Annotated in this window: 53 protein-coding genes, 1 tRNA gene and 1 pseudogene (1 of these 55 only partly in view); 26 read left to right on the forward strand and 29 right to left on the reverse strand. The window is 67.9% G+C overall.

Annotated elements, in window-relative coordinates:
* Positions 1–148 (forward strand): annotated as a pseudogene (locus tag U5771_RS26460) (phosphate ABC transporter substrate-binding protein PstS); the annotation flags it as partial.
* Positions 149–634: 486 nt separating this feature from the next.
* On the opposite strand, the gene U5771_RS26465 reads toward U5771_RS26460, so the two are convergent.
* Positions 635–1,234, reverse strand: a complete 600-nt coding sequence (locus U5771_RS26465; protein WP_322026701.1) for a DJ-1/PfpI family protein — start codon at positions 1,232–1,234, stop codon at positions 635–637.
* A gap of 79 nt (positions 1,235–1,313) precedes the next feature.
* Entirely contained in the window at positions 1,314–2,165 is an 852-nt protein-coding gene (locus U5771_RS26470; RefSeq protein ID WP_322026702.1) for a hypothetical protein, read from the reverse strand.
* A 1,226-nt stretch (positions 2,166–3,391) separates the two neighbouring features.
* On the opposite strand from U5771_RS26470, the gene U5771_RS26475 reads away from it, so the two are divergent.
* Positions 3,392–4,711, forward strand: a complete 1,320-nt coding sequence (locus U5771_RS26475; RefSeq protein WP_322026703.1) for a right-handed parallel beta-helix repeat-containing protein — start codon at positions 3,392–3,394, stop codon at positions 4,709–4,711.
* Between the two features lie 160 nt (positions 4,712–4,871).
* On the opposite strand, the gene U5771_RS26480 is transcribed toward U5771_RS26475, so the two are convergent.
* Positions 4,872–5,504 carry a response regulator transcription factor gene (locus U5771_RS26480; RefSeq protein WP_322026761.1) on the reverse strand — a complete coding sequence of 211 codons (633 nt, stop codon included), beginning with the start codon at positions 5,502–5,504 and terminating at the stop codon, positions 4,872–4,874.
* Positions 5,505–5,876: 372 nt separating this feature from the next.
* On the opposite strand from U5771_RS26480, the gene U5771_RS26485 reads away from it, so the two are divergent.
* Together U5771_RS26485 and flhC are read left to right on the forward strand one after the other, a co-directional pair.
* Positions 5,877–6,278: a flagellar transcriptional regulator FlhD gene (locus tag U5771_RS26485; protein WP_322026704.1), complete on the forward strand. Its 402-nt coding sequence runs from the start codon at positions 5,877–5,879 to the stop codon at positions 6,276–6,278.
* Positions 6,275–6,907: a flagellar transcriptional regulator FlhC gene (gene flhC / locus U5771_RS26490; protein ID WP_322026705.1), complete on the forward strand. Its 633-nt coding sequence runs from the start codon at positions 6,275–6,277 to the stop codon at positions 6,905–6,907. The genes U5771_RS26485 and flhC overlap by 4 nt, the downstream gene beginning before the upstream one ends.
* Here the strand turns inward: flhC and U5771_RS26495 are convergent.
* Positions 6,904–8,730, reverse strand: coding sequence for a hybrid sensor histidine kinase/response regulator (locus U5771_RS26495; RefSeq protein ID WP_322026706.1), 1,827 nt, complete (start codon positions 8,728–8,730; stop codon positions 6,904–6,906). The two genes, flhC and U5771_RS26495, sit on opposite strands and share 4 nt — an antisense overlap.
* 574 nt (positions 8,731–9,304) lie before the next feature.
* Between U5771_RS26495 and U5771_RS26500 the strand changes: the two genes are divergently transcribed.
* Genes U5771_RS26500 through U5771_RS26510 form a run of 3 tightly spaced genes read left to right on the forward strand, consistent with a single transcriptional unit; the run spans position 9,305 to position 11,970 of the window.
* Positions 9,305–9,748 carry a nuclear transport factor 2 family protein gene (locus tag U5771_RS26500; RefSeq protein WP_322026707.1) on the forward strand — a complete coding sequence of 148 codons (444 nt, stop codon included), beginning with the start codon at positions 9,305–9,307 and terminating at the stop codon, positions 9,746–9,748.
* An 18-nt stretch (positions 9,749–9,766) separates the two neighbouring features.
* Positions 9,767–11,272: an FAD/NAD(P)-binding protein gene (locus U5771_RS26505; RefSeq protein WP_322026708.1), complete on the forward strand. Its 1,506-nt coding sequence runs from the start codon at positions 9,767–9,769 to the stop codon at positions 11,270–11,272.
* Positions 11,269–11,970 carry a glutathione S-transferase family protein gene (locus tag U5771_RS26510; protein WP_322026709.1) on the forward strand — a complete coding sequence of 234 codons (702 nt, stop codon included), beginning with the start codon at positions 11,269–11,271 and terminating at the stop codon, positions 11,968–11,970. Before U5771_RS26505 ends, U5771_RS26510 begins: the two co-directional genes overlap by 4 nt.
* A 22-nt stretch (positions 11,971–11,992) precedes the next feature.
* Here the strand turns inward: U5771_RS26510 and U5771_RS26515 are convergent, their stop codons facing one another.
* Positions 11,993–12,721 carry a winged helix-turn-helix domain-containing protein gene (locus U5771_RS26515; protein ID WP_322026710.1) on the reverse strand — a complete coding sequence of 243 codons (729 nt, stop codon included), beginning with the start codon at positions 12,719–12,721 and terminating at the stop codon, positions 11,993–11,995.
* A 164-nt stretch (positions 12,722–12,885) separates the two neighbouring features.
* On the opposite strand from U5771_RS26515, the gene U5771_RS26520 reads away from it, so the two are divergent.
* The 6 genes from U5771_RS26520 (at position 12,886) to U5771_RS26545 (ending at position 19,959) form a co-directional block, all read left to right on the forward strand.
* A complete protein-coding gene (locus U5771_RS26520) occupies positions 12,886–14,262 on the forward strand; it encodes an MFS transporter (RefSeq protein ID WP_322026711.1) in 1,377 nt (458 codons plus the stop codon).
* Between the two features lie 123 nt (positions 14,263–14,385).
* Positions 14,386–15,714 (forward strand): lysine N(6)-hydroxylase/L-ornithine N(5)-oxygenase family protein, encoded by a 1,329-nt coding sequence (locus tag U5771_RS26525; RefSeq protein ID WP_322026712.1) that lies wholly within the window; start codon positions 14,386–14,388, stop codon positions 15,712–15,714.
* Entirely contained in the window at positions 15,711–16,091 is a 381-nt protein-coding gene (locus U5771_RS26530; RefSeq protein ID WP_322026713.1) for a cupin domain-containing protein, read from the forward strand. The genes U5771_RS26525 and U5771_RS26530 overlap by 4 nt, the downstream gene beginning before the upstream one ends.
* A 2-nt stretch (positions 16,092–16,093) precedes the next feature.
* Positions 16,094–17,155 carry an FAD-binding oxidoreductase gene (locus U5771_RS26535; protein WP_322026714.1) on the forward strand — a complete coding sequence of 354 codons (1,062 nt, stop codon included), beginning with the start codon at positions 16,094–16,096 and terminating at the stop codon, positions 17,153–17,155.
* A 49-nt stretch (positions 17,156–17,204) separates the two neighbouring features.
* Positions 17,205–18,827: a methionine--tRNA ligase gene (locus tag U5771_RS26540; protein ID WP_322026715.1), complete on the forward strand. Its 1,623-nt coding sequence runs from the start codon at positions 17,205–17,207 to the stop codon at positions 18,825–18,827.
* Positions 18,820–19,959 carry an FAD-binding oxidoreductase gene (locus U5771_RS26545; protein ID WP_322026716.1) on the forward strand — a complete coding sequence of 380 codons (1,140 nt, stop codon included), beginning with the start codon at positions 18,820–18,822 and terminating at the stop codon, positions 19,957–19,959. Before U5771_RS26540 ends, U5771_RS26545 begins: the two co-directional genes overlap by 8 nt.
* Before the next feature lie 328 nt (positions 19,960–20,287).
* Here U5771_RS26545 and U5771_RS26550 read toward each other — a convergent pair.
* Positions 20,288–20,372: transfer RNA gene (locus U5771_RS26550), tRNA-Leu, on the reverse strand.
* Positions 20,373–20,521: 149 nt separating this feature from the next.
* On the opposite strand from U5771_RS26550, the gene U5771_RS26555 reads away from it, so the two are divergent.
* The gene (locus U5771_RS26555; RefSeq protein WP_322026717.1) at positions 20,522–21,847 is read left to right on the forward strand and encodes a leucine-rich repeat-containing protein kinase family protein; all 1,326 of its coding nucleotides are present in this window, start codon (positions 20,522–20,524) and stop codon (positions 21,845–21,847) included.
* A 43-nt stretch (positions 21,848–21,890) separates the two neighbouring features.
* On the opposite strand, the gene U5771_RS26560 is transcribed toward U5771_RS26555, so the two are convergent.
* The 8 genes from U5771_RS26560 to U5771_RS26595 form a co-directional block, all read right to left on the reverse strand.
* Positions 21,891–22,520 carry a LysE family translocator gene (locus U5771_RS26560; RefSeq protein WP_322026718.1) on the reverse strand — a complete coding sequence of 210 codons (630 nt, stop codon included), beginning with the start codon at positions 22,518–22,520 and terminating at the stop codon, positions 21,891–21,893.
* A gap of 84 nt (positions 22,521–22,604) precedes the next feature.
* Positions 22,605–22,781 carry a hypothetical protein gene (locus U5771_RS26565; RefSeq protein WP_322026719.1) on the reverse strand — a complete coding sequence of 59 codons (177 nt, stop codon included), beginning with the start codon at positions 22,779–22,781 and terminating at the stop codon, positions 22,605–22,607.
* A 32-nt stretch (positions 22,782–22,813) separates the two neighbouring features.
* Entirely contained in the window at positions 22,814–23,260 is a 447-nt protein-coding gene (locus U5771_RS26570) for a copper chaperone PCu(A)C (protein WP_322026720.1), read from the reverse strand.
* A 52-nt stretch (positions 23,261–23,312) separates the two neighbouring features.
* Positions 23,313–23,678, reverse strand: coding sequence for a copper homeostasis periplasmic binding protein CopC (gene copC, locus U5771_RS26575; RefSeq protein WP_322026721.1), 366 nt, complete (start codon positions 23,676–23,678; stop codon positions 23,313–23,315).
* A 223-nt stretch (positions 23,679–23,901) separates the two neighbouring features.
* Positions 23,902–24,279 carry a DUF2946 domain-containing protein gene (locus U5771_RS26580; protein ID WP_322026722.1) on the reverse strand — a complete coding sequence of 126 codons (378 nt, stop codon included), beginning with the start codon at positions 24,277–24,279 and terminating at the stop codon, positions 23,902–23,904.
* A 118-nt stretch (positions 24,280–24,397) separates the two neighbouring features.
* Positions 24,398–24,892, reverse strand: a complete 495-nt coding sequence (locus U5771_RS26585; protein WP_322026723.1) for an SRPBCC family protein — start codon at positions 24,890–24,892, stop codon at positions 24,398–24,400.
* Between the two features lie 56 nt (positions 24,893–24,948).
* A complete protein-coding gene (locus U5771_RS26590) occupies positions 24,949–25,251 on the reverse strand; it encodes a 2Fe-2S iron-sulfur cluster-binding protein (RefSeq protein ID WP_011659384.1) in 303 nt (100 codons plus the stop codon).
* Between the two features lie 99 nt (positions 25,252–25,350).
* Positions 25,351–27,240 (reverse strand): sigma-54-dependent Fis family transcriptional regulator, encoded by a 1,890-nt coding sequence (locus tag U5771_RS26595; RefSeq protein WP_322026724.1) that lies wholly within the window; start codon positions 27,238–27,240, stop codon positions 25,351–25,353.
* A gap of 428 nt (positions 27,241–27,668) precedes the next feature.
* Here U5771_RS26595 and U5771_RS26600 point away from each other — a divergent pair, with 428 nt between their 5' ends.
* Together U5771_RS26600 and U5771_RS26605 are read left to right on the forward strand one after the other, a co-directional pair.
* Entirely contained in the window at positions 27,669–27,860 is a 192-nt protein-coding gene (locus U5771_RS26600) for a DUF2964 family protein (RefSeq protein WP_322026725.1), read from the forward strand.
* Between the two features lie 245 nt (positions 27,861–28,105).
* Entirely contained in the window at positions 28,106–28,393 is a 288-nt protein-coding gene (locus U5771_RS26605; RefSeq protein ID WP_014898618.1) for a DUF1488 domain-containing protein, read from the forward strand.
* A gap of 151 nt (positions 28,394–28,544) precedes the next feature.
* On the opposite strand, the gene U5771_RS26610 is transcribed toward U5771_RS26605, so the two are convergent.
* From U5771_RS26610 to U5771_RS26620, 3 genes are read right to left on the reverse strand one after another with little or no spacing between them, the layout of a single operon-like run.
* Entirely contained in the window at positions 28,545–29,408 is an 864-nt protein-coding gene (locus U5771_RS26610) for an MBL fold metallo-hydrolase (protein ID WP_322026726.1), read from the reverse strand.
* Positions 29,409–29,411: 3 nt separating this feature from the next.
* Positions 29,412–29,738, reverse strand: coding sequence for a hypothetical protein (locus tag U5771_RS26615; RefSeq protein ID WP_322026727.1), 327 nt, complete (start codon positions 29,736–29,738; stop codon positions 29,412–29,414).
* A gap of 13 nt (positions 29,739–29,751) precedes the next feature.
* Positions 29,752–30,318 carry a sugar ABC transporter gene (locus tag U5771_RS26620; RefSeq protein WP_322026728.1) on the reverse strand — a complete coding sequence of 189 codons (567 nt, stop codon included), beginning with the start codon at positions 30,316–30,318 and terminating at the stop codon, positions 29,752–29,754.
* A gap of 203 nt (positions 30,319–30,521) precedes the next feature.
* Here U5771_RS26620 and U5771_RS26625 point away from each other — a divergent pair, with 203 nt between their 5' ends.
* Positions 30,522–31,373, forward strand: a complete 852-nt coding sequence (locus U5771_RS26625; RefSeq protein WP_322026762.1) for a LysR substrate-binding domain-containing protein — start codon at positions 30,522–30,524, stop codon at positions 31,371–31,373.
* A 476-nt stretch (positions 31,374–31,849) separates the two neighbouring features.
* Here U5771_RS26625 and U5771_RS26630 read toward each other — a convergent pair whose 3' ends face one another.
* Positions 31,850–33,151, reverse strand: a complete 1,302-nt coding sequence (locus U5771_RS26630) for an NCS2 family permease (protein WP_322026729.1) — start codon at positions 33,149–33,151, stop codon at positions 31,850–31,852.
* A gap of 765 nt (positions 33,152–33,916) precedes the next feature.
* Here U5771_RS26630 and U5771_RS26635 point away from each other — a divergent pair.
* Positions 33,917–34,195 (forward strand): hypothetical protein, encoded by a 279-nt coding sequence (locus U5771_RS26635; RefSeq protein ID WP_006480752.1) that lies wholly within the window; start codon positions 33,917–33,919, stop codon positions 34,193–34,195.
* A gap of 179 nt (positions 34,196–34,374) precedes the next feature.
* Here U5771_RS26635 and U5771_RS26640 read toward each other — a convergent pair whose 3' ends face one another.
* The 5 genes from U5771_RS26640 to U5771_RS26660 form a co-directional block, all read right to left on the reverse strand.
* Positions 34,375–34,749, reverse strand: coding sequence for a DUF2917 domain-containing protein (locus tag U5771_RS26640; protein WP_322026730.1), 375 nt, complete (start codon positions 34,747–34,749; stop codon positions 34,375–34,377).
* Between the two features lie 252 nt (positions 34,750–35,001).
* Positions 35,002–35,289, reverse strand: coding sequence for a hypothetical protein (locus tag U5771_RS26645; protein WP_322026731.1), 288 nt, complete (start codon positions 35,287–35,289; stop codon positions 35,002–35,004).
* 114 nt (positions 35,290–35,403) lie between these two features.
* Positions 35,404–36,309 (reverse strand): metal-dependent hydrolase, encoded by a 906-nt coding sequence (locus tag U5771_RS26650; protein ID WP_322026732.1) that lies wholly within the window; start codon positions 36,307–36,309, stop codon positions 35,404–35,406.
* Positions 36,310–36,343: 34 nt separating this feature from the next.
* On the reverse strand, positions 36,344–38,131 hold the full coding sequence (locus U5771_RS26655; RefSeq protein WP_322026733.1) for an SDR family oxidoreductase: 1,788 nt from the start codon (positions 38,129–38,131) through the stop codon (positions 36,344–36,346).
* Between the two features lie 49 nt (positions 38,132–38,180).
* The gene (locus tag U5771_RS26660; protein ID WP_322026734.1) at positions 38,181–39,080 is read right to left on the reverse strand and encodes a M24 family metallopeptidase; all 900 of its coding nucleotides are present in this window, start codon (positions 39,078–39,080) and stop codon (positions 38,181–38,183) included.
* Between the two features lie 500 nt (positions 39,081–39,580).
* Here U5771_RS26660 and U5771_RS26665 point away from each other — a divergent pair, with 500 nt between their 5' ends.
* Positions 39,581–40,858: a haloacid dehalogenase-like hydrolase gene (locus U5771_RS26665; RefSeq protein ID WP_322026735.1), complete on the forward strand. Its 1,278-nt coding sequence runs from the start codon at positions 39,581–39,583 to the stop codon at positions 40,856–40,858.
* An 83-nt stretch (positions 40,859–40,941) separates the two neighbouring features.
* Here U5771_RS26665 and U5771_RS26670 read toward each other — a convergent pair whose 3' ends face one another.
* From U5771_RS26670 to U5771_RS26680, 3 genes are all read right to left on the reverse strand, one after another.
* Positions 40,942–41,715: a slipin family protein gene (locus tag U5771_RS26670; protein ID WP_322026736.1), complete on the reverse strand. Its 774-nt coding sequence runs from the start codon at positions 41,713–41,715 to the stop codon at positions 40,942–40,944.
* Positions 41,712–43,304, reverse strand: coding sequence for a nodulation protein NfeD (locus U5771_RS26675; RefSeq protein WP_322026737.1), 1,593 nt, complete (start codon positions 43,302–43,304; stop codon positions 41,712–41,714). The genes U5771_RS26670 and U5771_RS26675 overlap by 4 nt, the downstream gene beginning before the upstream one ends.
* A 121-nt stretch (positions 43,305–43,425) precedes the next feature.
* On the reverse strand, positions 43,426–44,460 hold the full coding sequence (locus U5771_RS26680; RefSeq protein WP_322026738.1) for an AraC family transcriptional regulator: 1,035 nt from the start codon (positions 44,458–44,460) through the stop codon (positions 43,426–43,428).
* A 137-nt stretch (positions 44,461–44,597) separates the two neighbouring features.
* Here U5771_RS26680 and U5771_RS26685 point away from each other — a divergent pair, with 137 nt between their 5' ends.
* From U5771_RS26685 to U5771_RS26710, 6 genes are all read left to right on the forward strand, one after another.
* Entirely contained in the window at positions 44,598–45,731 is a 1,134-nt protein-coding gene (locus tag U5771_RS26685; protein ID WP_322026739.1) for an acyl-CoA dehydrogenase family protein, read from the forward strand.
* Between the two features lie 321 nt (positions 45,732–46,052).
* Entirely contained in the window at positions 46,053–47,759 is a 1,707-nt protein-coding gene (locus tag U5771_RS26690; protein ID WP_322026740.1) for an AMP-binding protein, read from the forward strand.
* A 114-nt stretch (positions 47,760–47,873) separates the two neighbouring features.
* On the forward strand, positions 47,874–49,403 hold the full coding sequence (locus U5771_RS26695) for a CoA-acylating methylmalonate-semialdehyde dehydrogenase (protein WP_322026741.1): 1,530 nt from the start codon (positions 47,874–47,876) through the stop codon (positions 49,401–49,403).
* Positions 49,404–49,421: 18 nt separating this feature from the next.
* The gene (gene mmsB, locus U5771_RS26700) at positions 49,422–50,324 is read left to right on the forward strand and encodes a 3-hydroxyisobutyrate dehydrogenase (RefSeq protein ID WP_322026742.1); all 903 of its coding nucleotides are present in this window, start codon (positions 49,422–49,424) and stop codon (positions 50,322–50,324) included.
* Entirely contained in the window at positions 50,321–51,112 is a 792-nt protein-coding gene (locus U5771_RS26705; protein WP_322026743.1) for an enoyl-CoA hydratase, read from the forward strand. The genes mmsB and U5771_RS26705 overlap by 4 nt, the downstream gene beginning before the upstream one ends.
* Complete coding sequence (locus U5771_RS26710; RefSeq protein WP_322026744.1) at positions 51,109–52,248, forward strand: enoyl-CoA hydratase/isomerase family protein; 1,140 nt, start codon at positions 51,109–51,111, stop codon at positions 52,246–52,248. The genes U5771_RS26705 and U5771_RS26710 overlap by 4 nt, the downstream gene beginning before the upstream one ends.
* 67 nt (positions 52,249–52,315) lie before the next feature.
* Here U5771_RS26710 and U5771_RS26715 read toward each other — a convergent pair whose 3' ends face one another.
* The gene (locus tag U5771_RS26715) at positions 52,316–53,221 is read right to left on the reverse strand and encodes a LysR family transcriptional regulator (protein ID WP_322026745.1); all 906 of its coding nucleotides are present in this window, start codon (positions 53,219–53,221) and stop codon (positions 52,316–52,318) included.
* A gap of 181 nt (positions 53,222–53,402) precedes the next feature.
* Here U5771_RS26715 and U5771_RS26720 point away from each other — a divergent pair, with 181 nt between their 5' ends.
* Entirely contained in the window at positions 53,403–54,941 is a 1,539-nt protein-coding gene (locus tag U5771_RS26720; RefSeq protein WP_322026746.1) for an MFS transporter, read from the forward strand.
* A gap of 210 nt (positions 54,942–55,151) precedes the next feature.
* On the opposite strand, the gene U5771_RS26725 is transcribed toward U5771_RS26720, so the two are convergent.
* Together U5771_RS26725 and U5771_RS26730 are read right to left on the reverse strand one after the other, a co-directional pair.
* Entirely contained in the window at positions 55,152–55,733 is a 582-nt protein-coding gene (locus U5771_RS26725; RefSeq protein ID WP_322026747.1) for an HD domain-containing protein, read from the reverse strand.
* A 108-nt stretch (positions 55,734–55,841) separates the two neighbouring features.
* Positions 55,842–56,013 carry the 3' end of a helix-turn-helix transcriptional regulator gene (locus U5771_RS26730; RefSeq protein ID WP_322026748.1) on the reverse strand. Its footprint extends 398 nt past the window's final position, so only the last 172 of its 570 coding nucleotides appear in the window; the start codon falls outside the window, past its right edge — the gene reads right to left on this strand; the stop codon is at positions 55,842–55,844.

The following is a 56,013-nucleotide window of genomic DNA, read 5'->3' on the forward strand; positions in this document are numbered from 1 at the left end:
CAAGTTCTTCGACTGGGCATTCCACAACGGCAACCAGGCCGCCACGGAGCTGGACTACATCTCGCTTCCGGATTCAGTGGTGTCGGAAATCCAGAAGCAATGGAAAGCGAAAATCAAGGATGCGTCCGGTAAGGCGATTGCAAACTGAGCGCACCGGGTGAGACGTGAATCCGACCGCCTTCACCCCGTGACGAAGTAGGACGTTCCTTCGATTCGAGCCATGAGCGAAGAGGCGCTTCACCGAGCCGATGCGCTCTTGAGAGGCTAGCGCGCATGCCTTGCCAAGCTTGCACGAGCATGTGCACGATTCCGGATCAGGTCGCACACGACGAACTGGTGGAACTGCACAAGCCCAGAAAGTTGCGACCGCTAGGACGGCCACCCATCGTGGTGCGACAGTATCGCTGCCGTCGGTGCGAGACGAACTGGCTGTCGGAGTGCGATCCGCTGCGACCGGGCGCTGCCGAATGGCTCTGTCTCAACAAGGCGTCGAACATTCTCGCCCCCGCCTCGACATCGCAGCCAGGTATCGGTGCGGTTGCATCCGGGCCGTCCCGCGAAGCTGCCGTCGGGCGCACGGCGTTACTGCTGACGCCGGCTCACGGCAATGGTGGCAAGGCCATTTTCTTGCGAGCTACGGCAAGTAAGGCTTGATGTTCGCCAGCGCGCGAGAAACATACGCTTCCTTCTCCCCGACCGGCGCCACGTAGTGCAGCGCGCTCCGCGCGGCGTCCTCGCCTTCCAGGCGCGCAATTATCCATGCGGCCAGATACTGCGAAGCCAAGCAGCCGCCCGCGGTCGCGATGTTCCCTTGAGCGAAGAACGGCTGATCCACGACGTCGACGCCAGCCTCGATCACCCAGGGCTTGGTCGTGAGATCCGTGCAGGCCGGGAGGTTGCCGAGGAAACCGAGCTTCGCCAGAACCAACGTGCCCGAACATTGCGCACCGACAAGCTGCCGGGCGGGATCGAGCTTGAGCTGCGCCATCAGCGCCGCGTCGTTGACGACCTCCCGGGTTTGAATGCCGCTCCCGATGATCACGGCATCTGCCATGCAAGCGTCCGCCAACGTCGACTGCGCCTGCACGGTCACACCATTCATCGAGGTGACGGCATGCTCCGGGCATGACAGTGTGACCCGCCAGTTGGGCTTCCTGATTCGATTGAGCACGCCAAGTGCAATGAGGGAGTCGAGTTCGTTGAAGCCCTGGAAGGTCACGATCGCGATGTGCATGGGATACCCTGTTTCAGGTCGGTCGAAGCATCGTTCCCGCTCCGTGCTTGAAGGTGTCGGCGTGCGTGCGGCAACCGGATCAGAGCCGCTCGAGAAATTCGAGGAAGAGCAATACGACGATGAGGACGCCAAGCCATCTCACCGTCACATTGAGGCTGGCGAGCTTGAGGCCCAGCGAGGTCATGGAATCCGCGACGAGTTTCGTCGTACCGTCGCTGCCCTGGTTTCCGCTTGGCTCGGTGCCACGCAACGAAGTCGTCGCAAAGTCGATGCGAAGGCCGGTGACGTAGCCCGTTGCAATCGTCGGCCATTCGATCGTGTCGTCGCTGTCGTCGGGTTTGAGAAAAAGTCGAGGCTGCTGTGCGGGGTCGGCCGTCGCGGGTTCGGCCAGATACAGATGCCGCATCGTCAATCCCAACTCTACCGCGCCAAGCTGGCCATCCGCGATCGCCTTCGCAAGCACCTGCAGGCAGGCGTCGGGAATGTGGCAGGCGAGCCACCATTGATCGGGCTCGTCGACGTCGTCGTCGGCACGATTGAAGCCGAGTCGCGCACTGCCGAGCGCGACGTCGGACAACGAGGTACCCAGCTCGTCTTCCAGCGCACGCAGGCCCAGGCGGTCAGCCGTGGTGACGTCGCGCGCCTCGAAAGTCACCTGAAGCGTGCGCGTCGAACGGTGCGTGTCGCCGATGATCGACAACTCCTGCCCGTCGATACTCGCCACGCCGTGCAGCGATGTGGAAAGTGCCGGCTGCTTGCCGATGTCCGGCGGCTCGACGAGTTGTCGCACGATCTGAAGCTGTTCCAGCTTCAACCACATGGACATCGCCGCGTAGTACGTCTGTTTCTGGTTGTCGGGCCCAACGTGTTCGACAGTGCGAGCCTTCTGCCCGATGAGACTCACTGCCGCCCCTTTTTCCAGAAAAGCCATGACACGCCCTCGCTGCCGACTACTGCATCAAGCCCCTCGCCGGCGAAAAAAGACACGCGTGTCATCCGTCTGACCACGTGATTGAATCATCCGTGGTTTCATGTCGCTTCGCAGTAGGGGAATACGAGGCATTTTGCTCACGCGCCGCCTTCGCCAGCCGTGGTCTGATTTGGGGGCGGTCTCGATGGGAGACCCGTCGAACGCGCGTCGAATGTCGGGTTGATGCAGCGGTACCTGCGCCGTATCTGACAAGTCCTTCCGAGAAAACCGATGCTTGTCCTTTCGAGGATCGTCCGTTGTCGCGCCATTGCTGCCCGTCGATGCCTGCCTCTGACGACTCCTTGACAAGCTGTCGCCGACTGTCGGGATACCGGTCGTCGCGTAGCGCCTTGCGCACTCGCGTTGGATCGACTGTCCACTGGGTCCGGCAACGAGTGTCTGCCGTTCCTCCTCGGTGAAGGAGAGGGGCCTGGCCGCAAGAGATCGCCAACGCCACGCACGCCGTCGATGTCGACCCCATGGCTTGACGCGTGGCGACGTCACGGCGAACCGTGCACAGCGGCCATGAATGCGACGCATCGTGCCGGTCGGCGTTGTGTTCGACCAGAAGCGGCCGGTACATCTGATGGTGGTGTTCGCGGAGCCTGTCCGGTTCACGCCGCCGTTGTTGTGATGCAGGGCGTGAGGGCGACATGACTTCACATTTCGACATTGATCAGTAAAACTGACTATTTCGTGGACCGTGTCGCGAACGCATTCACACGTGCCGCGCGACGTCTCAAGTCGGCATGAGACGTCGTAAGCCGGTCCCTGTAGAAACTACGACTTCGGCTCGCGACCCGCTCTACGACGTCCCGGGGCTTCTGTCCGATTTACGCGCGCTGACGGCGAAATAGACTTCCAATCGAGCGAAATGATCGTACGGGTCCGGACACGAAGCCGGCCGCCCCACGTCGCTCGCGCAAGGGCTTCGGCATGTCGCTCGACGGTCGCACGCTGCCGGCACCGTCGACGTCGAGCCGCTCTCGGGGGAGCGGCCCGCCCGTATCGGCAGACGAGCGGGCACCGACCTGAAGCGAGGCGCTGCCCGACTGCTTCCGCACGAAATCGTTCTGCTTCGATGTTCGACACGTGTCGCGCCGGCTCGCCGGCCGACCGTCGACGCGTTGCGACCGGATGCCGTCGCATCGCGCTGCGTCGGGCGGATACCTATCGAGGGGGTCATCATGACCAGGTCATTTCGTATTGTCAGCGCCGGGGTGGTCGCATTCGCGTGCTGGGCTGCCAGCTTCCCGGTTCAGGTTTGCGCGGCGACGCTTACCAGCTACGCCGCGCCGTGGCGTATCGCGCATGCGCGATCGCGACCGGCAGCGACTGTCGTACCGGCGGCCGTGACGGTCAAGCCGGCCGGCGATGGCAGCGATCAGACCGATGCGTTGCAAGCCGCGCTCAACGCACTGCAGGCCGGGCAAACGCTGATACTCGCCCCGGGACGCTATACCGTGAGCCGCTCGTTGTCGGTGGCCGTGGCGGGTGTCGTGGTAACGGGCTACGGCGCGACGCTCGTCGCGACCAACCCGGCCGACCAGACGATCGTGATGAGCGGCACCGGTTCGACGCTGGTCGGCGTCACGCTGATCGGCACCGGCACGACGCGGCTCACGATACCGGCATCGACCAAGGTCGAAGTGACCGGCACCGGCGTCCAGGTGCTCGGCGTGACGATCCAGGGCGGCGCGAGTGCCGGAATCTTCGTGTTCGGCGGCAGCAACGTCGCGATCGTGGGCAACACCGTGCGGACCACGCTGGCCGACGGTATCCACACGACCTACGGATCGACCAACGTGCTCGTGCAGGGCAATACGGTGACGGGCACCGGCGACGACCTGATCGCGGTCGTCAGCTATCTCGGCGACGGCCGCCTCAGCAGCAACGTGCGGATCGACCACAACACCGTGTCGGGGAACTACTGGGGCCGCGGCATTGCCGTGGTCGGGGGCCAGGCCGTGACGATCTCGAACAACACGGTCGACGGCGTGCAGAAGGCGGCAGGCATCCTCGTCGCACAGGAAGACAGCTGGCGCACCTACGGCGTATCGAACGTCGTGATCGACAACAACGTGGTAACCAACATCCAGAATTCGAACGTGAACAACGGGCTGCAGCCGACGCAGCAGGGCGCGCTCGAGCTGGACACGTGGTCGGGCTCGGTGTCGTACGTCGCGGTCACGCGCAACCGCGTGTCGGGATCGGGCTACGCGGGGTTCCGGGCAGTCGGCAACGTGTGCGAGTTCAAGGTCGCCGACAACACGTTCGCGTCGATCGCCGGCACGCCGGTGTCGTTGCTGTCGAGCGGCTGCACGGCCAGCCGGATCGTCGTCAGCGGCAATACGATGGATGGCGTCGCGCTGGTCCGGCCGGTCGGCGCATCGTCGTCCGGAACGATCGCGGCCGCCGGCGCGGCGACGGCCGCGATGCCGCAGGTGCGAACCGGCCTGATGCAGTCGACGACCGGCGCTCCGTCGACATCCGGCGCGGCGCGATGAGATCGCGTGCACGGCGATGGCATGGCGCCGCCGGCGTGGCCGGTGCGCGCCGGGCGCGGCGCGTGAACGCCGTCCGGATCGTGTCGCCGTGCCGTCGAGCGCGCACGCGTCGCGTACGTTGCGTACGTCGCGTACGTCGGATAAGTCGCGACGAGGCAAGTCATACGAGCCCCAGGCGTTGGCCCGTCGCGGCGGCCTGGGTGCGATTGCGCACGTGCAGCGCCTTGAAGATCGCGGTGATGTGCGCCTTCACCGTTTTCTCCGACAGGCCGAGCCGGTCGGCGATGAGCTTGTTCGGCACGCCCTCGGCGATCAGGCGCAGCACGTCGAGCTGCCGCAGCGTCAGGCGCGGGCCGTCGGAGTCGAGCACGGGCGGCGGATCGCGATGCGCCGACTGCGTTTCGAGCAGCAGCGGCGGCACGTAACGCTCGCCGTTCATGACCATCTTGATGGCCGACAGCAGCGTGTGCGCGGTCGCGGATTTGGGGATGTAGCCGAGCGCGCCGTGCGTGAAGGCGGCGCGCACGTCCTGCGGATCCTCGGACGACGACAGCACGATGATCGGCAGCTCGGGCCGGACCTGCGTGATCGCCGCAATCGCGGCGAAACCGTCCATGCCGTTCATCTTCAGATCCAGCACGATGACGTCGAGGTCGGTGTGCAGTTCGAGCAGCCGCATCGCATCGTCGGCATTGCTCGCCTGAATGTCGACCATCCCGCCGTGATCCTGGCGCAACAACGTCGCCACGCCATCTCGCAGAACCGGATGATCATCGACAATGAGTATTTTCATGAAAATAAAAATAAAGTCGGAGGCGGACCTCTTCTGCTTTTGGAGAACCCGTTCTTCGAAAAGTCTTAATACTTTGGTCGTATTCGAATCTGTTTCGCCAGGGGCTAACGTCGGATTTACATCCGGAATGTCATGGTTGACACTGGATCGTCGCGGCCTTCGGTGCGGTGGGACGCACAACGAGCATAACGAAGATCGCGACAGCGGAGCCCGGACGCGTTGCGGGGGCCGGGAGTTTTCGGGGCGCGATCGAACCCGGGTGCAGACTATACGATAAAAATAACCGAACGTGCCAATACGGGGTGCGCTGTTTATTTCAATCGATTGCTTTCTGAAAATCGGCAATTGACGCTGAGGCAGATGATTCACCCCGTGAAGCAGGACATATTACTTTGCACGAATTTGCGAGACGTCTCCATCGACCTGATTCGATATCAATCAAGGTGCAATATGGGAACTATCAATGAAGAAGAGTCAATTCGCGACCTGAACCTGTCGTATCTGTGGCTGGCGCAGCGGCTGTTGCAGACGGATCGCGCGACCGGCATGTTTCGCCTCGGCGCCACGCCGGAAATGGCCGGCGCGCTGGAAAGCCTGACGATGCGATCGATGATGAGGCTGGCGTCGTCGGGACAATTGCTGTGCGTACTGCGCCTGAGCCGATACGACACGATCGCGGCACTCGCGCGGCCCGAGCCGCCGGGCGACGCCGCACGGCTTCATGCCGCGATGGCCCTGTCCAGCCTCGGCGCGTTCGACCAGGACGCGCCGTGAGCGGCGGCCCCCGGCCGGCGCATGCCGCGAGTCTTGCCGACGACGCGCAGCACGTGCTGGATGCCGTGACGCTGATTCGGCTCGGCGCGCGTCCGCAGATGCTCGAGATCGAACTGTCGCTGCCGCACGAGCGCCTGGTCCGACTATATCGCGAGGTGCGGGGCGTCGCGCCGCCGAAAGGCCTGCTGCCGTTCTCCAGCGACTGGTACATGACGTGGAAGGCCAACATCCACGCGTCGCTGTTCCATAACGTCTACCGCTTTCTGCGGATCAACGCGAAGTGTGCGCGACTCGATGCGCTCGTGAAGGCCTATGAATGGTATGCGACGCGCTGCGACGCGGCGCACTGCGCGCCGCTGCTCGACCTGACGCGTGCGTGGCTGCTGATTCGTTTCCTCGACGGCGGCGTGCTGTCGACGGCGCGCTGTGTCCGATGCGACGCAGCATTCGTCACGCATCGCCACGACCTGCGGCCCAATCGCGTCTGCGTCGCGTGCCGTCCGCCCGCACGGGCCGGCAAGCGCGCCGGCCGCACGACACCGCAGCCCCGTACCGGAAGCGCGTCCGGCGCGAACACGCGCATCGCGCTGGCGCCGACCGCGGCCTGCGGGCCCGCGCAGTGCCGCTAGAGCGCGACGTCGTGTGCGTCCGCGTTGGCCGTCGCGCGTCGCCGCGCCCCCGCGGCGACGAGATGGCCGACCGCCGCGCGCAGCTTGCCGTTCGGCAACGGCCGGTGCAGCAGAACCAGCCCGCGCGCATGCGCCGCGGCCCGTTGCTCGTCGGTCGTATCGCCGCTGATCAGCAACGCGGGAAGGGCCGGGTCGAATTCCGCACGCAGCCGCCCGATCACCGCGATGCCGTTCTCGCCGCGCGGCGGCAGGTAATCGCAGATCAGCAGGTCGGGCCGGCGTGCGGAGGCCGACAGCCGCTCGAGCGCGTCCTTGCCCGAGCGCGCCGCGATCGTCTCGTAGCCCCAGGTCGCCAGCAGTTCCGCCAGGCCGGTGCGGGTCGTGCGATTGCCGTCGATCACCACCACGAGCCCGGTCGAACCCGGCACGTCGTCGTGGCTGACGATCGGTGTGTCGAGCGGGGCGGGCATGCGTGCGGCGAGCGCCAGCGCGACTTCGAAGCACGACCCGCGCCCGGGCGCCGAGCGCACGCTCAGCCGGCAATCGAGCAACGCGGCGAGCCGGCGCACGATCGCGAGCCCGAGCCCGAAACCCTTCTCGTGGTCGCGCTCGGCGTTGCCGACCTGGTAGTACTCGTGGAACACGAGCTTTTGCAGATGATCGGGAATGCCGCAACCCGTGTCCCAGACCTGGACCGCGAGGTGCGCGCCGCGGCGCCGGCAGCCGACGACGACCTTGCCACGCTCGGTATAGCGCACCGCGTTGGACACGAGATTGCGCACGATACGCTCGACCAGCAGCGGGTCCGAGTGGACCACCGCGCGGCACGCCACGCGCGACAGCGTGATGCCCTTGGCCTGCGCATCGAGCAGGCAGTCGTTGCACACGTATTCGAGCACGGTATCGATCGCGAACGGCCGGCACCGGGCTTCGACGCTGCCGGCGTCGAGCCGGGACAGGTCGAGCAGCGCACCGAAGAGGCGGCTCAGCGCATCCGATGCGCGCTCGATACGCTCGACGAGCCGCTTTCCTTCCGGTGGCATCGGCACGCTGTGCAGCGCGCCGATCAGCAGGTTCAGCGCATGCGCGGACTGGCGCAGGTCGTGGCTGGCCGCCGCGAGGAATTGCGATTTGGCGAGATTGGCCTGGTCAGCGATCCGACGCTGGCAGCCGAGGTCGACGGCGAGTCGCTCGACGCGTTCGTTCTGCCTCTGCAGATCGCGGGCGAATTGTTCGGCCCGAAAGCGCAGCCGGATGTTTTGCGTTGCCGCACGGTTCGCGAGCAGCCCGAGATAGCCGACCACGCACGCGATCAGCAGCATCATCGGTGCGGTCGCCCGCTGGATGGCGTGCGGCGACACGATTGCCGCGCCGATATACGGGACGGTGGCCGGCAACAGAAAGGCGACGAACGCCGGGAAGTACGTGCTGAATACCGGAATCGCGCCGGCGACGATGCTGAACGTCGCGACGACCACGAGGCTCGCGATGCCGAAGTCGGCGCCGGTCGCGAGATGGATCGATGCCCATCCCCAGCCCATGCCGGCGGCCGTGCTGAAGGCCGAGAACCACAGGGCCCAGCGCCGCCAGTGGCTGACGGACGTCGGCGAGCGGTGATAAAGGCGCGCCAGCAGCACCTGACCGGTCGAACACGCTGCGATGTAGATCGCCCACGCAGGACCCGACACGGGGTCCGGCTGGCCGAGCCGGTCGATCGACAGCGTGGCGGCAAGGGCGAGCACGGTGCTGCCGACGACGTAGGGCGTGACGGCGTCGTAGACGATCCTGACCTGCTCGGAGGCTATCCGGTCGCGCGTCTGCATGTGCTTCCACGGAGATCGCCGCGCATGGCGGCGGGGAGTATCGGCACGTCCGGCACAGACGCGTATTCCCGTAACTCAAGCATAGTCGCTGTGAGCGCGACAAATGGCGTATTTCGATGTGGTCGAAAAAATGATCCGGACTGCGAATATATTGACGAATGCCGCGCTCAATTGGACGGATGCCGCGTCGTATTGTGTTCCGGCAGTGTGTAATCCGTTACAGGCGCGTGGGCGGTTGACGATGACGCGGCATCCGGCGCCGCGACCTCGAATGCGGCGGCGCCATCGCGTTCCGGATCCACGCGATGCTGTTCGGGCGATGTCGCCGATGCGTTGACGGGAAGTCGTCGCTCAGGATGACGCTACCGCCGTCGCCGATCGTCCGGCATCGACGGCGTTCGACGCGAACCCGGCGGCGGAAGCCGGCGCGCGCCACCTTGCCGATCCGCGGCATGCGGCGCGGCACGATACTTCGACACGCGTCGAAACGAGACACGGCGGGACTCCGATATAGTCGGGCACCGAACACGATGCTGGCGCGTCATGCGCAGGTCGATCCTGCCTGGAGATTCCGATGACTGATTCCGTCGATGCCGACATGAACCGTATTTTCACCGCGTGGCACGACACGGTGCGCAAGCGCGACCTTGCGGGCACGGCCGCGCTTTATGCCGAGCACGCGGTACTCGAAACGCCGCTCGCGCTGGCCGTTTATCCGGAGCGAAACAGCGGGGTGGTGGTCGGGCGCGACGCGATCCTGACGTTCTTCGAGGACAGCATCCGCAAGTTTCCGGGCGACCTCGCGCAGTGGTATCGCACGGGTGTCTATTTCGTCAACGGCAAGCAGCTCACGTGGGAATATCCGCGCGTCGCGCCGGCTGGCGATCAGGTCGACCTGATGGAGATGATGGACATCGATGACGGTCGGATCGTCAGCCACCGCGTGTACTGGGGCTGGTACGGCGTCAGATTGCTCGCCGGCGCGCTGGCCGCGGCGAACGCCGGTGGATCGCGTTAGGCGAGGCTGGCGTAACCCATGGAAAACGCACGAGTAGCGAGCGATGCGAACGGCCGGCGCCGGCTGGTCATCGTCGGAGGGGGCGCGAGCGGCGTCGCCGCGTTCGCGGCTGCGGTCCGGTCCGGCGTCGCGCAGTCGATCGACATCGTCGATCCGCTCGGCATCGGGCGGGGCGTCGCATTCTCCGCGCTCGATCCGGCGCTGCTGTGCAATACGTCGGTCGAGACGATGTCGATTCTCGACGACGATCCCGACGATTTCCGTGCCTATCTGCGATCCATCGGCGTGTCGGTGTCGCGCGACGCGTTCGTTCCGCGCCGCTACGTGTCGGGCTATCTGGTTGCGAGCCATGCGCGTTTCAGCCGGCAGGCCCGCGACGCGGGTATCGATCACCGTCTGGTGAGGGCCGGCGCGCGGCATATCGAGAGAACCGCGGCGGGCGGCTACCGTTGCTGGCTCGACGACGATACGGCGCTCGACGCGACCGACGTGCTCGTGTGTACGGGAAACGGCGAATCGGTCATCCCGGAGCCCGTGAAGGCGCACGTCGGCGCGCCGCGTATTTTCGCGCGGCTTTATCCGGAAGAGGCGGTGCTCGCGCAGCTCGCGCCGCGATCGCGCGTGCTCGTGCTGGGCAGCCGGCTGACGGCGGTCGACGCGGCGTTGCTGCTGTGCCGGGGCGGTCATTCGGCCGTCATCGCGTCGCCGTCGGGCCGGTTGCCGGCGGTGCGCACGGCGACGACGCGCGTTGCACCGGTACCGGTCGACGCCGCCGCATACGCCCGTCTCGATCTGAACTCGAGCGCGTTGTCGTGGCGTCTGATGCGCATCGTCGCGCGGTCGGCGCGCGCGGTGCGCGGGCGCGCCCTGCGCGACCAGGTGGTGCGGCAGCGCGATCCGATCGCGCGTCTGCGGCGCGAAGTGACGCTGGCACGCGACGGCGCGACGGACTGGCAGCACATTCTGGTCGCGAACATGGACGCGGCGGAAGCGCGCCTGCGCGGCGAACCGCCGGCGCGTCAGAAGCTGGCGATCGACGCGTGCGCGCGCGCGATGGGTCGATATCTGTTCGCCTGCCCGCTCGGGAATGGCGAGAAACTGCTCGGCTTTGCGGAGCAAGGGCGGCTGCACGTCAAGGCAGGCATGCCGGCGGCGCTGCACGAGGCCGGCGGGCGCTGGCGGATCGACTGGCGGGACGGTGCGTCGGAGACATACGACGCGGTGGTGTGCGCGACCGGCTTTCAGAAGGCGCCGCTGCGCGCGAGCGAACGCGCGCTGGCGCTGTCGGCCGACGCGGACGTCACGGGCGGCGTGCCGCGCGTGTCGCCGGACCTCCGGGTCTGGCTCGCGGGCGCCGCGCATCCGGAGCGAATCTGGACGCTCGGCGTCGCGTCTTATGCCGGCGCACCGCTGATCAACGCGGTTTATCAGGCTGCGCGACAGGCGGGCGAGCTGTGCCGGCGCTGGCGCGCCGACGACGAACGCCGCGATGAACGAAATACCGTTGCAACGGAGGCAGGATGAAACTGTATGGCGACCGCGGGTCGAGCAACACGCGGCGGGTATTGACCGTCGCGATGCATGAGTCGCTCGATGTCGAATTCACGCTGATCAATCTGTTCGCCGGCGAGAATCGCACGGAGGCCTATCTCGCGCTCAATCCGAACGGAACCATTCCGACCCTGACCGATGGGGATGTCGCGCTGTTCGAGGCGTCGGCGATTGCCATTTACCTGGCCGAACGGTCCGGCTCGTCATTATGGCCGGCGGGCACGGCACGCATCGACGTGCTCAAATGGATGTTCTGGGCTGCCGAGCATTTCCGGCGCGGGCCGGCGGTGCTGATCGACGAGCGCTTCATCCACCGGCTGCAGGGACGCGAGGAAGATCCGGTGCTGGTGGCCGACGCACTGCGATCGATTCGCCGGTATGCGCAGGTGCTCGACGACCATCTCCGCGATCGCACGTTCGTGGTCGGCGACGCGCCGACACTGGCCGACATCGATCTCGCCGCGCCGTTCAGCCATGTGCCGCGTACTCGCGCGCCGTTCGGCGACTACCCGCATCTGTCCGCGTGGCATGCGCGGCTGCTGGACGCGATACCCGCGTGGCGCCGGACCGGTGAGGATCTGGAGCGGCGCATCGTGGAAATCGAGGCGGCTTTCGGGTCGGGTGGTGACCGCCGCCAACCGGCGTTGCAGGCGGCCGACGCGCCTGCGTGAGGCCGCCGGCGCGGCCTGCCGGTCAGGCCGTCTCGCGATATTCGGCGAAGCGTAGCGCGCCCCGCTGCGTCTGCGCGTCCAGTTCGGCGTCGCGCTCGATGCCGAAATGTTCACGCAGCGCGTCCCAGCCGGCCGGCGTCACGGCGACGACGCGTGTCTCGTGGCCGCGGGTCATCCATCCCCACGTACAGAATGCGTTCATCAAATGGGCGCCGAGCGCGCCGGCAATATGATATTGCCGCTCGGTCCAGTCGAGGCAGCGGTGCGCGTGGCCTGCCTGATTGGCGAACGGACCGCCGACGTCGAGGCCGAGCTGTTGCAGCCACGAATGCCCGCTCGGTGTGAGTTCGTACGCGTATTCGCCGTGCTCGACGAGGTAGCCGCGCTCGAGCATGCGCTGCGTGACGGCAACGCCGATCTGCCCGGCGAGATGGTCGTAGCAGCAGCGCGCAAAGCGCAATTCCCGCACGGAACGATTCGGCGTCGTGCGCCATGCCTGCGAGACGGGGCCGACGGACGCGAGGCTCTCGAGCACGCGGGGAACGTGCGGGCCGGCCAGGCTGTAGTAGCGGTGCCGGCCCTTGCTTTCCACCTTCAGCAGGCCGCCGTCAAGCAGTTTTGCGAGGTGCGAGCTCGCCGTCTGTGCGGTGACGCCGGCGGCTTCCGCCAGCGCGCTCGCCGAGCGGGCACAACCGTCCGTCAGCGTGATCAGGATCACGGCACGCACGGGCTCCGCGATCAGATGGGCCACGGTTGAAATATTGTGCTGACTCACTGTTTCTCTCCGGTTCTATTTATTGTCTTTTTCGTGTCGCGGACCGATGTTCGATCCGGCACACTTCGATACGCCCCGAAGCATTGTCGATGGCCCCACGCTTATAGTCAACACGCTATTCCGCAGGGGGCCTCATTCACGTGAATGAAACAATCGAATACAAGAAAAGCGTGCTGCTGGCGACCAGCCTCAGCTATGTCGTCGTCATACTCGACACGTCGATCGTCAACGTTGCGCTCGCGCGGATCGCGGCAACACTCGGCTCGGATGTCTCGGGGCTGCAGTGGGTCGTCAATGCCTATACGCTGACGTTCGCGAGCCTGCTGCTGACCGGCGGCTTGCTCGGCGATCGTCTCGGCGCGAAGAACGTGTACCTGACCGGCTTGCTGGTGTTTGCCGCCGCGTCGGCATTGTGCGGCGCCGCGCCTGATCTCGCGACGCTGGTCGTTGCACGCGTGTTGCAGGGTGTCGGCGCCGCGCTGCTCGTGCCGTGTTCGCTGACGCTGATCACCTCGGCGTACCCGGATCCGCAGGAGCGGGCCGGGGCGATCAGCGTCTGGGCCGGTTGCGGCGGCATCGCGATGGCGGCCGGCCCGCTCGCGGGCGGTCTCCTGATCCACTGGTTCGGATGGCGAAGCATCTTCTTCGTGAACGTTCCGCTCGCCGTGTGCGGTGCATGGCTGACGACGCACATTCCGCGCGCATCGCAGCGCCAGGGTGGAGCGCATATGGATTTTGCCGGCCAGGTGACGGCGATCGTCGCGCTCGGGAGTTCGGTCGCGATCCTGATCGAAGGCACGAAACTGGGCTGGGGATCGATGCCGATTCTCGGCGGCATCGTGCTGGCCGTCGCGGCCTGGACCGGGTTCGTCACGATCGAGCGCCGCCGCGCGCAGCCGATGCTTCCGCCCGGCCTGTTTCGTCTCCCGGTGTTTTCCGCATCGGTATTCGTGTCACTGGTGTCGGCGTTGATTTTCTACGGATTGCTGTTCCTGCTCAGCCTGTATTTCCAGGAGAACCGCGGCTGGCCGCCGTTGCAGACCGGTCTCGCATTTCTGCCGCTCACCGTGCTGGTGACGGCCGGCAGTTTCTCGGCGGGCCGGTTGTGCCGGTCCTTCGGCGCGCGCCGTGTCGTGGTCGCGGGATTCCTGCTCTACGCGGCGGGTTTCGCGGGGTTGCTGGCGTTGGCGAGCGATGCGCCGTACTGGCGCGTGGCGTTGTGTTTTCCCGCGGTCGGATTCGGCTCGGGCGTGATCACGCCGGCCGTCACGGCCGCGATGATGGGCGCCGTCGAGAAAAGCCGTGCGGGCATCGCGGCCGGCGTGCTCAATGCGAGCAGGCAAAGCGGCTCCGCATTCGGCGTGGCGATCTTCGGTGCGCTGATGAGCGCCGCGCAGACCCCGGGGGGCGGCGTGCGCGTCGCGATCTTCGTGGCGATCGGGCTGTCGCTGGCGGCGGCTGGATGCTGGCGCGTCACGCTCGTGCGGGCAGTCCGCGAGCCGAAAGCCGCCATCTGATTCCATTCACTCGAGCATTTCAACCGGATCGCCGTCGGACGCGGTCCGCAGCGCCGTGTCGGCGCGCGTTTCGTGTCCGGGCCGTCGTTTCGCTGTCGCTTTGATTATCTAAGGACTTTAACCATGCGCTACTCGCTTACGGAAGCACCGATGGATGTCGTGGGGATCGGGATCGGGCCGGCCAATCTCAGCCTCGCCGCGCTCCTCAAGCCGCACCGGACGATTCGCAGCCGCTTTTTCGACCGGCGTGCCGAATTTCAGTGGCACGCGGGACTGATGCTGCCGAACGCCGCGCTGCAGGTCTCGTTTCTGAAGGATCTCGTCAGCCTGGTCGATCCGACCAGCACGCTGTCGTTCCTGCAGTTTCTGGCGAGCCAGAAGCGGCTGCTCTGTTTCATCAACGCGAATTTCCCGCAGGTCATGCGGCGCGAATTCAACCAGTACTATCGTTGGGCCTGCGAACAACTGCCGAATCTCGAGTTCAATCGCGAAGTCGAGGCGGTCGAGACCGACGGCGACCTGATCGTCGTGCACGGCTCGGACTGGACGCAGACGACGCGCCATCTCGTGCTCGGCACGGGGCAGCAGCCCAGCGTCCCCGACTGCGCGAAGCCGTATCTCGGCACGACGCTGCTGCATGCGTCGCAGTACCTGACCAACAACAATCCGGTGGAGGGCAAGCGCGTCGTCGTGATCGGCGGCGGGCAGACCGGGGCGGAGGTGTTCCAGCACCTGATTTCCGACGCGAGTGCGATGCCGGCGAGCGTCACGTGGGCGTCGCGGCGCTGGAATTTCGCGCCGCTCGACGAGTCGTCGTTCACGAACGAGCTCTATACGCCCGGCTATGCGGACTACTTCTACGATCTGCCGGCGACGCGTCGCGCGTCGCTGCTGGCCGAGCAGAAACTCGCGAGCGACGGCGTCTCGTCCGCGCTGCTCGAGGCGATCTACCGGCGCGTGTACGAATTGCGCCACGTGACGGGCCTGCCGTGCGATCTGCAGTTGCGCCCGGCACGCGAGCTGGTTTCGGTCGCCCGCAACGGCAGCGGCTGGTCGCTGACGCTCAGGCACGCGCAGCGCGACGTGCACGAAGCGCTCGAGGCCGACATCGTCGTGCTGTGCACGGGCTACACGTATGGCATGCCCGCCTGCCTCGACCCGATCGCCGACCGGATCGAGTGGCGCGACGACGGCTTCGTCGTCGACCACGACTATGCGATCCGCTGGAACGGCCCGTCCGGCAGCCGCATCTATGTGCAGAACGCTGCCCGGCACCAGCGCGGCATTGCCGACCCGAATCTCGGCCTGATGCCCTGGCGTTGCGCGCGCATCATCAACAGCATCGCCGGCGCGCAGTGCTACGACCTGGACGAGCGCGCGCCGTTCGTCCACTGGGAAGCGCAGGACCGCGTCATCCCGCGCGGCGTGCAGGATCTGGAGGTGATCTCGTGACCCGGATCGCAGCAGGCACGCCCGGAGACGATCAGGCGGCGTGCCTGGCGCCGGTCGCGCCTCACGTCGTCGAAGCCGAGGAGGCGGTCGATCTCGCCGGCGTGAGGCTGTTCATGCACACGTTCTGCGAGCGGATGGCGCAAGCCCCGCTGCGCAGCTCCCGATTCACGATCGAACCGGGCTGCGGCACGCAGGAGGACCGTCATGCGGTGCACGAGATCTGGTTCGTGTCGAACGGGCAGCTCGATGTCTGCTACGACGGTGCGTGGCATCGCGTCGACGCGGGACAGGCCGTGTTCTTCGAACCGTGGCGGCCCCATTTCGCGCGCAATGTCGGCGAAGTGGACGCGCAAATCTTTTCGATATGGTGGCAATGAGCATGGCGCGTGAATATGATCTCGCGATCGTCGGCGGCGGCATCGTCGGCGCGTGGACACTCCATCTTGCCCAGCAGCGCTTTCCGCAATGGCGGATCTGCCTCGTGGAGCGATTCCGCGTCGGCGACGGCGCGACCGCGCATTCCGCCGGCGTACTGCTGGCGACGGGCGGCACGCCGCGGGAGCGGGCGCTTGCGGCGCTGAGCGCCGAATGCTATCGCGACATCCGGGGCCCGCTCGGGCTGCGTACGACTGCCGCCGACGTGTTCTGGGTGACGCAAGCCGCGCGCGCGCAGGCACTGCGGCAGGTTGCGGTGGATTTCACGATCGGGGATACGCACGTGCCGCCCGACCTCCTGCGCGACAAGCTCGTCGGACCGCTCGTGCTGGACGAGACCGAGGTGGTGCTGCGCGGCGGGACGGCGGTCAGTCACGATCCTGCGCAGATCGCGCGCGGCCTGATCGCCGCGAGCATGCGGTCGTCGAACGTGAGTTGCGTGGAAGGCGTGGGCGTGCGCGAACTGAATGCGCAGGCATCGGGCGTCGCGCTCCGGCTCGACGACGGCACGACGATGCGTGCCCTGCGCGCGGTGGTGGCGGCCGGGCCGTGGCTCGCCGGGGACCCGTTCAGCGCGTTCGCCGCGGCTGCGTCGGTGCGCGTGAAGAAAGTCGTCGCGCTGCATGTGGACCGCATTCCGCCGCCGGATGCCGCCGCGGTGTTCTTTCCACACTCGGACGCCTATCTCATGCCGTTGCCGGCACGTAACCAGTGGCTGTTCAGCTTCCGTGCCGACGAGTGGGACTGCCGACCGCTCAAGCACGCACTGGAAATCTCCGCGCAGGACCGGGCGCTCGCGATGCGCGTCGTCGAGCGCTATCTGCCTGGTTCGAGCGATGCGTTCGTGGGCGGGCGCGTGTTCTGCGACGCCTATACGCCGAGCGGCGAGCCGCTCGTCGAGCGCGTGCCGGGGATGCCCGTCGTGATCGCCGGCGCGGGCAGCGGCGCCGGTTTCCGGCTGTCGCCCGGCCTCGCCGACGAGGCGTTGCGTCGTTTCGATGCGTGACGCGGTCACGCCGGTCAATGCCAGCTCATTCGAATTCGTGAAATCGACCATGAACACCGAACCCCGGAAATTCTTCCTGATGCCGATTCCGCCGACGCCGAACGGGCGTCTGCATCTCGGCCACATCGCCGGCCCGTACCTGCGCATGGACATGCTGGGCCGTCATCTTCGCAGCCACGGCCATCGCGTCGACATCGTGTCGGCGGTCGATGGCTTCGATTCCTACGTGCTGTGGAAGGCACTGCAGGAATCGCGCTCGCCGCAAGCGGTTTGCCGCGACTATCACGATCGGATCGCGCACGATCTGGCGGCGCTCGACGTCGAAGTCGACGCATTCGTCGATCTCGTGCAGGGCCCGCATGCGGATCGTCACGCGGCGAATGCGCGCCGCGCCGTCGAGCAACTGGTCGAGCGCGGCCTCACCGAGACCGTGGTCGAGAAGGTGCTGGTCAGCCGTGCGACAGGCCGTTATCTGGCGGGCGCCTGGCTCGTCGGCCGGTGTCCGCAGTGCGACGCGCCGGCCGGCGGCTACTTCTGCGAGGCATGCGGCGCGCATTTCCGCCCGGAGGCGATGCGCGATCCGGAGCCGCGTGTCGGCGATGCGGAACTCGAGTGGCGCGAGGTCGAAAGCCTGTTCCTGCGGATTCCCGACGAGGCCGCGCTCGTGCACCGTCTCGCGTCGTCGGGCGCGCCGCCGCAATTCATCGACGTGATTCGCCGGTTTCTGGCGCAGGAGCGCGGCCTCGTGCGGCTGACGGCACCCGGCGACTGGGGCGTCGCGTGGCCCGCGGATCGCCTGGGCAATCCGCGCGTGCTGTTCGAATCGGGCTGGGAGTACGCACTGACCTGCGGCGACCTGTGCACGGACGGGACGGAAGCGGCGCATCCGATGCAGCGCGACGGCGACGTGACGACGTTCGTCAGTTTCGGCATCGACAACGCGGTGCTGCTGCTCGCGGGCAGCGCGGCCGTGATGGGCGCGTTGCCGGATCGCAAACCGTTCGATCACGTGCTGACGAACTACTTCTACAACCTGCAGGGCGCGAAATTCTCGACGAGCCGTCTGCACGTCGTGTGGGCGGCCGACATCGTCGAGGCGACGCCCGCGTCGAGCGACGCGGTCCGCTACTTCCTCGCGCGCGAGAGCCCCGAAACGGGCACGGCGAACTTCGACGTCGACGCCTTCATCGGCTTCGTCAACGACGAACTCGCAACGACACTGCAGGCGCGCATGCGTATCGCCGCCGCGGCGCTGGAGACGATCGTCGGCGAGCCGGTCGACGTCGCGGCACCATTGCGCGAGCCGCTGGCCGCGTCACTGCATCTGCTCGACGCATCGTTCCGGTTCGACGCGGTGAGCGTGCGATCCGCATGCGCCGTGCTGCGATCGTGGATCTCGCTGCCGGACGTCGATCTGAACGATGCGGCGCAGGCGTATGGGTGGCTGAAGGGGCTCGCGTACGTCGCCGCGCCGGTGATGCCACGGTTGGCGAACGACCTGTGGCACGCAATCGGGCATGACGGCGCGCCGCGCCGAAGCGAATGGTCGACGGCGTCCCGGCCGCGTGGCGGAATCGCCGCGCGCGTGTGGTTCTCGCCGTTGTCGCGCGACGCGCTCGATCCGTGTCTGCCGCCCGCGCTGGTCCGCGAAAGGAGCGCCGCGCATGCGTGAAACGGCGGACGTCGTCGTGGTGGGGGGCGGCACCACCGGGTGCGGTATCGCATGGCATCTCGCGCAGGCGGGCACGAAGGTGCGGTTGCTCGAACGCGCGGACCTCGCGGCCGGCTCCTCCGGTGCGTCGCCGGGCATCGTGCGGCAGTACTACGCGGATCCGGCGCTTGTCGCGCTCGCGTCGGACGGATCGCACGCGTACCGCCACTGGCGCGAGACCGTCGGCGGCGATTGCCGGTTCAGGCGCACGGGTTTCCTGACCGCGGTGGCGCCCGAGGACTGGAACGCGACGCAAGCGTATGTCGAATCGCTGCGGTCGAAGGGTTTCGCGCTGTCGCTGCTGTCGGCGGGCGACATGCGTGGCCTGTGCGCGGATATCGATGCCGACGGCCTGGCCGGCGCCGTGTACGAAGCCGACGCGGGCTACTGCGATGCGCGCGCGACCGCGCTGGCGTTCGCGCAAGGCGCGCGCGCGCACGGTGCGCTGATCGATACGCAGTGTGCGGTGCGGGGGATCCGCGTGCGGAGCGGCCGCGTCGTGGGTGTCGATACGGACCGCGGCAGCATCGACTGCGCGGTCGTCGTCAATGCGGCGGGGCCGTGGGCGGCGCGGCTCGCGGCGAGCGGCGGCGTGGAACTGCCGATCACGGCGTCGCGCCAGTGCGTCGCGATCGTCCGGGCCGACGACGGCGAGCGGGCGCCGTTGCCGGGTTTTTCGGACCGCCGCGGCGGGTTTTACCTGCGTCCCGACTTGCCCCGGCATTACTTCATCGGATCATTGCAGGCCGGCGACAGCGGTGCGATCGATGTGGACGGGTTCGACCGGCGCATGGGCGACGCGGAACAGATGCGCTACCGGATTCGCGCGGCGCGGCGCTTCGCGCGCATCGACGGCGCGACGCCGGCCGGCAGCCGCGTATCGTTCTTCGACGACACGCCGGACGGCAACCCGCTGTTCGGCCCGGATCCCAGGCTGCCAGGGTTGTTCGTTGCAGCCGGATTGTCGGGGCATGGTTTCAAGTTCGCGCCGGTGTTCGGGCAGGCGGTTGCCGACTGGCTGAGGACCGGCCGACTCCGGCCGGAATTGCGCGCTTTCGATCTCGAGCGCTTCGAGCCGCGTGCGTTGCGATAGGGGATCGGCGTCGAATCCCGGCGTCCGTTCACGTGGACGTCGTCGAGTCGACGCGGTGGTCCGATCCGGACCGATCGGGCCTGTGCCGATGCAAGCGGCGGCCACGCCCGCGCACGGCAGCCGATTCGATCGGACGCAGGGCCGGTGAGCGAGCGCCGGTTCTCCTGTCGGAAAAGGGCAGCAGGTCGGCCGATGTCACCCGAACCGTCATCCCGTGCCCTCGGCGGTCGACGCGTTGGCCCGGATTGCCGATGCAATAAAAAAAACCGCGAAGCCTTGTGCTGTCGCGGTTTTTTTAACGTGCCCGAAACACGGAGAAACCGTGTTCTGGTGCCGACGGCGAGACTCGAACTCGCACAGCTTTCGCCACTACCCCCTCAAGATAGCGTGTCTACCAATTTCACCACGTCGGCACTTCGGTACTGCAAGGGGCGCAATTCTAGCGTCACATTGCGCGTTTGTGAAGGGGGTGTGACACGATCGCGGGGCAGGCGAAAGCGATCCCGGTAAAATTCGCCGGATCGATCCGACGCTCATCGCAACCGCAACCCGCTTTCTCTCCGTGACCACCACCCTCGAACAACTGCAGGCCGGCCAGCTGTCGGGCGCCCGGCAACTCAAGCTCGCGTGCGGGCTGACCGAATTCCCGCGCGAAATCTTCGATCTGGCGGACACGCTCGAAGTGCTCGACCTGTCCGGCAATGCGCTGTCGGTGCTGCCGGACGACCTGTCGCGGCTGCATCGCCTGCGCATCCTGTTCGCGTCCGGCAATCGCTTCACCGAATTTCCCGAAGTGCTCGGCACGTGCGCGCAGCTCGACATGATCGGCTTCAAGGCGAACCGGATCTGCACGGTGCCGCGCCGGTCCTTGCCGCGCGCGCTGCGCTGGCTGATCCTGACCGACAACGAAATCGATGAACTGCCCGCCGAGATCGGCGATTGTGCGCGCCTGCAGAAGCTGATGCTCGCGGGCAACCGGCTGCGGGCGTTGCCGGCCGAAATGGCGGCCTGCCGTGCGCTCGAACTGGTGCGGCTGTCGGCGAACCGGCTCGATGCGCTGCCGGACTGGCTGTTGCGTCTGCCGCGCCTCGCGTGGCTCGCGTCCGCGGGCAATCCGTTCGGCGCGGCGCCGGAGGCGGCCGCGTCGGCCGAGCCGGGCGTCGCGGACATCGACTGGGCATCGCTCACCTGCGAGCAGAAGCTTGGCGAAGGCGCATCGGGTGTCATTTACCGCGCGCAGTGGCGCGCGGACGGCCAGACGCCGCGAACGGTGGCGGTCAAGCTGTTCAAGGGCGCGGTGACGAGCGACGGCCTGCCCGATTGCGAAATGGCCGCCTGCCTGCACGCCGGGCGCCACCCGAACATGATTCCGGTGATCGGCAAGGTGCGCGGTCATCCGGACGGCACGCACGGCCTCGTGATGGAGCTGGTCGATCCGGCGCTGACGAACCTGGCCGGGCCGCCGAGCTTCGCGTCCTGCACGCGCGACGTGTATGCGGCCGATGCGCGATTCGCGCCGGCCGAGGCATCGCGGATCGCGCTCGGCATCGCGTCGGTTGCCGCGCATCTGCACGCGCGCGGCATCATGCACGGCGACCTGTACGCGCACAACATCCTGCATGACGGCGAGGGCGGTGCGCTGCTCGGCGATTTCGGCGCGGCGTCGGTCTACGACGCGCGCGACCGCGTGCGCGCGGCGCGGCTCGAACGGCTGGAAGTCAGGGCGTTCGGTTATCTGCTCGGCGAGTTGCTGGCGCGGTGCGAGCCGCGTGCGTGGCAAGGTTCGCACGCACTCGATGCGCTGGCAGCCGGCTGCCTGAACGAGGAGATCGACGCGCGGCCGTCGTTCGGCGAGATCGCGGCCGCGCTGGCCGCATCGAAGGACTGACGGTTCCGTCCGCGCCGCGCTCAGGACGTTGCGGTGCGGACGCCTACGCCTGCCGCGCAGTCAGCAGCTTGATCCTGAGCCCGACGAACAGCAGCCCGCTGGCGCGCTTGGCCGCGCGTACCCACGGGCTGACGCCGATGCCGCGATGGAGCCGGCGCACGCCGAACGAATAGACGCTGTGCACCACGACGACGGTGCATGCGATCGTCGCGTACATCACGATGAACTGCAGCGCGAGCGGGCGATCGTGCGTGACGAATTGCGGCATGAACGCCGACAGGAAGATCATCGTCTTCGGGTTGCTGCCCGACACGAACAGCGCTTCACGGAACAGCTTCCTGCGATCGGGCTCGACGATCGCGGTCTTGCCGTCCGGCGAACCTGCGTTGCGGTTGCCGCGCAGTTGCCGGATACCCAGAAAGATCAGATACGCGGCGCCGACCATCTTCATCGCGAGGAACAGCGGCGGCATCGCGGCCAGCACCGCGCCGACGCCGAGCGCGACGAGCATGACCACCGCGCCTTGCGCGACGAGGTTGCCCGCGATCGTCGCGGCGGTGCCGCGCGAGCCGTAGCGCACCGTGTTGCGGATGACGAGCAGCACGTTGGGGCCCGGCGACAGCGTCGTCGCGAGATAGGCTGCGGCAAACAGCATCCAGGTCTGAATGGACATGCGGCGCTCCGAAAGGCGGATTCTGCGGTCGGGGTGAATCCGTGCATGATGCCACGGCGGCGCGCTTCACCCCGACGCGCTGCGTCAACGCGTGTCGCGCACGCAGTAGGCGGCGATCGACGACGGCGAATCGATCGCGGAAGGCCGCGTCATCCACGCGATCCACCCCGCCCATAACCCGCAGGCGATCAACACGGCGACATTCAGCGGCGTCCGGTAGCGGACGATCAGCGCGGCCAGCGGCAGGCGTTCCTTGCTCATGTGCGTCTCCTTCGGTCGTTGCGCAAGCGGCGTTACTGGCCGGTGTAGGACGGCGCCTTCGCGTCGCAGGTCACGGACACCGTCGCGCCGTCGGCGAAATGCAGCCGGAACGGCACCTTCGCGCCGGGCGCGACGGGCTGGCGCGGTTCCTCCAGCATCACGTGATAGCCCTTCGGCCGGAAGGTCACCGTGCCGTGCGCGGGCACGTCGACCGCTTCGACGTGAACCATCTTCGCGGTGCTGCCGGCCGTCTGCGTCTCGTGCATCATCGCCATCCCGAACGCGGGCGTGTCGATGCCCGTGAGCGTGACGGGCTTGTCGCCGTCGTTCTTCAGCGTGAAATAGCCGGACGACGGCACCGTCGCCGGCATCGTGCGGATCCAGCATGCGTCGGCCTGCACGGACGACGCGGCGAACGTCGCGGGCGCCTGCAGCGCCAGCAGCGCAAACAGCAGACTGGTCGGAATCGAGCGTTTCATTGTGTGTGTTCCTGATCGGGTAGGGAAGCGCGCCATGCGGGCAGCGTGTGCGTTACTTGAGCGTGAACGCGTAGTGGCCCTGCGTGCGATGGCCGTCGCTCGCGACTGCGATCCACGTGACCGTGTACGTGCCGGGCACGAGGTTCGCCAGCGCGACCTTCATCCGCTTCCGGTTACCGGCGTCGACCGCGGATTTCCCGTCGGCGACCGGCTGGCCGTGGCTGTCGGTGACGGCGATCGAACTGAAGGCGGGTTCGAGCGTTTCGCTGAAGTCGATCGTGACCGCGTGCGGCGCGCTCGACAGCGTGGCGTCGGCGGCCGGTTCCAGCGTTTTCGGGTGCGCATGCGCGTGAGCGGCCTGTGCGACGACGAAGCCGAGTGCGACGAGTGCGCCGCGGAGGAAGGCAGTAGTTTTCATGACGGGGTGATCCGGTTGGAAATGATAGGGAGAACGATGCATTCGACCCGCGTTCGTGCGCTCGTGCACGCGCGACCGCCGGAAGCGGGCGCACGCACGCACGGCACGATGCCGCGAGCAATACGGTCGAGCATGATCGTCCTTCGAAACGTGACACGGCATGCACGCGCAGGCGCGTGCGGACGGCGCGATGCGCTATGGCATCACGCGCGGCGACGACGAATCAGGACGTGAACGGCGGGGCGCGCGGTTGCGCGGCCGTGAGCGGCAGCGTGCGGCGCAGGCTTGCGAAGCGGGTTGCTTCGCGATGCTGGAGCGGGTGAACGTTGGCCGCGAACGTCAGTTCGGGCGCGGGCAGGGCCGGCGTATGGGCAAGCAGGCTGCAATAGCCGCAAGCCTGCAGATGGGCCTGCAGGCTCTTCGACGACGCATCGCCGGCGTGGTCGCCGCCGGCCGGACCGGCCGTGCAGTAACCGGCAAGCAGCGCGTCGACGCGGTCTTGCGTCGTCAGCGCCTGCGAGATCGTCGGCGCGAGCGCCGTCATCAGGATGGCGAGCATCCCGATCAGACTGACGATCTTCCGGAAACGACGACTCAACATGCGATGCGCGGGGTGGCGTAGGGGCGACGATGGAGCGGATTATGCCACGCACCCGCGGCGAGGGCATGCGGGCGCGCGGATACCGGGCATGACGCGCGGCGCGGGCCGGGCGGCGCGTTCACGCGTGCTTCGCCAGATATTTCGTGATCAGCGTCACCTGCGCGGCCCAGCCCTGATCGTTCATCTCGCGCGCCTTCGCGCGGCGCGCTTCGATCAGCTGGTCGAAACCGGTTTCGGTGACCGTCAGCAGCGTGCCGCCGTTCGTTTCGGCGAGCGCGAACGTGACGAGCGTCATCGGCTCGGACGTGTAATCGAAGTTCGGATTGATCGCGAACGGGTGCCAGCGAAAGGAGAACAGTTGTTTCGGCTCGACGCGATCGACGACGATTTCGAACACAGTGCCGGCATACGGCTCCTGTGCCTTGGCGACGTCGTCGTCGACGCGGGTCGGCGTGATGCGGCCGAACAGCGGCTGGTCGGCGACGAACGGCCCGTCGAACGTCACGCCGAACCAGGTGCCGAATTCCCCGGCATTGCTGACGGCTTCCCAGACGCGCGCCAGCGGCGCGGCGAGCAAGGCTTGTTTCTCGATGCGGTCGGTTGACTGGGTCATGACGTTCTCCAGGCAGGCATCATCGTTGCGGGACGGCGCGCGGCCGCGCGCCGCGTTCAGTCGATCATCTCCGCGTCGGGCACGTCGAGCACGACATCCGAGGTCGCGACGGCCACGCACGGCAGCGTATAGCCGTCGGCCTTTTCCTCGCGGCTCAGGCCCGGCCATTCGATCGTATAGCGTACGCTGCCGCTGACGATCCTGCACAGGCAGCTTCGGCACGTGCCGTTGCGGCACGAGCGCGGCAGCCTGACGTGTGCGAACGCGGCGGCCTCGAGCAGCGTCAGCGAGTCGGGGGCGTCGAACGTCGCGCCGAGCGGCTCGATGCGCACGAGAGGCGGGTGGTCGGGATCGGTCATGAGTCGAAGCGGGCGGCGGCGCGGCGGCAAGACAAGGCAAGCGCCAAGCATACCCGAAGGCGATGCGGCCGGCGCCCGTCGGGCAGCCGGCCGGGGGTGTCAGTGCCGGCGCAGGTAGCGGTACACGGTATTGCGCGCGAGCCCGAGCTCGCGCGCGGCGGCCGAGACGTTGCCGCCGTGCCGCGCGAGTACCGCATCGATCACCGCGGCCTGGTGGCTCTGCAGCGTCGTCGCTTCGCGCGTGTCGGCCGGTGCGGCTTCCGCCGCGGGCGCATCGTCGCAGTCGAGCCAGAAATCGTCGGGCAGGTGGGCGAGCGTGATTTCGGCTTCGTCTTCGGCGAGCATGCCGGCCGTGCGCAGCACGTTGGTCATTTGCCGCAGGTTGCCGGGCCAGCGGTGCCGCATGAACGCGTCGAGCACGTCGGCCGCGAGGCGGCTCGGCATCGGTTCGCTGTGCGCCAGTCGCGCGAGGATCCGCTCGACCAGCGCGGGCAGGTCGGTGCGCGCGGCCAGCGGCGGCAGCGTGACCGCGAGCCCGTTGATCCGATAGAACAGGTCTTCGCGGAAGGTGCCTTCGGCGATCATCGCGCGCAGGTCGCGGTGGGTCGCGCAGACCACGCGCACGTCGACCGGCACCGCGCGTGCGCCGCCGAGCGGCATCACCGCGCGCTCCTGCAGCACGCGCATCAGCCTGACCTGCTGCGCGAGCGGCATGTCGCCGATTTCGTCGAGAAACAGCGTGCCGCCGTCGGCCTGCACGATCTTGCCGGGGCTGCCGCGCTTGCGCGCGCCGGTGAAGGCGCCGTCCTCATAGCCGAACAGTTCGGCCTCGATCAGCGAATCCGGCAGCGCCGCGCAGTTGACCGCGACGAACGGGCCGTCCGCGCGCGGCGATGCCTGGTGCAGCGCACGCGCGAGCCATTCCTTGCCGGTGCCGGTCTGGCCGAGGATCAGCAACGGCAGGTCGCGTCCGCGGATCTTCGCGACGCGTTCGAGCACGGCGGCCATCCGCGCATCGCCGGTGTCGAGCGTCGCGAGCGTGATCGCGTCGGGGTCCGGCGCCCGCGTGCGCACGGCCGGCGCGGGCGGCGTGACGGCGACGGTCGTCTTGTGCGCTTCCGCGAATTCGCAGCGTGCGAGCACGCGCACGCCGGTCGACAGCGTGAGGCGGAACGGCGCGCCGGGCGCGCGGGCCGCCTGCTGCGCGAGCTGGCCGAAGTGCATGCCGAACAGCGCATCGCAGCCTTGATGTTGCAATGCATCGAACGTCGCGCCGAGCTGGAATTGCGCGCTGCGGTTCGCGGCGATCAGCCCGCCGTCGGGGCCGAATGCGACGAGCCCGGCGAACAGCGAGTCGACGCAATCCTCGTGGGCGTGGAAGCGCAGCCGCAGCGCTTCCGCGCACTGGTTCGCGAACAGATGGTTCTCGATCAGTTGCGCGGACATCCGCACCAGCGCGAGCGTATGGGGGCTGAAGCCGCGCGGGTCGCCGCTCACGTCGAGCGTGCCGAGCGTGCGGCCGAACGGGTCGATGATCGGCGCGCACGAGCAGGTGAGGATATGGTTCGCGCGCAGGAAGTGTTCGGACCCATGCACGGCCACCGCCTGGCCCGAGGCGAGCGCGGTGCCGATCGCGTTGGTGCCGCGTGCGCCTTCGGCCCACGACACGCCGGTGCACAGCGCGACGCGGTTCGCTTTCTCGATGAAGTCCGCGTCGCCGATGCTGTGCAGGATCACGCCGTCGGCGTCGGTGAGCAGCACGAGGCTTTGCGTGTCGGCGATCTGCGCGTGGAGGTTCTCCATCACCGGGCGCGCGTGTGCGAACAGCGCGTGGTTCGTGTCGAGCAGTTCGCGCAGCGCGAGTCGCGACAGCGGCGAGAAATCGGGGCGCTCGTTGGCGCGCAGGCCGACCGCGGTCGAACGGGCATGCGCCTGCGCGAGCAGGTCGATGCGGCCCGCGGTGGCGGGCAGCACGAAAGGTTGAGGCATGTCTTGTCTCCTGTCGGCCCCAGTTAGCGCTTTAGCGCTTACTGGGGCCCCATGCTTCGCGGTCGGCCCCAGTTAGCGCTTTAGCGCTTGCTTGGGCCCCATGCTTCGCGGTCGGTCCAAGTCGGCGCTTCAGCGCTCGCTTGGGCCCCATGCTTCGCGGTCGCCCCAAATCGGCGCTTCAGCGCTCGCTTGAACCCCACGCTTCACAGTCGACCCACCCTGACGCTCCGCACCGCACCATCCGCCACCCGGGCCGCCGCCGTCGATATCGCCTCATCATACAAGCGCCGCGCGCGTTGTGCGACTGCGTACAAAAACCCCTTGCTTTTAAGCACCCGCCTGCAATGATGGAAGTGGAATACGCACGCGCCGTGTTCTGCATTGCAACATGCATGCGACGCGACATGCATCCGTTCGGGAGACGCATCATGGTTCGGACGGAACTAAGAGTCGTGCTGGCGGCCATCGCCACCTTCATCATGCTGGGCGGTATCGCCGTGGCGATCCATGGTCTGCTGTTCGACCTGAGCGACGCGGTGCAATACGGGGCGGCCGCGATCGCGGCGGGCGCCACGACCGCCGCGATCGCGCTGAACATCTGGCCCTCCGATCCTCACTGACGCCGTTCGGCAAGCGGTGCCGGATGTCGCGCTGGTCAGAGGAAATGCGCGTCGGAACGACGCACATCGCAAATTTTGCCTCCTGCGCGAAACCGTCTAAAGTGGAAGGCAACCGGCATGCATTGTTGTTCGCGCCATACCCCGTGGATCATGCCTCTGCCGGCGAGCCCGCGTACATTTTCGTCCGGCCGGTAGCGGACGACGGACGCGGTCATTTGCTTTCTACCGGACGATAGGCGGCTCCCATGCAGATTCATTTCACGAATGAGAAGCCCGAATATTCGGGGCGCGACCTGATGCTTGGTTTCACGGCGCTGGTCAATGGCGAGCGCGTCCAATGTCAGATCACCGCCGAGGCGCTGGAGGATCATTTCGGTGCGGCATCGCCGCGCTTCGAGGACATGGTCGGTGCGTACGATCAGCATCGCGAGCGTATCGAGGCAGCCGCACGGCGGTTGCTGTCCGAGACGCGCGCGCAATGCGTGACGCTGCGCAGCGGCTACGTGCGCTTCTACGAAGCGAACTGGCGCTGAGCCGGACGACCGGGCAGCGACGGAGCGGGCGCCGGATACCGGCGCCCGTGTCATATCGGCGCCCGCCCGCGGGTGTTCCGCTTGCGCGGGCCGATTTGCGCCACGATTCGCGCGTCGTGAGCCGCGAGGGCATCCCTGCGTTCCGTTTCGCTTAATCCGCCCCGATGAGCGCATACGCGCCGTCGGTTGCGCCGTTCGCGCGCGCGATGCGTGCGAAGCCGGTGTCGGCGAGGTGCATGCCCGCAATCGGCAGGTTGTCCGAAGCAACTTCGGCGAGCGTTGCCGCGCGCGTCGCGGATGCCTGCGACGGATCATGATCGAACGCGATCGACACGTCGGGGCGAGCGACCTGAATCGGCGCGAAATGCACGAGATCACCCCAGATCAGCAGGCGCTCACCCAGCGATTCGACGCGATAGCCGGTGTGGCCGGGCGTGTGCCCCGGCAGCGGCACCGCGACGATGCCAGGCAGCACGTCGCCTGCCTCGATGGTGCGTAGCCGAGCCTGGCAGGCGTCGAACGTGCGCCGCGCGATCCGGAAATTGACGCGTGCTCGCTCGCTTGCTCGTTGGTACGCGTCGTCGTCCAGCCAGAACGCACGTTCCCGTTCGTGAATGAGCACCTCCGCTTGCGGAAAGGCCGGCCGCCCGTCGGTGTCGAGCAGGCCGCCGATGTGGTCGGGATGCGCGTGCGTCAGCAGGACCGTGTCGATGTCGCGCGCATCGATGCCGGCTTGCCACAGCGACGGACGCAGCAGTCCGCCCCAGTTCCGGATGCCGCCGGCACCGGTGTCGACCAGTACGGTGCGGCCGTTCCCGTGTATCACGTAGCAGTTGATGTTGACGTCGGACGGTGCGTGCATGCCGGCCCGGTGCATGATGCCGGTCGCGTCGTCGACGTCGATGTTCGACAGCAGATCGAGGCCGGCCGTCAGCGTGCCGTCGCTGATCGCGGTCACCGAGAAATCGCCGACCTGACGGCGCGGGAACGAAGGGCGGGAAATGGGTGCGCTCATGGGTCAATGTCGGGCGTGAAGGTGTGGCGTGTCGTGGCCGAAGCAACGGATGCGGGCGACGAATCCGGTGTGGTGAAGAATTTCGCGATCCAGCTCGGTCATGAACCGATTCATCAATTCAGTGGTGCGAAATGATGCGATGCGAAAGCGAATCTCCGCGCTGACCGGATGCCCGCAGCCGTGCCGGACCGGAACGTACGCGACGTGGATCGTGCCGGGTGCGGCACTCAACACATCGGTGCAGAGCGTCTCGCAGGCCGATGACAGCGCGTCGAGCACCGCGTTGGACGGCATGCTCGCCTCGGGGATGAAAATCGTGACGCTGGGCATGGCCGGGCTCCCGTCAGCGTGCGGTCGCTGCCGCCGACGCAGACGCCGCCGCTTCTGCCGCCGCCGCGCTGACGAGCCGGTCGCCCATCGGCGCATAGAGCCGGATCGCGGCGCCGGACGCATCGGACGCGAGCCGCGCCTGATCGTGATCGAGGACCGCCAGCCAGCGAGCGGCCGGCTGGCGGTCCAGCGAGATCGCATGCATGGCCGTGGCGGCGATACCTGCCCGCGCGAACGGGGCGGCGTCGTCGCAAACGGCCAGCCACTGATTGCCGGAAACGGCCGGCGCGGGTGCCGCGCTGTCGTACACGTTGCGGCGCCACGCGACGATGTGCGGCTGCCAGCGCGCGAAATTGCCGCCGCCCTTGTCGCGATACTCGGCCGACGTCAGCACGTCGGGGCCGTCGATCGTATGCAGCGCGAGGTAGACGGGGCCGTTGCCGCCGCGGGCGCGAAAGCGTTGCGACGTGCGGAAGCCGGATACGGAGATCAGCGCCGGCAGTTTGACGCGGCTGTAGAAGTCGTTCCACTCGGCTTCGACGGCTGGCTCGGCGATGCTGCATTCAACGGCATAGATCATCACATCTCCACGGGTAGCGAGCGGGCCTTCGGGATCGATCGGCTGGCTCGACGGGTTGATTTTTTGTCATGATAATGAGCGAACGAATGGGCGAAAAACGATGATTCGTCACCGTTCATTGATATTTGATCAAGCTATGACCGTCGCCGGTCGGACCGGGAGAAAACGTGACGCGACGCAGGATTCCGAGCAATTCGGCACTGATGGCATTCGAGGCCGCGGCGCGGCATGGGAGCTTCGCGCGCGCCGCCGACGAGCTGGCGTTGACGGAAGGCGCGATCAGCCGGCAGATCGGCCGGCTGGAGGCGTTTCTTGGCGTGGCGCTGTTCGAGCGGGTCGGCAACCGCGTGCGGGTGGCGCCGAACGGCGTGCGCTACGCGGCGCAGGTGCGCGAAGTGCTGGACCGGCTCGAGCGCGACAGCCAGTACATGATGGGGCAGCCCGGCGACGGCGGCAGCATCGATATCGCCGTGACCCCGACGTTCGCGACGCGCTGGCTGATTCCACGGCTCAAGGGCTTCCAGACGCAGCATCCGAACATCACGGTGCATTTCGCCGATCGCGCCGAGCCGTTCGTGCTGGCCGGCAGCGGCTTCGATGCGGCGATTCACTTCGAGCATCCGGCGTGGGCCGGCATGCATGCGTACCGGTTGTGCGAGGAGGTGCTGGTGCCGGTCTGCCATCCGTCGCTGCTCGCGGGCGGGCAGCCGGATGCGTTGCTGGGCACGCTGCCGCGCCTGCACAAGCGTCAGGCGCCCGATGCGTGGTCGGCGTACGTGCAGGAGACGGGGTTGCCGGTGAACAATCCGGCCGCCGGCGCGCGCTACGATCTTTACTCGATGCTGATCGCGGCGGCCCTGGCCGGGCTGGGCGTCGCGCTGGTGCCGCGCCTCTATGTCGAAACCGAGATCGCGCAAGGGTTGCTCGCGGCACCCTGGCCGGACGGTCGAAACGTGGTCAAGCGCTTCTGTCTCGTGTTGCCGGAAGCGCTGGAGTTAAGCGACGGGCCGCTGCAGACCTTCGCGCGCTGGGTGCTCGGGCAGGCGGACGCGTGACCTGACGTCGCCCGTACCATGCGTTTACCCAAACGAAAACGCCACCCGACGGTGTCATGCCGTTCAGTGCTTCACCGAACGGCATCAGGCGTTCGGACGGCTTTTTCCGCTGCTTCGCCGACAGTCGAAGCACGGCTGCAAAACTCGCCATACCGGTTTCGGCTTGTCCATACCACGAATCGGCAAGCCGAAACCGGTTTCTCAATTGAACCCGGACTGCCCCGCCCGGTTATCGAGCGGGGTTGGTCGCCGTGATGAACGGGTTTCGCAGCGACCCGCCTGCGGCGGGACGTTCACCCGCGGGCGTGCGTCCTTGCCGGGCGCGCATGTGAAACGACCCGGCCGCACATGCGACCGGGTCGTCAAGGTCCGTCCTTCTCGCGATTCCGTTCGGTTCCTCGACAGGAACCGCAACTGAACGGCGTTAAACCGGAAGGTGGCGTTTTTTCATCATGCGGCGCACCGGAGCGCGCGCGTCACTCGCTGCCGAGATAGAAGAAGCGGAACAGGAACACGGCCGCGATGATCCACACGATCGGCTTGACCGTGCGGGCCTGGCCCGTCAGCAGCTTCAGGCCGCCGTACGCGATGAAGCCGAACGCGACGCCGTTCGCGATCGAGTACGTGAACGGCATCAGCAGTGCGGTCAGCGCGGCCGGCACGGCTTCGGTCGCATCGTCCCACGGCACGTCGACCATTTCGCGCAGCATCAGGCACGACACGTACAGCAGTGCCGGTGCCGTGGCATAGCCCGGCACGACGCCGGCGAGCGGCGCGATGAACAGGCACGCGAGGAACAGCACGGCGACGGTGATGGCCGTCACGCCCGTGCGGCCGCCGGCCTGCACGCCCGACGCGCTTTCGATATACGCGGTGGTCGACGACGTACCGAGCACCGAGCCCGCGACGATCGCGGTGCTGTCGGCGAGCAGCGCCTTGTTCAGGCGGTGCATCTTGCCTTCGACGAGCAGGCCCGCACGGTTCGCGACGCCCATCAGCGTGCCGGTCGCATCGAACAGTTCGACGAGGAAGAACACGAGGATCACGTTGATGATGCCGGTCGACAGCGCGGCGCCGATGTCGAGCTTGAACAGCGTCGCGTCGATCGACGGCGGTGCGGAGAACACGCCGTGGAACTGGTTGTCGCCGAAGAAGAACGACAGGACCGTGACGCCGATGATGCCGATCAGGATCGCGCCGCGCACGCGCAGGTGGTCGAGCGTGACGATCGTGAAGAAGCCGATGATCGCGAGGATCGTGTCGTGCTTGTGCAGGTCGCCGAGCGTGACGAGTGTGGCCGGGCTGCCCACGATCACGCCCGAGGTCTTCAGCGAGATGATGCCGAGGAACAGGCCGATGCCGGCGGTGATCGAAATGCGCAGCGATTTCGGAATGCCGTTGACGATCGCCTCGCGCACGCGGAACAGCGTGACCAGCAGGAACAGGCAGCCCGAAATGAACACCGCGCCGAGCGCGGCTTGCCACGTGAAGCCCATCCCCTTGACGACCGTGTACGCGAAATACGCGTTCAGGCCCATGCCGGGCGCGCAGGCGATCGGGTAGTTGGCGTACAGCCCCATGATGATCGACGCCAGCGCCGCGACGAGGCAGGTCGCGACGAACACGGATTCCTTCGGCATGCCGGCATCGCCGAGGATCGCGGGGTTGACGAAGATGATGTAGGCCATCGTCAGGAACGTGGTGACGCCCGCGAGTATTTCGGTGCGGAAGTCGGTGCCGGCTTCAGCGAAGCCGAAATACCGCTTGATGGATTCCATGAAGACGTTTCTCCGGTCGGGATGTCGTGTTGCTTGTTGTTGGTGCCGAATTGTTGTAGGGCAGCGCGAGGCCGGCCTACTGTAACCAGCCACTATTGCCACGCTATCGGCGGATTGTAATAGCGCGGATAGCTCGGACGATATAGTTGCGGGGCACGATCGGCTGCGTTCGCGCGAACGGTCGGACAGGCCGGCCGCGCGAGGAAGGCGCGCATTTTACCGGTTCGGACGAAGCGGGCGGGTAGAAGCGATGGAAACGATTCGATGGCGGGCCGTGCCGGCCGATGCGGGCGCAACGGCATGATCGACATGCGGCGCGAGGCCGCCGACGACTTGTGACGACATGCGACTGCGATGGCGCGCCCGCATGCCGGGTGAACGCAGGACGGGCGCAACGCGTGCGCGAACGCACGCACATGGCCGGCGCGGGTGCGCAGCGGCGTGCAGCGGCGATTCGTCAGTCCAGGCGGTTTCAGATATCGGGCTATCCTGCGCCGAAGCCGTCGGGTCCGCAACTGTCATTTCGCGATACGGGCCCGACTGTGGTTTCTGTGTAAAAGATTGCAAGACGTCATCGCGTTAACCGGCAAGTCTTTCTAGGATAGATACACCGCGCACACACGCCGGTCCGTTGTTGCCGACGCGGGGGAGTCGCAGTCCGTGCAGGCCAGGCGGTGAAGTGCGGTAACGGTCGTTGCGCATTCGGGCAGGCGCGACCGATTGCGATTGCCCGATGCGGGTTCGTCCGTCATCCCGGAGGTCAGCATGTTGAACTGGATCAGCCGTTGGGCGATGCGGCACGCCCCCACGCCGGAAAAAACCGCTGCGTCGATGCTCGTGACGGCGCGCATGGAACTGTTCGCAGCCGAACAGCGCGTCATCGATGCGAAATTACAAGCGGATTACTGGCGTACACGGGTGTCATTTCTCGAGGAGGTGCAAAAGCAAGGCATCGACCCGTGGGTGACCTCGCAGGCGGCGCAACGCCCCGACCTTGATTCCACACCCCGCAGCACGGGCCCGCGTCTCGCCGCCAGCACCTGATGCACGCGATGCATGCGATGCATGTGACGGTTGCGCACGGCGCGCGATCGCTCGCGGCACGCACGCGCGTGCCGCGTCATTCGATGCGCACCCGCGACGCATTGCGCCGCGGGTGCGTCCGTTTCCGGATGCGTTGATTCCGCGCGTCCCGGTATCCCGTTGCGCGTGACCGCGCATCGTCAATCCCGCCTTCGCCATCGTCCGACGAGCAAACGTTGCATTCGCGCAAGCGTGCGTCTCAGCCGTTCGCCGCGCCGCGTGTACGCCGTCGTGATCGACGCTTCGGCGGCTCGGTCGTCATCGGTGCCGAGCCAGATGCGATCGCCGCGCGCGATGCGCAGCACGTCGCCGGGTTGTACCCAGTAGTCGTCGACGCTCGGCGGCCGCGTGATCCACAGCGGCGCGCCGTGCGCACGAATCTCCGCATCGCTCGGCGCGCGCCAGGTCAGGGTCGTGCGCGGCGCGACCGCGAAGCGGATCACGACAGTGGGTAACGCGATCGCGCCGACGCGGCGCGAATCGGGACGGTCGAACAACGGGCTTGCCTGGTCCATCGTCTGCTCCATTCGTTGAGCCGGACGGATGACGCGCACCAGAACAAAAAGGCCTCATCCGTTTCCGGTGAGGCCTTGTGTGACATGCGGTACTGCTCGGATGCTAACGCACAAGCGCCTCCCGTGATCCATTCTTTCGAATGTTCACCGGGCAATGATTCGCGATGGCGATGAGCTTGAACGTAGGCATGCGAACGAGTTTGTCGATGTCGTACGGCGTTGTCAACGACTATTTTCGAGATGCGTGGCGTGTCATGCGTCGCGCTGGGCGAGGCCGTTGACGAGCAGTTCGGACAGCAGGCCCGTCATGCCGTCCGGATGCGTGGCGGCGCGCGCCTTCAGCTGTTCGACGAGGTCGGCGTTGAGCTTGCACGCGAACGGCACGAGGCCCTGTTCCTGGTCGAGCTTGCGCTGCGCGCGGCGATCGAGCTTCGCCGCTTCGTCGGCGCCCTTGCCGAAACGCGCGGAGCTCGACTGCTTCATCGCGTGCGTCAGCTTGAGCGCCTTGTTCTTTTCTAGATCGGTTTTCTTCATGGCCATCGCGGCACCTCCGGGAAATGAAGCCGCGATTGTACGCATTTCGGCGGGCGCTGCCCGCCGAGGCCGTGACGAAGCCGTTGACGAAGCCGTTGACGAAGCCGTTGGCGAACCCGCTCAAGCACCCTTCGTCGTGCCCCAGTTGCCGCCGTGCGCGGCCGCCTGCGCGGCCGGCGAGCGCGCCAGATACGCGAGCGCCTGCTCGGTCGAGCCTTCGTGGTGCGGCGTATAGCCTGGCTTGAAATAGCGCAGCGCCGCGCCGATCACTTTCCAGAACGACGGCAGGTGCCCGCGCCGCGAACCCTTCCACCACGCGAGCACGAAACCCGGATAGCGGCCGGCGGCGGGATCTCGCCGGTACATGAACTTCGCGCCGGTCGTGATGAAGTAGAGCAGCAGCACGATCACGAACGCCATGTGCACGCAGCGCTCCGGGTAGTTGCCGCCCATGTGGTTGTAGATGTCGAACGCGACGGTCCGGTGCTCGACTTCCTCCGCGCCGTGCCAGCGCAGCAGGTCGACCATCGTCGGGTCGGCATGGCCTTCGTCGAGTCCGTGCGCGTTGAGCACCCAGTTGCCGAGATAGCCGAAGAAATGCTCGAGCGACGCGATCACCGCGAGCTGCTGCCGCAGCCAGAAACGCGTGTGGCCGATCTTCAGCCCGAACGGCGCTTCGCCCAGCACGCGCGTGAACAGCCAGTTCAGCTTCTGCGTGAATGGCTTCGTGTCGATCCCGTGCCGGTCGTAGTAATGCTTGAGCACGCCGCCGTGCGAGCGCGAATGCACCGCTTCCTGGCGCAGGAAACCTTCGGCTTCGTCGCGCAGGCGCGCGTCGGTGATGTGCGGCAGCGCCTTGTTGTACACGCGGCAGAACCACAGCTCGCCTTCCGGGAACAGCAGGTTCAGCGTGTTGATGATGTGCGTGCTGCCCGGGTCGTTCGGCACCCAGGTGATCGGCGTGTCGCTGAAGTCGAACTTCACGTGCCGGGCCTTGATCTTGTGATAGTCGGCGGTAGCGGTCATCTGTGTCTCCGTTCCTGTGCGACGGTCTGCGCCGTCAATGCGATGCCATGCTGACGCGGGCGAGCATCCGGCCGAGCCACGGCATGAAGCGGCCGACGAAGCTCAGCGCGTGCGCCTCGGTGCCCACCGCCACGACCGGCCGGTTGCGCAGCACGCCGTCGACCATCGCCTGCGCGACGGTTTCCGGCTTCAGGCCGCGCATCTGGTAAAGCTTCGTCGCGCGCTTGCGCAGCCGTGCCTCGTCCTGTGCGTTGGCGCCCGCGTAGTGCGTCGACGCCATGATTCCGGTTTCCGCGAAGCCCGGGCACACGGCCGTCACGCCGATGCCTTTCTCGGCGAGTTCCGCGCGCATGCATTCGCTGAGCATCAGCACGGCGGCCTTCGTCGTCGCGTAGGCGGGCAGGTCGCGCGACGGGCCGAACGCGGCGGCCGACGCGGTGTTGACGATGTGGCCGCCGGTCCCGCGCGCGGCCATCTGTTGCGCGAACAGCCGCGAGCCGTGGATCACGCCCCACAGGTTCACGTGCAGGATGCGCTCCCAGTGCCGCTCGCTCGTGTCGAGGATGCCGCCGGCCATGCCGATGCCCGCGTTGTTGATCACGATGTCCGCGCCGCCGAGTTCGCTGCCGACCCACGCGGCGAGCGCTTCCATCTCGTCGGCGGCGCCGACGTCCACGCGTTTCGCGTGTGCCGGCGCGCTGGTCAGTCCGAGCAGCAGCGCGGTGCGCTCGGCGCTCGCGAGATCGATGTCGCACGCAACCACCGTCGCGCCTTCACGGGCGAACGCCAGTGCCGCGCAGCGGCCGATGCCGCTGCCGGCGCCGGTGACGACCGCGACCTTGCCGCTGAAGCGGCCGCTGGTGGCGCGGCGGCGTGCGTTCGCGAGCGCGGGCGGCTCGTCGCCCGATTCGACTGCGTCGATCAACTGTTCGGCGAGGCCCGCGAAGCGCGCGGGATCGGCGAGCGGCAGCCAGTGGCCGGCCGCGACTTCACGGCGGTAGTACTGCGGCACCCAGCGCGACAGGTTCTCGGACAGCGCCGGGCTCACGTACTTGTCGCCGAGCGGCACGATCGTCTGCACCGGTGCGTGCGCGTAGCGCTCGCGCGGCGCGAACAGGCAGCGGATGAAGTTCGCGCGATAAAGGCGCACGCCGCGCGCGCCGTCGTCGGCCTGCGTCGCGCGCGGCGCGGCCGGGGTCTGCTCGACCCGGCGCAGCAGGCCCGGCCACGCGCGGCCGAGCCACAGCCGCCAGCCGAGCTCGGGGATGAACGGCAGGTGGAACAGGTACACGTACCACGAGCGCGCGAGCTGGCCGCCGAGCCTGGCCAGCGACGCGGGCGTCGGGTGCAGCACGCGTTCGCGCAGCCAGAAGCCGACGTGGTCGAGGCACGGCCCCGAGCACGACGTGTACGACGCGATGCGGCCGGCGAGCCGCGGATCGGTGACGAATTCCCAGCCCTGGATCGAGCCCCAGTCGTGCGCGATCAGATGCACCGCGCGGCCGGGGCAGAGCGCGTCGATCACCGCAACGAAGTCGTCGGTCAGCTTCGCGAGGTGGTAGTCGGCCGTGCGCTTCGGCACGCCGGACAGGCCCGCGCCGCGCACGTCGTAGGCGATCACGTAGTGCTTGCGCGCGAGCAGCGGCGCGACCTGCTGCCAGACGCTGCTGTCGTCGGGGTAGCCGTGCACGAGCACGACCGGCGAGCGGGCCGGGTCGCCCCAGGTTCGGACCGCGAGCGTCAGGTCGCCGGAGGCGACGGCCGTCTCGCTGTGAACCGATTCGAACAGGGCCAGCGGCGCTTCGTCGGAAAGAGGCTGCATCGTGAGTCCGTCGTTCAGGGATTCGGGAGAAAGGGGCGAGGCGTGCGCGTCAGGCGGCGGCCTGCGCGGTCGCGACGGCCGGCGCGCGTTCGGCCTGGCGGCGCTGCCAGCGGCGCACATGCGGCAGGTCGTCGTCGAGCCAGTACGCGTCGTCGTCGGTGATCACCAGCAGTTCCTCGAATTTCGCGCCGACGCCGCCGAAGCCGAGATGCGGCTCCACCGCCCACAGGCCCGGCACGGGCGCATGCTCGGAGCGGCGGTCGATCGACCACAACGGCGACCAGCCTTGCTGCTTCGCCGCGCGGCCCTGGTCGAGCAGCAGGTTGCGCGTCGCGTTCAGCCCGAAGCGCGCGACGAAGCGCGGCTTCGACAGCTTGTGGATCCTCGCGACGCGATGCGCGAGCACCTTGAACGGATAGGCCTTGTGGCGCGGTTCGACGCCCTGGCGGCGGCACAGCGCGTCGACCGCCTGCGCGACCTCGGCCATCGGGCGGCGCGCCTTCACGAGCCGCACGATCAGGTCGCGATGGTCCATCAGGTCGTCCTGCAGCTGTTCGAGGATCGGGTTCTGGCCGAGGCAGTGCGCGTAGCCGACGTCCGCGACGATCCCGTTCAGCACGGGCGCGACGTCGAGAATCACGGGCATGTCGGTCTCGAGCTGGCGGTTGCTCGGGAAGAACGCGAGGTTGAAGCCGCCCAGGTGCTTCAGGCCGGAGAAGCCCTCGAATGCGGTGCGGTCGCCGAACCACGCGAACGGCTTGTGCAGCCAGTCGTGCACGCCGTGGTCCCGCAGCCATTCGGTCAGGAGGCGCGCGGCCTCCTTCTCGGTGATGCCGGGGTAGAGCATCGCGCCGACGGTTTCGACGCAGCGGTAGGCAAGCTGCTGGACCGCGCGGAATTGCGGCAGCTCGTCGAGGTGGACTTCCGGCAACGGGGGGGTGGCGGCCATGAGGCGTCTCCGTGTGTCGGCCCGCGTTCGCGCGTTGGCGCGACGTGGGTCCGGTGCAAGGCTTCGGCGCTGATCCGGAATGCATCCGCCGGAGAACCCGGGGCGAACTATTCAGCCAGCATTTAATGTGTCATTGAGTAATGTAATCATCATAGCCGGTTCGACGTGGCACGCCAGCCCCCGGAGATGAGGATTTCTCCTAATGAAGGGCCGAAATGGAGGGGAAGCTCTAGGTTTCCGGCGCTCGGGGCCGGATGGCTGCCGCAGCGCACGTGTCGCGGGCGGCGGAGCCGGCCGGCGCGCGTCGCGCGGTTGCGGCGCCGGCCCGGCATGTCGCGCCGGATCAACTCTCCGTCGTGTCGCGGCGCGACGCTGTCAAATTGCCGAAATAATTTCGTCACATCATTCGCCCCCGATTCGAAGCCTTCGCGGCTTCGCCGTGCCGCGCGTCGCGCGGGGCGGCGACCGAAGCCGATTCGATCTTTCCACGGAGACAGACCATGCAACGCCGCCAGTTCATGAACACCCTTGCCGCGGCGACCGCCGCGACGCCGCTGATGCTCAAGGCCGGCATGGCCGGCGCGAAGAGCGCGACCGCGCCGGACGCGCTCGACCCGGGCCGCTGGTCGCCGTTCAACGCCGCGCGCCTGCAGGCAGTGCTCGACCGGCATGGCGTCGCGAGCGCGCGCTACGACGGAAAGCGCCGTCCGTATGCGGTGTTCGACTGGGACAACACGTGCATCATGAACGACTGTGAAGAGGCGTTGCTGATGTACCAGATCAACCATCTGCAGTACAAGCTGACGCCGGAAGAGTTCGTCGGCGTGATGTGGAAGGACGTGCCGAAGGGCGCATTCATGAAGGACTACACGACCGTCGACGGCAAGCCGGTGACGATGGAGGATCTCGCCGCCGACGTCGAGTCCGACTACCGCTGGCTCCATGCGAACTACAAGGGTTTCGGCGGCGACAAGAGCCTCGACGAGATTCGCGAGACCGACCAGTTCAAGGATTTTCGCGCGAAGCTGTACTTCATGTACGACGCGATCTGCGACACGCATCCGCTCGAAGTCGGTTACAAGTGGATCATCTACTTCTACCAGAACATGACGACCGCCGAGCTGCAGGCGATGGCCGAAGCGTCGAACAACTACGGTATCGGCGACGCGCTGCGCAAGGTCCGCTACGAAAGCCCGAAGGCGCTGCCGGGCAAGGCCGGCGTGGTGGCCGACACGCATTTCCACGGCATCCGCATTCACGAGGAAATCCGCGCGGTGATGCATACGCTGCGTGCGAACGGCATCGACGTGTACGTGAGTACCGCGTCGCTCGACGATGTCGTGCGCGTATTCGCCGGCAATCCGAACTATGGCTACGGCGTGGCGCCCGAGAACGTGATCGGCCTGCGTCTCGACATGCAGGACGGCAAGTACACGAGCGTCTATCCGGCCGGCTGGCATTTCAACTGGGGGCCCGGCAAGACGGTGGGTATCCGCAACGTCCTTGCATCGAAGAAGGGCTATGGCCCGTTGCTGGTGTTCGGCGACAGCGACGGCGACGCGTGGATGCTGCGCGACTTCAAGGACACCGCGGCCGGCGTGATCGTCAACCGGATGAAGAAGGGCGAGATCGGCGCGGACAGCAAGCTCGCGGCCGAACAGATCGGCAACCCGGATGCGCGCTTCCTGCTGCAGGGCCGCGACGAGCACACGGGCCTGATGGTTCCGGACGAGAAGTCGATCAAGTACGGCAAGACCGAGCGCAAGCTGCTGGCCTGACGCGGGCCGGGCGCCGGGCCGTCGCGGCCTTGGGCGCCCGTCGGCATCGGCCGCGGCGTCGCGCGGGCCGGCACCCGCGCGTCTCAATGCTCGCGTGGCGGGCCCAACCGATCCAGCAATGCGCTCAGCAGATCGACCGGCAGCGGAAACACGATCGTCGAATTCTTGTCCGCCGCGATCGTCGTCAGCGTCTGCAGGTAGCGCAACTGCATCGCCTGCGGCTGCTGCGCAAGCCGCTGCGCCGCCTGCAGCAGCTTCTCCGACGCCTGCAATTCACCTTCCGCGTGAATCACCTTCGCGCGCCGTTCGCGTTCGGCCTCGGCCTGCCGCGCGATCGCACGGATCATCGTTTCGTTCAGGTCCACGTGCTTGATCTCGACCGTCGACACCTTGATCCCCCACGCATCGGTCTGCGCGTCGAGCGTCTTCTGGATGTCGGCATTCAACTGCTCGCGTTCGGCGAGCAACGCGTCGAGTTCGTGCTTGCCGAGTACCGCGCGCAGCGTCGTCTGCGCGAGCTGGCTCGTCGCCTCGAAGAAGCGCGCGACCTGGATCACGGCCTTCTCCGGATCGACGACGCGGAAATACACGACCGCATTGACCTTCACCGACACGTTGTCGCGCGTGATCACGTCCTGCGCGGGTACGTCGAACACGACGGTGCGCAGATCGATCCGCACGACCTGCTGGACGATCGGGATGATCAGCACGAGCCCCGGCCCCTTCACCTTCCAGAACCGGCCGAGCATGAAGACGACGCCGCGCTCGTACTCGCGGAAGATGCGGATCGACGATGCGACGAGCACCACGATGAAGACGATCAGGACGCTGCTGAAGCCAAACGTGTAGCCCATCATGACGGTGCTCCCTGGTGTTGTTGTTCGTGTGACGGCGCGTCGTAGAGCGGCGCGACGGTGAGCGTCAGCCCTTGGCGGCCGGTGACGCGCACGCGGCAACCCGCGGCCAGCGGCGTGCTGCTCGCGACGCGCCAGCGCTCGCCGTGCACGCGCGCCCAGCCCGCCGCCGACGGTGCGGGGCCGGCCGCACCCTGCGGCTGGTCGGCGTGCAGGCCGTCGTCGATCACTTCGCCGATGCTGCCGACCATCGCCTCGGCGCCCGTCACCACCGGCCGTCGCCGCGCGCTCAGCGCGACGCTCGACACGCCGGCGACGAGCAGCCCGCCGCCGAGCGCGAGGCCGACGATCACCGGCCACGGAATGCCGTAGCCGGGCACGTCGGTGTCGATCAGCATCAGCGCGCCGATCGTGAATGCGACGATTCCGCCGAAACCGAGCACGCCGAAGGTCGGCAGGAACGCCTCGGCGACGAGGCAGCCGAGACCGAGCAGCACGAGCCCGAGGCCCGCATAGCTGATCGGCAGCAACTGCATCGCGAACAGCCCGATCAGCAGGCAGATGGTGCCGGCGACGCCCGGCAGCACGAAGCCGGGGTTCGCGAATTCGAAGAACAGCCCGTAGATGCCGATCGTCAGCAGGATCAGCGCGACGTTCGGATCGGCGATGATCGACAGGAAACGGCTGCGCCAGTCGGGCGCCAGCACGACGAGCGGCGCATGCGCGGTCGCGAGGTGCAGCGTGCCGGCGGTCGTCGTCACGGCGCGGCCGTCGAGCTTGCGGGCAAGGTCGGCCGGGTCTTGGGCGATCAGGTCGACGACATGCTGCGCGCGCGCCTCGTTCGCCGACAGGCTCAGGGCTTCGCGCACCGCGCGCTCGGCCCATTCGGCATTGCGTCCGCGCAACTGCGCGAGGCCGCGGATGTACGCGGCGGCATCCTGGGTCGCCTTGCGGATCTCGGTCGACTGCGTGTCGTTCGGCAGCTCGGCCGGCGTCGCGGATGCGCCGGACGCGCCGGCAGCACCCGATGCGCCGGCCGGCGCCGGCTTCGTCGCACCCGGTGTCCCTGGCGTACCCGGCGCGCCGGGTGCACCGCCGCCGATGCCGAACTGCACCGGCGATGCCGCGCCGAGATTGGTGCCGGGCGCCATCGCGGCAATGTGGCTCGCGTAGACGATATAGGTGCCCGCGCTCGCGGCCCGTGCGCCGCTCGGCCCGACGAACGCGGCGACCGGCACCGGCGAGCCGAGGATCGCCTTGATGATCTGCCGCATCGACGTGTCGAGCCCGCCGGGCGTATCGAGCTGCAGGATCGCGAGCGGCGCGTGGTCACGCGCCGCGCGGTCGAGCGAGCGGACGATGAAGTCGGCGCTGGCCGGCCCGATCGCGCCGTTGACCGGAATCACGACGACCGTCGGCGCGGGGGCCGGTGCGGCGGGGGCGGCGGCGGGAGGCGGGGCGGCAACCGCCGCGCACACGACGAGCAGCGCCGCGAACAGCGCGGCGCGCGCGACCCGCGCGGACAGCGGGTGACGGGGGCGGCCGCCGGGCGATGCAGGTGCCGGCGGCGGTCCATGACGGTGAATGCGCATCGGGGCGTCCGGGCGGCGCGCGGCCGCACGCCGTCCGGCTCGCGGAAAGGGCGTTGGCCCGATATTTGAAGATTAGGCGGTTTCGGCGGAAAGCGCGAAGGCGGGGCCGCCGGCCGCGCACTCAGCCGGCGCCGCCGCCCCGCGCGAGCGCTTCTTCCCGGTATTCGGCCGGGCTGCGCCCGCTCCATTTGCGGAACGCGCGGTAGAACGCGCTCGGTTCCGCGAAACCGGTGGCGGCCGCCACGTCGGCGATGGTCCGAGCCGGATCGGCCAGCGCCTCGAACGCGAGGTCGCGCCGCAGCGTGTCCTTGATCGACTGGTACGCGTGGCCTTCCTGGTGCAGCTTGCGGCGCAGCGTCGCCTCGGCCACGTGCAGCCGCGCGGCCATCCCGCCGGCGCCGGGCCACGCGGCGGGCGGCATCCCGCGCAGCACCGTGCGCACGCGCTGCGCAAGCGCGTTCGGGTTGCGGTACTTGACGATGAAGCTGGCCGGCGCGTTGCGCAGGAACGCCTTCAGCGTCTTCGCGTTTTGCACGACCGGCAGCGTCGCGAATTCGGGATCGAAATCGACATACGAATCGGGCTGGTTGAACCGCATGTCGTCGCACAGCATCGACGGGTATTCGTGGTCGGCCGGCGGCGTGTCGCAGCGGAAGCTCGCGTGCAGCAGCGGGATGCGGCGCCCGATCAGCCAGCAGGTGAGCCCGTACACGATGATGAAATAGGTCGCGTACGTAAACATCGCGGGCGCCGCGGCGCTGTTGCGGTGCACGAAGCGCAGCCGCACGCGCTGCGGGTTGGCGTCGAGCTCCGCGTGCAGGTCGTCGAGCACGCAGTGCATGAAATTCACCGCGCGCGCCATCGCATGCAGCCCGTCCTGCGCGGACAGCGCGGCCTGGCTCATCGCGATGAAGCTGCCGCTGCGCATCGGGTGGCGATCCTGCCCGAAAAACTCGTCGTCGAGCGCGCGCGCAATGGCGTTCCACAACGCGCCGTATTGCTGCGCGGACACCCGCGCACGCGGCTGCCCGAGCAGCGCGGGCGCGATGCCGGCCTGCGCGAGCAGCGGCTCGGCCGCGACGCCGCGCCGGGTGGCGAGCGCGACGCTGTAGGCGACGAGGCTGATCGCGACGGTTCCCTTCTCTTCCTGCTTCATCGAAGCCGCCGGTATGGCAAAAACGCTCAGTGTAAATGAGCGGCGCGAGCATCGAACAGTCGCGCGTGCTTGCCTACACTTGTTGCATCGAAACGGAAGGTCGGTCGCGGCACGCGGCCGCGGGAGACAGCAGCGCCATGGACGAGCTTTACACCGAAGACCAGCGGATGATCCGCGACGCCGCGCGCGCTTTTGCCACCGAGGTGCTGGCGCCGAACGCCGCGCAGTGGGACCACGACGCGCACCTGCCCGACGCCGTCGTCGCGCAGCTCGGCGAACTCGGCCTGCTCGGGATGATCGTGCCGCAGGAGCTGGGCGGCGCCTATACGGATTACGTCGCCTACGCGCTGGCGATGGAGGAAATCGCCGCCGGCGACGCTGCCTGCGCGACGATGATGAGCGTGCACAACTCGGTCGGCTGCGGGCCGATCCTCGGGTTCGGCACGCCGGCGCAGAAGGATCGCTGGCTGGCCGAGATGGCGGCGGGCCGCATCATCGGCGCGTTCTGCCTGACCGAGCCGCAGGCCGGCTCCGAGGCGCACAACCTGCGCACGCGGGCGGAACTGCGCGACGGCAAGTGGGTGCTGAACGGCGCGAAGCAGTTCGTGACCAACGGCCAGCGTGCCGGGGTCGCGATCGTTTTTGCCATGACCGACCCGGAAGCCGGCAAGCGCGGCATCTCCGCGTTCCTGGTGCCGACCGACACGCCGGGCTTCATCGTCGGCAAACCCGAGAAGAAGATGGGCATCCGCGCATCCGATACGTGTCCGATCACGCTCGATAACTGCGCGATTCCGGAAGAGAACCTGCTCGGCAATCGCGGCGAAGGGCTGAAGATCGCGCTGTCGAACCTGGAAGGCGGGCGCATCGGCATCGCCGCGCAGGCGCTCGGCATCGCGCGTGCCGCGTTCGACAAGGCGCGCCGCTATGCGGGCGAGCGCGTGCAGTTCGGCAAGCCGATCGCGGAGCACCAGGCGATCCAGCAGAAGCTCGCCGACATGGCCACGCAGATCAACGCGGCGCGCCTGCTCGTGCATCACGCGGCGAAGCTGCGCACGGCCGGGCTGCCGTGCCTGTCGGAAGCATCGCAGGCGAAGCTGTTCGCGTCCGAGATGGCCGAGCGCGTGTGTTCGGACGCGATCCAGATCCACGGCGGCTATGGCTACCTCGCCGATTACGAAGTCGAGCGTCACTATCGCGATGCGCGCATCACGCAGATTTACGAGGGCACCAGCGAAGTGCAGCGGATGGTGATCGCGCGACAGCTTTGAATCGCGACGCGCGCCGCCGGCAACCACGAAAACAAGCAGACAGGCCGGCAAACCGGCAGGGCACGAGGGTCGCGCGGCAAACGCGGCACGCAACGACGTGACCGTGCGCCGCGCGACACGGAGCCGGGCATGTGCTGCAGCACGTGCACCGGTCGACCGCAAGGCATGGGACCCGCGTAAGCGCCAAAGCGCTAACGCGGGTCGACCGCGCAAGGCATGGGACCCACGTAAGCGCCAAAACGCTAACGCGGGTCGACCGCGCAAGGCATGGGACCCACGTAAGCGCTAAAGCGCCAACGTGGGTCGACAGGAGACGACACGATGACGGTACAGGCATTCCTGGACGCACGCGACTTTCTGCTGCGCCATCGCACCGACTACGAAACCGCTTGCCGCGATTTCGAATGGCCGGTGCTCGATGCGTTCAACTGGGCGCTCGACTACTTCGACCCGATGGCGCGCGGCAACGACCAGCCCGCGCTGTGGATCGTCGACGCGGCAACCGGGACAGGCGACCCGTATTCGTTCGCGCAGATGTCCGAGCGCTCGTCGCGGATCGCGAACTGGCTGCGCGGCATCGGCGTCGTGCGCGGCGACCGGATCCTGCTGATGCTGCCGAACCGCGTCGAGCTGTGGGACGCGATGCTCGCCGCGATGAAGCTCGGCGCGATCGTGTTGCCCGCGACCACGCAGCTGTCGGCCGACGACGTGCGCGATCGCGTGCAGATCGGCGGCGCGAAATACGCGATCGTCGACGAGAACGAAACCGCGAAATTCGAACAGGCCGAGCTCGGCCTCAAGCAGAAAATCGTCGCCGGCGCGCCGCGCGCGGGCTGGCTCGCGATGAACGACGGCTACGCGGCGAGCGCCGCGTTCGAGCCGGACGCCGTCACGCACGCGAGCGATCCGATGCTGCTGTACTTCACGTCGGGCACGACGTCGAAGCCGAAGCTCGTCGAGCATACGCACCGCACCTATCCAGTCGGGCACCTGTCGACGATGTACTGGGTCGGCCTGCAGCCGGGCGACATCCACTGGAACATCAGCTCGCCGGGCTGGGCGAAGCATGCGTGGAGCTGCTTCTTCGCGCCGTGGAATGCGCAGGCGTGCGTGTTCGCGTTCAACTACGCGCGCTTCGAGCCGAAGGTCGTGCTCGATGCGCTCGTCAAATACCAGGTGACCACGCTGTGCGCGCCGCCGACGGTGTGGCGCATGCTCGTTCAGCAGCCGCTCGCGTCGTTCGACGTGAAGCTGCGCGAGATCGTCGGCGCGGGCGAGCCGCTGAATCCCGAGATCATCGAGCGCGTGAAGAAGGCGTGGGGCATCACGATTCGCGACGGCTACGGCCAGACCGAGACGACCTGCCTGATCGGCAACACGCCGGGCCAGCCGGTCGTCGCGGGCTCGATGGGGCGGCCGCTGCCGGGCTACCGGATCGCGCTGCTCGACCCGGACGGCGCGCCCGTCGGCGAAGGCGAGGTCGCATTGCCGATCGGCGCCGGCGTGACGCGCCCGGTCGGTCTGATGACCGGCTATGCGAACAATCCCGACGCGACGGCCCACGCGATGCGCGACGGCCATTACCGCACGTCGGACATCGCGATGCGCGGCGACGACGGCTACTACGTGTACATCGGCCGCGCGGACGACGTGTTCAAGTCGTCCGACTACCGGCTGAGCCCGTTCGAACTCGAGAGCGTGCTGATCGAGCATCCGGCGATCGCGGAAGCGGCCGTCGTGCCGAGCCCGGACCCGGTGCGGCTGTCGGTGCCCAAGACCTTCATCACGCTGCGCCAGGGCTACGAGGAAAGCCCCGCGCTCGCGCTGGAGATCTTCCGCTTCTCGCGCGAGAAGCTCGCGCCGTACAAGCGCATCCGCCGCCTGCAGTTCGCGGAGCTGCCGAAAACCATCTCGGGGAAGATCCGCCGCGTCGAGCTGCGCCGCCGCGAGATCGAGCGCGGCGACGACGCGAGCACGCGGATGCCCGGCGAATACTGGGAAGAGGATTTCGCCGCGGAACTGAAATGACCGGCCGCGGGCCGCGCGCGCCGCATGCCGCGGTGCGCCGCCCGCAACCTGACGGAACCGAACCGGCCGCGCGTTGCATGACGCCACGCGGCCCACTGCAAGGAGAGTGCACTGATGAACGCGAATCCGACGCCCCAGGCGGGGCAAGACGTGCCGACGGTCAAGCTGCTGATCGACGGCGCCTTCGTCGAGTCGACCACCAGCGAGTGGCGCGACATCGTCAACCCGGCGACGCAGCAGGTCCTCGCGCGCGTGCCGTTCGCGACCGTCGCGGAAGTCGACGCGGCCGTGCAGGCCGCGCAGGCCGCGTATGCGACGTGGAAGAACACGCCGATCGCCGCGCGCATGCGCATCATGCTGAAATTCCAGGATCTGGTGCGCGCGAACCAGCAGCGCATCGCGAAGACGCTGACGGCCGAGCAGGGCAAGACGCTGCCCGACGCCGAAGGCGACATCTTCCGCGGTCTCGAAGTGGTCGAGCACGCGTGCTCGGTCGGCACGCTGCAGCTCGGCGAGTTCGCGGAGAACGTCGCGGGCGGCGTCGACACCTACACGCTGCGCCAGCCGCTCGGCGTGTGCGCGGGCATCACGCCGTTCAACTTCCCCGCGATGATCCCGCTGTGGATGTTCCCGATGGCGATCGTGTGCGGCAACACGTTCGTGCTGAAGCCGTCCGAGCAGGACCCGATGTCGACGATGCAGCTCGTCGAACTGGCCGTCGAGGCCGGTGTGCCGAAGGGCGTGCTGAACGTCGTGCACGGCGGCAAGGAAGTCGTCGACGCGATCTGCACGCATCCGCTCGTGAAGGCGATCTCGTTCGTCGGCTCGACGGCCGTCGGCACGCACGTGTACAACCTCGGCAGCCAGCACGGCAAGCGCGTGCAGTCGATGATGGGCGCGAAGAACCACGCGGTCGTGCTGCCCGACGCGAACCGCGAGCAGTCGATCAACGCGCTGGTCGGCGCCGGTTTCGGCGCGGCGGGCCAGCGCTGCATGGCGACCTCCGTCGCGGTGCTCGTCGGTAGCGCGCGCGACTGGCTGCCGGACATCGTCGCGAAGGCGAAGGCGCTGAAGGTCAATGCGGGCTCGGAAGCGGGCACCGACGTCGGGCCGGTCGTGTCGCGCGGTGCGAAGGCGCGCATCCTGTCGCTGATCGACGCCGGCACCAAGGAAGGCGCGAAGCTCGAGCTCGACGGCCGCGACGTGACGGTCGCCGGCTTCGAGGAAGGCAACTTCATCGGGCCGACGATCTTCTCGGGCGTGAAGCCCGACATGACGGTCTATACGCATGAAATCTTCGGGCCGGTGCTGGTCGTGATGGAAGTCGACACGCTCGACGAAGCGATCGCGCTCGTCAACGCGAACCCGATGGGCAACGGCGTGGGCATCTTCACGCAGAGCGGCGCGGCCGCGCGCAAGTTCCAGAGCGAGATCGACGTCGGCCAGGTCGGCATCAACATCCCGATCCCGGTGCCGGTGCCGTTCTTCAGCTTCACCGGCTCGCGCGGCTCGAAGCTCGGCGATCTCGGCCCGTACGGCAAGCAGGTCGTGCAGTTCTATACGCAGACCAAGACGGTCACCGCGCGCTGGTTCGACGACGATGCGACGGCCGGCCCGGTGAACACGACGATCCGGCTGCATTGAGCCGCGGAGGACACAATCATGAAGATCGGTTTTATCGGACTGGGCCACATGGGTGCGCCGATGGCGCTGAACCTCCTGAAGGCCGGCCATGAAGTGCATGCGTTCGACCTGAGCGCCGATGCATTGCGCGCGCTGCAGGACGCCGGCGCGCAGGTGGCCGGCTCGCCGCGCGACGCGGCGTCGGGTGCGACCTTCGTGATCACGATGCTGCCGGCCGCGCCGCACGTGCGCTCGGTGCTCGCCGGCGAGAACGGCGTGCTGGCCGGCCTCGGCGCCGGCGCGACCGTGATCGATTCGAGCACGATCGACCCGGCGAGCGCGCAGGCGTTCGGCGCGCTCGTGCGCGAGCACGGCGGCGCGTTCGTCGATGCGCCCGTGTCGGGCGGCACCGGCGGCGCGGCGGCCGGCACGCTGACCTTCATGGTCGGCGGCAGCGACGCGGATTTCGAGCGCGTGAAGCCCGTGCTCGCCGGCATGGGCAAGAACATCGTCCACTGCGGGCCGACGGGGATGGGGCAGGTCGCGAAGGTCTGCAACAACCTCGTGCTCGGCATCTCGATGGCGGCCGTATCGGAGGCGATGTCGCTCGGCGTCGCGCTCGGCATCGACCCGAAGGTGCTGGCCGGCATCGTCAACACGTCGACGGGCCGCTGCTGGAGCTCGGACACCTACAACCCGTATCCGGGCGTGATCGACACCGCGCCGTCGTCGCGCGGCTACAGCGGCGGCTTCGGCACCGACCTGATGCTGAAGGATCTCGGCCTCGCGAACGACGCCGCGAAGCAGGCGCGCCAGCCGGTCTATCTCGGCGCGCTCGCGCAGCAGCTGTACCAGGCGATGAGCAGCCGCGGCGACGGGCAACTCGATTTCTCGGCGGTGATCCGCCTGTACCAACCGGCCACGAAGAAGGACGCCTCATGATCGAACTGGACTACGTCGACGACGGCGCGATCGCGTGCGCGACGCTCAAGCGTCCGCCCGCGAACGCCTTTACCGCCGACGGGCTGCGGCAACTGCAGGCGACCGTCGCCGAACTGAATGCGAACCCGCGCGTGCGCGCGCTGGTGATCACCGGCGACGGCCCGAAGTTCTTCAGCGCGGGCGCCGACCTGAACACGTTCGCCGACGGCGACCGCGCGGTCGCGCGCGCGATGGCCGCGCGCTTCGGCGCGGCGTTCGAGGCGCTGCATGACGCGCGCGTCGTGACGATCGCGGCGATCAACGGCTATGCGATGGGCGGCGGCCTCGAATGCGCGCTCGCGTGCGACCTGCGGATCGCCGAGACGCACGCGCAGATGGCGCTGCCCGAACCGTCGGTCGGCCTGCTGCCGTGCGGGCTCGGCACGCAGACGCTGCCCTGGCTCGTCGGCGAAGGCTGGGCGAAGAAGATCATCCTGGCCGGCACGCGCGTCGACGCGGCGACGGCGCTCAGGATCGGCCTCGTCGAGGACGTGGTCGAAAGCGGCGCGGCCCGCGATGCGGCGCTGGCGCTCGCACGCAACGTCGCGCGGCAGAGCCCGCACGCGGTCGCCTACAGCAAGGAACTGATCGGCCTCGCGCGGCGCGGCGTGCCGCGCGGCGCCGCGCTCGCGGTCGAGCGCGAGCGCTTCGTCGACCTGTTCGACACCAACGATCCGCGCGAAGGCGTGGCCGCGTTCCTCGGCAAGCGCGCGCCGCAATGGCATACCGATGGAGAGCCGCAACGATGAGCACGCCGGTGACGACTCATGACAGCTTCGCGCAACCGGCGCCGGAGGTGCTGTTCCGTGTGGTGAACCGCGTGGCGCTCATTACGCTGAACCGGCCGGCCGCGCTCAATGCGTTGTCCTATCCGATGATCGGCGAGCTGGCCGCGTGCCTCGAGCGCTGCCGCACCGACGACCAGATCGTCGCGGTCGTGCTGCGCGGCGCGGGCGAGAAGGGCTTCTGCGCGGGCGGCGACGTGCGCGCGCTGTACAGGATGGTGGCGCAGCGCGAGACCTGGCTGCCGTTCTTCGTCGACGAATACCGCCTCGACTACGCGATCCACACGTTTCCGAAACCGATCGTCGCGCTGATGGACGGCGTGACGATGGGCGGCGGGATGGGGCTCGCGCAAGGCGCGGCGCTGCGCGTCGCGACCGAGCGCAGCAAGATCGCGATGCCCGAGACGCGCATCGGCCTCGTGCCCGACGTCGGCGCGACGCATTTCCTGTCGCGCATGCCGGTCGAGCTCGAGCTGTACGTGGGGCTGACGGGGGCGATGCTGTCGGGCGCCGATGCGCTGAGCGCGAAGCTCGCGGACCTGTGCGTGCCGTCGTCGTGGCTCGATACGTTCGAGACGCGCATCGAGAGCGTCAAGTGGGACGGCGACGTGCTGTCGGCGCTGCGCAAGGTGTTCGAGCCGCCGTGCAACGTCGTGCCGCACGCGGCGCTCGACAGCCAGATGGCGTGGATCGTCCGCCACTTCGACAAGCGCTCGACCGTCGAGCGGATCGTCGCGACGCTGAAGCAGGAACTCGCGCGTGACGAGCTGTCGCGCGAGCACCGTCAATGGCTGCAGGCGACCCTCGATGCACTCGCCGGCCATTCGCCGACGATGCTGTGCGTGACGCGCGAAGCGCTGCTGCGCGGCCGTCAGATGACGCTGGCCGAGTCGTTCCGGATGGAGCTCGGCATCGTGGCGCGAGCGATCGAGGAAGGCGACTTCCGCGAAGGCGTGCGTGCGCATCTCGTCGACAAGGATCGCAAGCCGCGCTGGGCCCCGGCATCGCTCGTCGAGCTGCGCGCCGAGCGCGTGCGGCATTTCCTGACGTCGCCGTGGAAGCTGTTCGCGCATCCGCTCGCCGATCTCGGCGCGGCGTGACGACGCGAAACCGACGCGCCCGTGCGGCGCGTCGGTTTCACCGCATTTCCCTTCCTTTCGTGGGCGCTCAGCGCTCGATCATCGGCGGCACCGCTTGCACGAGCGCGTCGATCACGCAGCGCGTCTTGCGCGGCAGGTAGCGCGTTTTCGGCCAGATCGCGTGAATGTCGCCTTCGCACACGAAGCAGCGGTCGAGCACGACGGCCATCTCGCCGCGCTTCACGTAATGATCGAGCAGCCAGCTCGGCAGCCACGCGATCCCGAACCCCGAGGCGCCGGCCGCCGCGATCGCCTGCACGTCGTCGAAACTGAGCTGGTGCTGCATGTCGACACGCACCGTCGAGCCGTCCGGCGCGCGCAGGTCCCACGGCTGCGCGACGCCCGAGCGTGAGTACGCGATGGTCCGGTGGTGCTTCAGGTCGTCGAGCGATTGCGGCATGCCGTAGCGCGCGAGATACGACGGCGCCGCGCCGAGGCTCCCGTATTGCGTGCCGAGCCGCCGCACCGCGAGGCTCGTGCTGTCCGCCAGCGGGCCGATGCGCACCGCGAGATCGATCCCTTCCTCGACCAGGTCGACGAAACGGTCGGTGATCGACACGTCGATCCGCAGGTGCGGATAGGTGCGCGCGAGATCGAGCACGATCGGCGTCACGCAGTGATGCCCGAACGCGAGCGGCACGCTCAGCCGCAGCTTGCCGCGCGCTTCGTTGCGGCCGCAATCGAGATCGGCTTCGGCCGCTTCCAGCTCCGCCAGCGCGCGCACGCAGCGGTCGTAGTACGCCTGGCCGTCGTCGGTCAGGCTCTGGCTGCGGGTCGTGCGTTGCAGCAGCCGCGCGCCGAGCCGCTTCTCGAGCCGCGCGATCGCCTTGCCGACCGCCGAGCGCGTCATGTCGAGCCGTTCCGCGGCGAGCGCGAAGCTGCCGGATTCCACGACCTGGACGAAGGTCGTCACGCCGTCGAGTCTGTCGGTCATGGCGGGATGGGTTGATTGATTGCTTCCCGTAGTTCCCCAGTCTGGCGAAATGGCCGCGCCAATGGGGAGGGAAATTCTCACTATAGTACCGATTCCCGTCCAGCGTGCGTCGCCGGCCGCACGCGGCGCATCCTTCTCACCTGGAGGCGCGCGGCCTGTCGCGGGCCGTCGCGCAATACGCATGACCCTATCCGACTCCCGCAGGAATGCGGTCGCGCTCGCGGCCGTCTGTCTCACGTCGCTGATGTTCGGCCTCGAGATCTCGAGCGTGCCGGTGATCCTGCCGACGCTCGAACGCGTGCTGCACGGCGACTTCAACGGCATGCAGTGGATCATGAACGCGTACACGATCGCGTGCACGACGGTGCTGATGGCGGCCGGCACGCTCGCCGACCGGTTCGGCCGCAAGCGCGTGTACGTGATCGGCACCGTGCTGTTCGGCGCGACCTCGCTGCTGTGCGGGCTCGCGCCGAACGTGCCGGTGCTGGTCGCGGGCCGGCTGCTGCAGGGCGCGAGCGGCGGCGCGATGCTGATCTGCCAGATCGCGGTGCTGTCGCACCAGTTCCGCGAAGGGCGCGAGCGCGGCCGCGCGTTCGGGATCTGGGGCATCGTGTTCGGGATCGGTCTCGGCTTCGGGCCGATCGTCGGCGGCGCGATCGTCGCGACGGCGAGCTGGCCGTGGGTGTTCCTCGTGCATGCGCCGCTCGCGGCCGTCGCGCTCGTGCTGATCGGCGGCGCGGTGCGGGAGTCGCGCGATCCGCATGCGGGCACGCTCGACGTCGCGGGCATCGTCACGCTGTCGCTCGCGGTGTTCGGTCTTGCGTTCACCATCACGCAGAGCGCGGCGTTGGGGCTCACGAGCGCGGCGAGCCTCGGCGTGCTCGGCGCGACCGTGCTCGCGCTGGCCGGCTTCGTCGTCGCGGAGCGCGTGAGCGCGCGGCCGATGTTCGACTTCTCCGTGTTCCGGATTCGCGCGTTCACCGGCGCGATCTTCGGCTCGATGGGGATGAACTTCAGCTTCTGGCCGTTCATGATCTACCTGCCGATCTGGTTCCAGGTCGCGCTCGGTTACGACAGCGTGACGGCCGGCCTCGCGCTGCTCGCGTACACGCTGCCGACGCTGGTGGTGCCGCCATTCGGCGAGCGGCTCGCGCTGCGCTACGGGCCGGGCGTCGTGATTCCGGGCGGCCTGTTCACGATCGCGGCCGGCTTCGCACTGATGCGGATCGGCAGCGGCGTCGAGCACGCGAGCTGGCTCACGATGCTGCCCGGCTGCGTGATCGCCGGCATCGGGCTCGGGCTCACCAATACGCCGGTCACGAACACGACGACGGGCGCGGTGCCGAGCGCGCGGGCCGGGATGGCGTCGGGCATCGACATGAGCGCGCGGATGATCTCGCTCGCGCTGAACATCGCGGCGATGGGCTTCGTGCTGGTCGCGGGGATCGTCGCGAGCCTGAAGGCCGGCGTCGCGGGAGCGGTCGATGCGGAGGCGCTGCGCACGCTGGCGCAGGAGATCGCGTCGGGCCGCACCGACGGGCTGCAGGCGCTCGCGCCGGCACTCGCCAATGCCGACCCGGCCGGCACGGCGCTGCACGCGGCGCTGGTGCACGGGTTCGGCTGGGTGATGGTGTACGGCGCGGTGGGTGTGGCCATGCTCGCGACAGCAAGCGCGGTGGCGTTCGCGCCGGCGCGGCGCCGGGCGACGGTGTGCGAATGACGCGTGCGCCGCGCACGGCGTGATGCGTCGTTACCGCTGCGCGGCTACGGTCGCCATCATCGGCCGGTTGCGTTTCTCGTCGAGCGCGGGCATCGCGTCGATCCCCGTTCGTTCAGGTTCAGGTGCGTGAACATCTTGTGCGATCGCCGCACGCGGTGTCGGGGGCGGCCGGTTACGCGCTTACGTGCGCTTACGTGCGCTTACGTGCACTTACACGCCGTCGCCGCGTGCGTCGATCCTGCGTTGCGTGTCCGCGTCGACGATCGCGCGGATCGCGCCGAACAGCGGCGCCGCGTCGGTGTAGCGCCGGCCGTAGCCGAGATTGAACGCGTAGTCGAAGTCGGGCGGATTGCTGCCCTGGTTGTGCTGCAGGATCGTCTCGAGCTTGTCGAGTGCCTTCGCGGCGCGCGCTTCCGGTGATGCTGCCGCCTCGTATTCGTCCCACAGTGCGACGATCTCGTCGCGCATCGCACGATCGAGGCCGGCCGTCAGCGTCAGCAGGTCGTCGCGTTCATGCGTGCTCTTGTCCGGATGCGCGGCCTGCTCGATCGCGGGGATGTCGCCGTGCAGCGCTTCGCCGAGATCGTGGATGACGCACAGTTTCAGCAGCTTCGTCGTGTCGACGTCGGGCAATGCGTCGGCGAACACGAGCGCCATCAGGCACAGCCGCCAGCTGTGTTCGGCCGTGCTTTCGGCGCGCCCGGCCGACGTATGGCCGCTGCGCAGCACGTCTTTCAGGCGTTCGGCTTCGCGCAGGAAATCGAGCCGCGCGTGGATCGTATCGAGGTTCATGGCGAGGGGAGTGCTTGAATCGAGCCGTCAAGCGTACGCCGTGCGGCCGCGCTGCGTCCACGCATGAAATATGCGGGCCGCGTGCGTGCCCGGCGACTGGCGCGCGTGCTACAGGGTTTCGACGAGCCGCGCGGCGGAACCGTCCGACAGCGTCATTCGCGTCCACCGGCAGGTGCTGCCGCGGATCGGCACGACGCGCGACGCATTGGCGCCGGTCGCGAATTCGACGCTCGGCGGCCCCGCGCGATCGTGCCAGCCGAGCGGATCGAGCGCGGCTTCC

The sequence above is a fragment of the Burkholderia sp. BCC1977 genome (genome assembly GCF_905339595.1).
In the GTDB taxonomy this organism is placed as follows: Bacteria; Pseudomonadota; Gammaproteobacteria; order Burkholderiales; family Burkholderiaceae; genus Burkholderia.

Coding starts and splice junctions, on each gene's coding strand:
- U5771_RS26465 (WP_322026701.1), bottom strand. CDS start 1,234: ATGCACATCGCGATCGTGACCTTCCAGGGCTTCAACGAACTCGACTCC.
- U5771_RS26470 (WP_322026702.1), bottom strand. CDS start 2,165: ATGGCTTTTCTGGAAAAAGGGGCGGCAGTGAGTCTCATCGGGCAGAAG.
- U5771_RS26475 (WP_322026703.1), top strand. CDS start 3,392: ATGACCAGGTCATTTCGTATTGTCAGCGCCGGGGTGGTCGCATTCGCG.
- U5771_RS26480 (WP_322026761.1), bottom strand. CDS start 5,504: ATGAAAATACTCATTGTCGATGATCATCCGGTTCTGCGAGATGGCGTG.
- U5771_RS26495 (WP_322026706.1), bottom strand. CDS start 8,730: ATGCAGACGCGCGACCGGATAGCCTCCGAGCAGGTCAGGATCGTCTAC.
- U5771_RS26500 (WP_322026707.1), top strand. CDS start 9,305: ATGACTGATTCCGTCGATGCCGACATGAACCGTATTTTCACCGCGTGG.
- U5771_RS26505 (WP_322026708.1), top strand. CDS start 9,767: ATGGAAAACGCACGAGTAGCGAGCGATGCGAACGGCCGGCGCCGGCTG.
- U5771_RS26510 (WP_322026709.1), top strand. CDS start 11,269: ATGAAACTGTATGGCGACCGCGGGTCGAGCAACACGCGGCGGGTATTG.
- U5771_RS26525 (WP_322026712.1), top strand. CDS start 14,386: ATGCGCTACTCGCTTACGGAAGCACCGATGGATGTCGTGGGGATCGGG.
- U5771_RS26535 (WP_322026714.1), top strand. CDS start 16,094: ATGGCGCGTGAATATGATCTCGCGATCGTCGGCGGCGGCATCGTCGGC.
- U5771_RS26540 (WP_322026715.1), top strand. CDS start 17,205: ATGAACACCGAACCCCGGAAATTCTTCCTGATGCCGATTCCGCCGACG.
- U5771_RS26545 (WP_322026716.1), top strand. CDS start 18,820: ATGCGTGAAACGGCGGACGTCGTCGTGGTGGGGGGCGGCACCACCGGG.
- U5771_RS26560 (WP_322026718.1), bottom strand. CDS start 22,520: ATGTCCATTCAGACCTGGATGCTGTTTGCCGCAGCCTATCTCGCGACG.
- U5771_RS26565 (WP_322026719.1), bottom strand. CDS start 22,781: ATGAGCAAGGAACGCCTGCCGCTGGCCGCGCTGATCGTCCGCTACCGG.
- U5771_RS26570 (WP_322026720.1), bottom strand. CDS start 23,260: ATGAAACGCTCGATTCCGACCAGTCTGCTGTTTGCGCTGCTGGCGCTG.
- copC (WP_322026721.1), bottom strand. CDS start 23,678: ATGAAAACTACTGCCTTCCTCCGCGGCGCACTCGTCGCACTCGGCTTC.
- U5771_RS26580 (WP_322026722.1), bottom strand. CDS start 24,279: ATGTTGAGTCGTCGTTTCCGGAAGATCGTCAGTCTGATCGGGATGCTC.
- U5771_RS26585 (WP_322026723.1), bottom strand. CDS start 24,892: ATGACCCAGTCAACCGACCGCATCGAGAAACAAGCCTTGCTCGCCGCG.
- U5771_RS26590 (WP_011659384.1), bottom strand. CDS start 25,251: ATGACCGATCCCGACCACCCGCCTCTCGTGCGCATCGAGCCGCTCGGC.
- U5771_RS26595 (WP_322026724.1), bottom strand. CDS start 27,240: ATGCCTCAACCTTTCGTGCTGCCCGCCACCGCGGGCCGCATCGACCTG.
- U5771_RS26600 (WP_322026725.1), top strand. CDS start 27,669: ATGGTTCGGACGGAACTAAGAGTCGTGCTGGCGGCCATCGCCACCTTC.
- U5771_RS26605 (WP_014898618.1), top strand. CDS start 28,106: ATGCAGATTCATTTCACGAATGAGAAGCCCGAATATTCGGGGCGCGAC.
- U5771_RS26610 (WP_322026726.1), bottom strand. CDS start 29,408: ATGAGCGCACCCATTTCCCGCCCTTCGTTCCCGCGCCGTCAGGTCGGC.
- U5771_RS26615 (WP_322026727.1), bottom strand. CDS start 29,738: ATGCCCAGCGTCACGATTTTCATCCCCGAGGCGAGCATGCCGTCCAAC.
- U5771_RS26620 (WP_322026728.1), bottom strand. CDS start 30,318: ATGATCTATGCCGTTGAATGCAGCATCGCCGAGCCAGCCGTCGAAGCC.
- U5771_RS26625 (WP_322026762.1), top strand. CDS start 30,522: ATGGCATTCGAGGCCGCGGCGCGGCATGGGAGCTTCGCGCGCGCCGCC.
- U5771_RS26630 (WP_322026729.1), bottom strand. CDS start 33,151: ATGGAATCCATCAAGCGGTATTTCGGCTTCGCTGAAGCCGGCACCGAC.
- U5771_RS26635 (WP_006480752.1), top strand. CDS start 33,917: ATGTTGAACTGGATCAGCCGTTGGGCGATGCGGCACGCCCCCACGCCG.
- U5771_RS26640 (WP_322026730.1), bottom strand. CDS start 34,749: ATGGACCAGGCAAGCCCGTTGTTCGACCGTCCCGATTCGCGCCGCGTC.
- U5771_RS26645 (WP_322026731.1), bottom strand. CDS start 35,289: ATGGCCATGAAGAAAACCGATCTAGAAAAGAACAAGGCGCTCAAGCTG.
- U5771_RS26650 (WP_322026732.1), bottom strand. CDS start 36,309: ATGACCGCTACCGCCGACTATCACAAGATCAAGGCCCGGCACGTGAAG.
- U5771_RS26655 (WP_322026733.1), bottom strand. CDS start 38,131: ATGCAGCCTCTTTCCGACGAAGCGCCGCTGGCCCTGTTCGAATCGGTT.
- U5771_RS26660 (WP_322026734.1), bottom strand. CDS start 39,080: ATGGCCGCCACCCCCCCGTTGCCGGAAGTCCACCTCGACGAGCTGCCG.
- U5771_RS26665 (WP_322026735.1), top strand. CDS start 39,581: ATGCAACGCCGCCAGTTCATGAACACCCTTGCCGCGGCGACCGCCGCG.
- U5771_RS26670 (WP_322026736.1), bottom strand. CDS start 41,715: ATGATGGGCTACACGTTTGGCTTCAGCAGCGTCCTGATCGTCTTCATC.
- U5771_RS26675 (WP_322026737.1), bottom strand. CDS start 43,304: ATGCGCATTCACCGTCATGGACCGCCGCCGGCACCTGCATCGCCCGGC.
- U5771_RS26680 (WP_322026738.1), bottom strand. CDS start 44,460: ATGAAGCAGGAAGAGAAGGGAACCGTCGCGATCAGCCTCGTCGCCTAC.
- U5771_RS26685 (WP_322026739.1), top strand. CDS start 44,598: ATGGACGAGCTTTACACCGAAGACCAGCGGATGATCCGCGACGCCGCG.
- U5771_RS26690 (WP_322026740.1), top strand. CDS start 46,053: ATGACGGTACAGGCATTCCTGGACGCACGCGACTTTCTGCTGCGCCAT.
- U5771_RS26695 (WP_322026741.1), top strand. CDS start 47,874: ATGAACGCGAATCCGACGCCCCAGGCGGGGCAAGACGTGCCGACGGTC.
- mmsB (WP_322026742.1), top strand. CDS start 49,422: ATGAAGATCGGTTTTATCGGACTGGGCCACATGGGTGCGCCGATGGCG.
- U5771_RS26705 (WP_322026743.1), top strand. CDS start 50,321: ATGATCGAACTGGACTACGTCGACGACGGCGCGATCGCGTGCGCGACG.
- U5771_RS26710 (WP_322026744.1), top strand. CDS start 51,109: ATGAGCACGCCGGTGACGACTCATGACAGCTTCGCGCAACCGGCGCCG.
- U5771_RS26715 (WP_322026745.1), bottom strand. CDS start 53,221: ATGACCGACAGACTCGACGGCGTGACGACCTTCGTCCAGGTCGTGGAA.
- U5771_RS26720 (WP_322026746.1), top strand. CDS start 53,403: ATGACCCTATCCGACTCCCGCAGGAATGCGGTCGCGCTCGCGGCCGTC.
- U5771_RS26725 (WP_322026747.1), bottom strand. CDS start 55,733: ATGAACCTCGATACGATCCACGCGCGGCTCGATTTCCTGCGCGAAGCC.